The sequence below is a fragment of the Proteiniclasticum sp. genome (assembly GCF_003514505.1).
In the GTDB taxonomy this organism is placed as follows: Bacteria; Bacillota; Clostridia; order Clostridiales; family Clostridiaceae; genus Proteiniclasticum.
On sequence record NZ_DOPX01000032.1, the window covers coordinates 55861 to 113531 of the forward strand.

The 57671-nt window shown below is 44.8% G+C and carries 62 protein-coding genes and 1 tRNA gene (2 of these 63 only partly in view); 54 read left to right on the forward strand and 9 right to left on the reverse strand.

From position 1 onward, the window contains the following. The 14 genes from eutC to DEF30_RS11130 form a co-directional block, all read left to right on the forward strand. Positions 1-487: the 3' portion of an ethanolamine ammonia-lyase subunit EutC gene (gene eutC, locus DEF30_RS11065; protein WP_294099293.1), read on the forward strand. It extends 428 nt beyond the left edge of the window; 487 of the gene's 915 nt are visible here — the last part of the coding sequence; its start codon lies off the left edge, out of view; its stop codon occupies positions 485-487. A gap of 418 nt (positions 488-905) precedes the next feature. Further along, positions 906-1475, forward strand: coding sequence for a citrate lyase holo-[acyl-carrier protein] synthase (gene citX / locus DEF30_RS11070; RefSeq protein WP_074912443.1), 570 nt, complete (start codon positions 906-908; stop codon positions 1473-1475). 46 nt (positions 1476-1521) lie between these two features. Further along, entirely contained in the window at positions 1522-3138 is a 1617-nt protein-coding gene (gene ptsP, locus DEF30_RS11075) for a phosphoenolpyruvate--protein phosphotransferase (RefSeq protein WP_294099298.1), read from the forward strand. A 575-nt stretch (positions 3139-3713) separates the two neighbouring features. Further along, positions 3714-3908, forward strand: coding sequence for a Flp family type IVb pilin (locus DEF30_RS11080; RefSeq protein ID WP_294099300.1), 195 nt, complete (start codon positions 3714-3716; stop codon positions 3906-3908). Between the two features lie 75 nt (positions 3909-3983). After that, positions 3984-4553 (forward strand): A24 family peptidase, encoded by a 570-nt coding sequence (locus DEF30_RS11085; protein ID WP_294099301.1) that lies wholly within the window; start codon positions 3984-3986, stop codon positions 4551-4553. 20 nt (positions 4554-4573) lie between these two features. After that, positions 4574-4987: a TadE family protein gene (locus tag DEF30_RS11090; RefSeq protein ID WP_294099303.1), complete on the forward strand. Its 414-nt coding sequence runs from the start codon at positions 4574-4576 to the stop codon at positions 4985-4987. 10 nt (positions 4988-4997) lie between these two features. After that, entirely contained in the window at positions 4998-6143 is a 1146-nt protein-coding gene (locus DEF30_RS11095) for a pilus assembly protein TadG-related protein (RefSeq protein WP_294099305.1), read from the forward strand. Between the two features lie 89 nt (positions 6144-6232). After that, entirely contained in the window at positions 6233-6958 is a 726-nt protein-coding gene (gene cpaB / locus DEF30_RS11100; RefSeq protein ID WP_294099307.1) for a Flp pilus assembly protein CpaB, read from the forward strand. Then, on the forward strand, positions 6959-8122 hold the full coding sequence (locus tag DEF30_RS11105) for an AAA family ATPase (protein WP_294099309.1): 1164 nt from the start codon (positions 6959-6961) through the stop codon (positions 8120-8122). It begins immediately after the preceding gene. Positions 8123-8156: 34 nt separating this feature from the next. Next, positions 8157-9533, forward strand: coding sequence for a CpaF family protein (locus DEF30_RS11110; protein ID WP_294099311.1), 1377 nt, complete (start codon positions 8157-8159; stop codon positions 9531-9533). Positions 9534-9538: 5 nt separating this feature from the next. Continuing rightward, positions 9539-10504, forward strand: a complete 966-nt coding sequence (locus DEF30_RS11115) for a type II secretion system F family protein (RefSeq protein ID WP_294099313.1) — start codon at positions 9539-9541, stop codon at positions 10502-10504. 12 nt (positions 10505-10516) lie between these two features. After that, a complete protein-coding gene (locus DEF30_RS11120) occupies positions 10517-11440 on the forward strand; it encodes a type II secretion system F family protein (protein WP_294099314.1) in 924 nt (307 codons plus the stop codon). A 5-nt stretch (positions 11441-11445) separates the two neighbouring features. Then, on the forward strand, positions 11446-13968 hold the full coding sequence (locus tag DEF30_RS11125) for a vWA domain-containing protein (protein ID WP_294099316.1): 2523 nt from the start codon (positions 11446-11448) through the stop codon (positions 13966-13968). Then, on the forward strand, positions 13965-14309 hold the full coding sequence (locus DEF30_RS11130; RefSeq protein WP_294099317.1) for a DUF192 domain-containing protein: 345 nt from the start codon (positions 13965-13967) through the stop codon (positions 14307-14309). The genes DEF30_RS11125 and DEF30_RS11130 overlap by 4 nt, the downstream gene beginning before the upstream one ends. 41 nt (positions 14310-14350) lie before the next feature. Here DEF30_RS11130 and DEF30_RS11135 read toward each other — a convergent pair whose 3' ends face one another. Continuing rightward, positions 14351-16111, reverse strand: coding sequence for a bifunctional diguanylate cyclase/phosphodiesterase (locus DEF30_RS11135; protein ID WP_294099318.1), 1761 nt, complete (start codon positions 16109-16111; stop codon positions 14351-14353). Positions 16112-16439: 328 nt separating this feature from the next. On the opposite strand from DEF30_RS11135, the gene DEF30_RS11140 reads away from it, so the two are divergent. From DEF30_RS11140 to DEF30_RS11200, 13 genes are all read left to right on the forward strand, one after another. Further along, on the forward strand, positions 16440-16658 hold the full coding sequence (locus DEF30_RS11140) for a hypothetical protein (RefSeq protein WP_074912456.1): 219 nt from the start codon (positions 16440-16442) through the stop codon (positions 16656-16658). A 166-nt stretch (positions 16659-16824) separates the two neighbouring features. Next, positions 16825-17139 carry a thioredoxin gene (gene trxA / locus DEF30_RS11145; RefSeq protein ID WP_074912457.1) on the forward strand — a complete coding sequence of 105 codons (315 nt, stop codon included), beginning with the start codon at positions 16825-16827 and terminating at the stop codon, positions 17137-17139. A gap of 406 nt (positions 17140-17545) precedes the next feature. Then, complete coding sequence (gene cdaA, locus DEF30_RS11150; RefSeq protein WP_294099319.1) at positions 17546-18397, forward strand: diadenylate cyclase CdaA; 852 nt, start codon at positions 17546-17548, stop codon at positions 18395-18397. Beyond that, positions 18364-19611 carry a CdaR family protein gene (locus DEF30_RS11155; protein ID WP_294099321.1) on the forward strand — a complete coding sequence of 416 codons (1248 nt, stop codon included), beginning with the start codon at positions 18364-18366 and terminating at the stop codon, positions 19609-19611. Before cdaA ends, DEF30_RS11155 begins: the two co-directional genes overlap by 34 nt. A gap of 54 nt (positions 19612-19665) precedes the next feature. Continuing rightward, the gene (locus tag DEF30_RS11160) at positions 19666-21258 is read left to right on the forward strand and encodes an FAD-dependent protein (protein WP_294099438.1); all 1593 of its coding nucleotides are present in this window, start codon (positions 19666-19668) and stop codon (positions 21256-21258) included. 211 nt (positions 21259-21469) lie between these two features. Next, entirely contained in the window at positions 21470-22561 is a 1092-nt protein-coding gene (gene buk / locus DEF30_RS11165; protein ID WP_294099324.1) for a butyrate kinase, read from the forward strand. Continuing rightward, positions 22548-23441, forward strand: a complete 894-nt coding sequence (gene ptb / locus DEF30_RS11170; RefSeq protein ID WP_294099326.1) for a phosphate butyryltransferase — start codon at positions 22548-22550, stop codon at positions 23439-23441. Before buk (DEF30_RS11165) ends, ptb begins: the two co-directional genes overlap by 14 nt. 60 nt (positions 23442-23501) lie before the next feature. Next, positions 23502-24569: a butyrate kinase gene (gene buk, locus DEF30_RS11175; RefSeq protein WP_294099329.1), complete on the forward strand. Its 1068-nt coding sequence runs from the start codon at positions 23502-23504 to the stop codon at positions 24567-24569. A 274-nt stretch (positions 24570-24843) separates the two neighbouring features. Further along, a complete protein-coding gene (locus DEF30_RS11180; protein ID WP_294099332.1) occupies positions 24844-25506 on the forward strand; it encodes a P-loop NTPase in 663 nt (220 codons plus the stop codon). A gap of 19 nt (positions 25507-25525) precedes the next feature. Next, positions 25526-25735 (forward strand): 4Fe-4S binding protein, encoded by a 210-nt coding sequence (locus tag DEF30_RS11185; protein ID WP_031577256.1) that lies wholly within the window; start codon positions 25526-25528, stop codon positions 25733-25735. Between the two features lie 11 nt (positions 25736-25746). Next, the gene (locus tag DEF30_RS11190; protein ID WP_074912464.1) at positions 25747-26817 is read left to right on the forward strand and encodes a 3-methyl-2-oxobutanoate dehydrogenase subunit VorB; all 1071 of its coding nucleotides are present in this window, start codon (positions 25747-25749) and stop codon (positions 26815-26817) included. Continuing rightward, on the forward strand, positions 26817-27587 hold the full coding sequence (locus tag DEF30_RS11195) for a thiamine pyrophosphate-dependent enzyme (protein ID WP_074912465.1): 771 nt from the start codon (positions 26817-26819) through the stop codon (positions 27585-27587). Before DEF30_RS11190 ends, DEF30_RS11195 begins: the two co-directional genes overlap by 1 nt. Next, the gene (locus tag DEF30_RS11200) at positions 27584-28120 is read left to right on the forward strand and encodes a 2-oxoacid:acceptor oxidoreductase family protein (RefSeq protein ID WP_083422773.1); all 537 of its coding nucleotides are present in this window, start codon (positions 27584-27586) and stop codon (positions 28118-28120) included. The genes DEF30_RS11195 and DEF30_RS11200 overlap by 4 nt, the downstream gene beginning before the upstream one ends. Positions 28121-28215: 95 nt before the next feature. Here the strand turns inward: DEF30_RS11200 and DEF30_RS11205 are convergent, their stop codons facing one another. From DEF30_RS11205 to DEF30_RS11215, 3 genes are all read right to left on the reverse strand, one after another. Beyond that, positions 28216-28407 carry a hypothetical protein gene (locus tag DEF30_RS11205; RefSeq protein ID WP_294099341.1) on the reverse strand — a complete coding sequence of 64 codons (192 nt, stop codon included), beginning with the start codon at positions 28405-28407 and terminating at the stop codon, positions 28216-28218. A 77-nt stretch (positions 28408-28484) separates the two neighbouring features. Further along, positions 28485-28928 (reverse strand): hypothetical protein, encoded by a 444-nt coding sequence (locus DEF30_RS11210; protein WP_294099344.1) that lies wholly within the window; start codon positions 28926-28928, stop codon positions 28485-28487. Between the two features lie 110 nt (positions 28929-29038). Continuing rightward, positions 29039-29455, reverse strand: a complete 417-nt coding sequence (locus DEF30_RS11215) for a hypothetical protein (protein ID WP_294099347.1) — start codon at positions 29453-29455, stop codon at positions 29039-29041. A gap of 356 nt (positions 29456-29811) precedes the next feature. Between DEF30_RS11215 and DEF30_RS11220 the strand changes: the two genes are divergently transcribed. From DEF30_RS11220 to DEF30_RS11240, 5 genes are all read left to right on the forward strand, one after another. Further along, positions 29812-30432 carry a DUF4004 family protein gene (locus tag DEF30_RS11220; RefSeq protein WP_294099349.1) on the forward strand — a complete coding sequence of 207 codons (621 nt, stop codon included), beginning with the start codon at positions 29812-29814 and terminating at the stop codon, positions 30430-30432. A 15-nt stretch (positions 30433-30447) separates the two neighbouring features. Then, positions 30448-31164 (forward strand): polymer-forming cytoskeletal protein, encoded by a 717-nt coding sequence (locus DEF30_RS11225; RefSeq protein ID WP_074912473.1) that lies wholly within the window; start codon positions 30448-30450, stop codon positions 31162-31164. Positions 31165-31269: 105 nt separating this feature from the next. Further along, entirely contained in the window at positions 31270-31464 is a 195-nt protein-coding gene (locus DEF30_RS11230) for a hypothetical protein (protein ID WP_294099352.1), read from the forward strand. A 10-nt stretch (positions 31465-31474) separates the two neighbouring features. After that, a complete protein-coding gene (locus DEF30_RS11235; RefSeq protein WP_294099354.1) occupies positions 31475-32194 on the forward strand; it encodes a hypothetical protein in 720 nt (239 codons plus the stop codon). 113 nt (positions 32195-32307) lie between these two features. Next, positions 32308-33189 carry an AIM24 family protein gene (locus DEF30_RS11240; protein ID WP_074912477.1) on the forward strand — a complete coding sequence of 294 codons (882 nt, stop codon included), beginning with the start codon at positions 32308-32310 and terminating at the stop codon, positions 33187-33189. A gap of 1 nt (position 33190) precedes the next feature. On the opposite strand, the gene DEF30_RS11245 is transcribed toward DEF30_RS11240, so the two are convergent. Next, complete coding sequence (locus DEF30_RS11245) at positions 33191-33676, reverse strand: NusG domain II-containing protein (RefSeq protein ID WP_294099359.1); 486 nt, start codon at positions 33674-33676, stop codon at positions 33191-33193. A gap of 203 nt (positions 33677-33879) precedes the next feature. Here DEF30_RS11245 and glmM point away from each other — a divergent pair, with 203 nt between their 5' ends. The 13 genes from glmM to DEF30_RS11310 all read left to right on the forward strand — a co-directional run bounded on the left by glmM (position 33880) and on the right by DEF30_RS11310 (position 43478). Continuing rightward, positions 33880-35226 (forward strand): phosphoglucosamine mutase, encoded by a 1347-nt coding sequence (gene glmM / locus DEF30_RS11250; protein ID WP_294099361.1) that lies wholly within the window; start codon positions 33880-33882, stop codon positions 35224-35226. A 134-nt stretch (positions 35227-35360) separates the two neighbouring features. After that, positions 35361-35978, forward strand: a complete 618-nt coding sequence (locus DEF30_RS11255) for a hypothetical protein (RefSeq protein ID WP_294099364.1) — start codon at positions 35361-35363, stop codon at positions 35976-35978. A 147-nt stretch (positions 35979-36125) separates the two neighbouring features. Continuing rightward, entirely contained in the window at positions 36126-37043 is a 918-nt protein-coding gene (locus DEF30_RS11260; RefSeq protein WP_294099366.1) for an aldo/keto reductase, read from the forward strand. A gap of 30 nt (positions 37044-37073) precedes the next feature. After that, the gene (locus DEF30_RS11265; protein WP_294099369.1) at positions 37074-37652 is read left to right on the forward strand and encodes an isochorismatase family cysteine hydrolase; all 579 of its coding nucleotides are present in this window, start codon (positions 37074-37076) and stop codon (positions 37650-37652) included. A 72-nt stretch (positions 37653-37724) separates the two neighbouring features. Then, positions 37725-37815: transfer RNA gene (locus DEF30_RS11270), tRNA-Ser, on the forward strand. A 421-nt stretch (positions 37816-38236) separates the two neighbouring features. After that, on the forward strand, positions 38237-38830 hold the full coding sequence (locus DEF30_RS11275; protein ID WP_294099371.1) for a type IV toxin-antitoxin system AbiEi family antitoxin domain-containing protein: 594 nt from the start codon (positions 38237-38239) through the stop codon (positions 38828-38830). Positions 38831-39025: 195 nt separating this feature from the next. Then, complete coding sequence (locus tag DEF30_RS11280; RefSeq protein ID WP_031577330.1) at positions 39026-39274, forward strand: DUF4282 domain-containing protein; 249 nt, start codon at positions 39026-39028, stop codon at positions 39272-39274. A 142-nt stretch (positions 39275-39416) separates the two neighbouring features. Then, positions 39417-39641, forward strand: a complete 225-nt coding sequence (locus DEF30_RS11285; protein WP_031577331.1) for a hypothetical protein — start codon at positions 39417-39419, stop codon at positions 39639-39641. A gap of 38 nt (positions 39642-39679) precedes the next feature. After that, positions 39680-39961, forward strand: coding sequence for a hypothetical protein (locus DEF30_RS11290; protein ID WP_294099376.1), 282 nt, complete (start codon positions 39680-39682; stop codon positions 39959-39961). A gap of 389 nt (positions 39962-40350) precedes the next feature. Beyond that, a complete protein-coding gene (locus tag DEF30_RS11295) occupies positions 40351-40899 on the forward strand; it encodes an RNA polymerase sigma factor (protein WP_294099378.1) in 549 nt (182 codons plus the stop codon). Beyond that, a complete protein-coding gene (locus tag DEF30_RS11300; protein ID WP_294099380.1) occupies positions 40889-41464 on the forward strand; it encodes a hypothetical protein in 576 nt (191 codons plus the stop codon). Before DEF30_RS11295 ends, DEF30_RS11300 begins: the two co-directional genes overlap by 11 nt. 26 nt (positions 41465-41490) lie before the next feature. Then, positions 41491-42039 (forward strand): DUF4358 domain-containing protein, encoded by a 549-nt coding sequence (locus DEF30_RS11305; RefSeq protein WP_294099381.1) that lies wholly within the window; start codon positions 41491-41493, stop codon positions 42037-42039. A 272-nt stretch (positions 42040-42311) separates the two neighbouring features. Beyond that, complete coding sequence (locus DEF30_RS11310) at positions 42312-43478, forward strand: radical SAM protein (RefSeq protein ID WP_294099382.1); 1167 nt, start codon at positions 42312-42314, stop codon at positions 43476-43478. Between the two features lie 103 nt (positions 43479-43581). Here the strand turns inward: DEF30_RS11310 and DEF30_RS11315 are convergent, their stop codons facing one another. Next, positions 43582-45366 (reverse strand): sigma-54-dependent transcriptional regulator, encoded by a 1785-nt coding sequence (locus tag DEF30_RS11315; RefSeq protein ID WP_294099384.1) that lies wholly within the window; start codon positions 45364-45366, stop codon positions 43582-43584. 241 nt (positions 45367-45607) lie between these two features. Between DEF30_RS11315 and DEF30_RS11320 the strand changes: the two genes are divergently transcribed. From DEF30_RS11320 to DEF30_RS11355, 8 genes are all read left to right on the forward strand, one after another. Further along, entirely contained in the window at positions 45608-46846 is a 1239-nt protein-coding gene (locus tag DEF30_RS11320; RefSeq protein ID WP_294099386.1) for a four-carbon acid sugar kinase family protein, read from the forward strand. A 22-nt stretch (positions 46847-46868) separates the two neighbouring features. Next, on the forward strand, positions 46869-48032 hold the full coding sequence (locus tag DEF30_RS11325) for a sialidase family protein (protein ID WP_294099389.1): 1164 nt from the start codon (positions 46869-46871) through the stop codon (positions 48030-48032). 58 nt (positions 48033-48090) lie between these two features. Continuing rightward, the gene (locus DEF30_RS11330; RefSeq protein WP_294099391.1) at positions 48091-49254 is read left to right on the forward strand and encodes an iron-containing alcohol dehydrogenase; all 1164 of its coding nucleotides are present in this window, start codon (positions 48091-48093) and stop codon (positions 49252-49254) included. 29 nt (positions 49255-49283) lie between these two features. Beyond that, positions 49284-50192: a 4-hydroxy-tetrahydrodipicolinate synthase gene (dapA, locus tag DEF30_RS11335; protein WP_294099393.1), complete on the forward strand. Its 909-nt coding sequence runs from the start codon at positions 49284-49286 to the stop codon at positions 50190-50192. 1 nt (position 50193) lies between these two features. Continuing rightward, positions 50194-51285: a 4-hydroxythreonine-4-phosphate dehydrogenase PdxA gene (gene pdxA / locus DEF30_RS11340; protein ID WP_294099396.1), complete on the forward strand. Its 1092-nt coding sequence runs from the start codon at positions 50194-50196 to the stop codon at positions 51283-51285. An 83-nt stretch (positions 51286-51368) separates the two neighbouring features. Further along, positions 51369-52649 carry an SLC13 family permease gene (locus tag DEF30_RS11345; RefSeq protein WP_294099400.1) on the forward strand — a complete coding sequence of 427 codons (1281 nt, stop codon included), beginning with the start codon at positions 51369-51371 and terminating at the stop codon, positions 52647-52649. Positions 52650-52756: 107 nt separating this feature from the next. Continuing rightward, positions 52757-53104 carry a 2-dehydro-3-deoxyphosphogluconate aldolase gene (locus tag DEF30_RS11350; protein ID WP_294099403.1) on the forward strand — a complete coding sequence of 116 codons (348 nt, stop codon included), beginning with the start codon at positions 52757-52759 and terminating at the stop codon, positions 53102-53104. Between the two features lie 510 nt (positions 53105-53614). Further along, a complete protein-coding gene (locus DEF30_RS11355) occupies positions 53615-55240 on the forward strand; it encodes a GGDEF domain-containing protein (RefSeq protein ID WP_294099406.1) in 1626 nt (541 codons plus the stop codon). 111 nt (positions 55241-55351) lie between these two features. Here DEF30_RS11355 and DEF30_RS11360 read toward each other — a convergent pair whose 3' ends face one another. The 3 genes from DEF30_RS11360 to DEF30_RS11370 are packed head-to-tail and all read right to left on the reverse strand — an operon-like array spanning position 55352 to position 57056. Beyond that, entirely contained in the window at positions 55352-56248 is an 897-nt protein-coding gene (locus DEF30_RS11360; protein WP_294099409.1) for a zinc ribbon domain-containing protein, read from the reverse strand. Between the two features lie 27 nt (positions 56249-56275). Further along, positions 56276-56581, reverse strand: a complete 306-nt coding sequence (locus tag DEF30_RS11365; protein ID WP_294099411.1) for a hypothetical protein — start codon at positions 56579-56581, stop codon at positions 56276-56278. Further along, the gene (locus tag DEF30_RS11370; RefSeq protein WP_294099413.1) at positions 56565-57056 is read right to left on the reverse strand and encodes a sigma-70 family RNA polymerase sigma factor; all 492 of its coding nucleotides are present in this window, start codon (positions 57054-57056) and stop codon (positions 56565-56567) included. The genes DEF30_RS11365 and DEF30_RS11370 overlap by 17 nt, the downstream gene beginning before the upstream one ends. A gap of 389 nt (positions 57057-57445) precedes the next feature. Here DEF30_RS11370 and DEF30_RS11375 point away from each other — a divergent pair, with 389 nt between their 5' ends. Next, positions 57446-57671 carry the beginning of an exonuclease domain-containing protein gene (locus tag DEF30_RS11375; protein WP_294099415.1) on the forward strand. It continues 1190 nt past the right edge of the window, so 226 of the gene's 1416 nt are visible here — the first part of the coding sequence; it begins with the start codon at positions 57446-57448; its stop codon lies off the right edge, out of view.

The following is a 57671-nucleotide window of genomic DNA, read 5'->3' on the forward strand; positions in this document are numbered from 1 at the left end:
GTCAAGACCGGACCTGGGCAGGATGTTTGATGAAGAGACGAAGAAGCATATTTTAGAAAGCTGCATCAAAAATGCAGATGTGCAGATCATCCTCTCGGAAGGTCTGTCCAGCACAGCCATGGAGAAAAATACCTCCAGCGTCTATCAGGCTCTAGTCCAGGGGCTGAAGATCGAGGGACTGACTAGTGGCACACCTTTATACGTGAAGTATGCAAGAGTTCCTGCCATGGATGTCATCACAGAGCTTCTGCAGCCGAAGGTAACCATCATGCTCATCGGAGAAAGACCAGGTCTTTCGACCTTTGCCTCCATGAGTGCTTATCTTTCCTATAAGGGGAAAGTAGGTATGCCGGAGTCCCTTCGAAATGTCATTTCGAACATCCATGAAAATGGCATCAATCCATCTGAGGCGGGAGCTCATCTGGCCAGTGTCGTAAAAAGAATGATGGAGCAGAAGATCTCAGGCACAGAGTTCAAGATGGTGTAGTTTTTGATTTACAGAGTCAGAGGAAAACTTCTGATTCTGTTTTTTTGCAGCTGTTTTTTTAGGTGAGTGGAAAAATCCGAACTGTGGTTTTCTCCCGTTCGTGTTTTTCTATCTGGGAGAAGGGAATCGATGCTTTTCGCAGGAAATTTGTCATTTTTCAAGAGAAATGAGGTTAAAAATTGCAGTTATTTTGAAACATTTCTTGATTCCCGTCCCTTTCTCCTATAAACTATGAGTAGATGAATATGTAGTTGAAAAACTAAAATCACCGGGGGGAACGATTTAGTTCCTTTTGGTGATTTCTTTTTTTTCAATTTCTTTCTGTCAGTTGAGTAAAAAACCTGTGATATAATGAAGTAAACGGTTGTGTTTTTTCTTGTGTCACGTTTCGCACTAAGAGGGCAAGGAGAGGAACCATTTGGAGAAGCCAAGAACAAAAGAAATGCCTGCACTAAAGAGAATGACAAAAGAAGGATATGAGGAACTCGTACGATATCAGGAGAAGAAATGCACCATCATCGAAAACCTTCATAAGGTGCATATGTATCCTGTACTGACGGTCCGGGCAAATTATCCCGGCGTGGAGAAGAACAACGACATCACAAGACTCATTAATGCAGAAATCTCAAAAACCATTGGAGAAATTTTCAAAGAGAAAATACTCATCCATGAAGTCTATGAGACTCCAGAAGGACCCACCATGTTCTATGTGGTGAAAGGTGATGCCAGAACCCTGAAGGAGAACTCTATTTTCATTGAGCAGCAGCATGATCTGGGAAGGTTTGTGGACATCGATGTCTATGATACCGACGAAGACTATGCAGTGGGGAGAATCGAACTTTCCTATGAACCAAGAAAGTGTTTTCTCTGTGACAGAGCGGCCAAGGTTTGTGCCAAAGAGAAGAGTCATCCGGTGGGAGAACTGGTGGCTTATATGGAAGAGATGGTTTCACAGTATCTGGAAGACCACGATTTGACATTGAAGTAAGAGAACCAAAAATCATATTGCAATACGAATATATTGGAGGGGTAAAATGAAAATCGGAATACCGGCGTCAAGAGGCTATGCCATCGGACAAGCATTTATCAAGAAACATGTGGAGCTGAACATCACGGATGAGAAGGTCCAGGATGTGGCCAAGGAGAAGGATCTTTTAAGAAAGGCCTGCGAAAAGTCCAAGGTCCAGCTGGAGAAAATCAAGAAGAAAGCACTGGATTCCATGGGAGAGGAAAAAGCCATGGTCTTTGATGCGCATCTGATGCTTTTTGATGATCCTGAGTTTATCGGAGCCATCGAAGGAGAGATCGAGAACAACGGTCTTAATGCTCTGAAGGCAGCAAGTGATGTGAGCAGCAGCTATGTGGCGATCTTCGAATCCATGGAAGATGAGTATATGAGAGAACGTGCTGCGGACATCAAGGACGTGGCCAAGAGACTGATGAACAACCTTGCGGGCATTGAGGACAGCTTTGATATTGAAGAGACCAATACCATTGTCATTGCCCATGATCTGACACCTTCTGATACAGCGCAGCTGGATAAGGAGAAGGTTATTGCGTTCCTGACCAATATCGGCGGAAGAACCTCCCATAGCGCCATCATGGCCAGAACACTGGAGATTCCTGCGGTGGTGGGTCTTCATGACATCACAGAATCTGTTCAGAATGGGGATATCCTTATTGTGGATGGAATTGAAGGAAGAGTCATCATTGATCCGGACCATGAAACTGTAACAAAGTATGTGGCCCTTCAGGAAGCCTACAATCAGGAAAAGGAAGAACTGAAGAAGCTGGTGGATGTGAAAGCCAAAACTAAGTCCGGCAAGCGCATTGAAGTGGCAGGAAATATCGGAAAGCCTGAGGATGTCCATAAGGTTCTGGAAAATGGAGCTGATGGCATTGGGCTCTTCCGTACAGAGTTCCTCTATATGGACAGAGATGATATGCCAACAGAAGAAGAACAGTTTGAATCCTATAAGTATGTGCTGGAAAAGATGGAAGGAAAGCCTGTGGTCATCAGAACCCTGGACATTGGTGGAGACAAGCAGCTGCCTTACCTGGCAATGCCTAATGAGATGAATCCATTCCTTGGTTACCGTGCCATCAGACTGTGTCTGGACCGTACAGATCTCTTTAAGATTCAGCTGAGAGCGCTTTTAAGAGCATCCGTTTATGGAAACCTCAAGGTGATGTTCCCAATGGTGTCTTCTCTTAGTGAGTTCCAGAAATCCAAGGAACTGGTGGAAGAATGCACCCTGGAGCTGAAGGCGGAAGGTCATGCAGTTTCTGATTCCATCGAGTGGGGCATCATGGTGGAGATTCCAGCCGCTGCTGTCATGGCAGATGAACTGGCAAAGCATGTGGATTTCTTCTCCATTGGGACCAATGATCTGATTCAGTATACCTTGGCTGCAGACCGTATGAGTGAGAAAGTGTCCTACCTTTATGATCCAATGCATCCAGCGGTGCTGAGACTGATCAAGATGACTATTGATGGTGCACATTCCCAGGGTAAATGGTGTGGTATGTGTGGAGAGATGGCTGGAGATGAGACTGCAATTCCTACGCTTGTGGAATATGGCCTGGATGAGTTCTCCATGTCTGCTTCCTCCATCCTAAGAGCAAAGCAGGTCATTCTCGAACAGGAATAAAAGTACTAGAATCATTTGAATAGACAGAAGAAGTCAGTGTTTCCGCTGGCTTCTTCTTTTTTTGTCTTTTCTAAAAGAATATTATAGTGAACAATCAATGAGATTTAGAAATGAGGAGACTACTCTTCGGAAATCGTTGAATTAATGCTGTGGGTGATAGCAGATATTCATAAAATGATTGGATATTCTAACGGGGACATTGATAAGATAGTGAAAAGGATAAGGTTTTATAGCTTTGATTTCAAGGGATTTCACTTGTGGTTTGATAGATTGTTTATAGCACATCAATTATCAGAATTATTGTGAAAAAACCCATGGCGATTTAAAAAAATTAGCGAATAGTTACAGTTGTTTAAATATTTAATATAATTAATTCTATAATTATACAAGTGTGTATAATTTTAATAATTTGAGGAATTTTTAAGTTTTTATGTCGATGAACAGTAATTTGTTTAGTTTTAATTTAAGAAAAGTGGATAATTCATAGAAAATCAATTGACAAAATAATCAGACGAGTTTAAAATGAGGATATAAAAACGTTGCTGTTTTATTTATCTTATTAAAAAGGAGAGAGAATGATGGATCTACTAAAAAGAATCTGGAAAGAAGAAGAAGGGCAGGGACTTGTGGAGTATGGACTCATCTTACTATTGATGGTAGTTATTGCAGTTGCTGTAGTATCATTGTTTAGACCACAGATTAATGCACTTTTCCAGAGAATTGGAAATGAAATTAACGATGCTCCAGGTGCAGTAGAATCTGGTACTTGATGCTAATGTATAACTGATTATAGTAAAGCCCCCCTCATCAGGGGGGCTTTACCACACTAGAAGGCGGTGGTACACATGGCGGAAACAATATTCACAGTTCTGTTATTTCTTTTACTCGTCATGAGTGTTTATCATGACTATAGGACTCAGAAAATCCCCAATAAGATTACAGTTCCAACCATAGCAGCAGGAGTGATTCTTTCAACTGTTTATTTTGGGATTTCTGGACTATGGTCCAGCCTTTTAGGTTTCATTGTAGGATTTCTCATACTCCTTCTTCCCTTTATCTTAGGAGGAATGGGAGCGGGAGATGTGAAGCTCATGGCAGCTATTGGAGCAGTCATGGGAGCAAGATTTGTGTTCATGACCTTTATCTATACTGCCATCGTCGGTGGGATCATTGCCATTGGATATGGAATCTATAAAAGAGGTTTTGGAACTTCATTCAAGCTTTTTGGAGGTTTCCTCATAAGTCCGCTGATGAAATTTCTTTATGGACTGACGGGGTACCATAGATTTATTGAATGGTATGGAACAATGAAAAAGAGTGAAACAAAGATTGGTAAGCTCTATATCCCCTACGCGATTCCCATAGCCATAGGGGCGGCATTGGTCTACACCAATTGGATTCCCAGTTTTTTCTGACCTGAATGAGGTGAAGGATTATGTTAAGAAGATGGAAGAGAATGAAAGAGGAAGATGGCCAGGGAATTGTAGAGTTTGCCATCGCAATTCCTTTGGTTTTATTCGTTCTTCTTGGCATTCTGGAATTTGGATGGCTGTTTAATGCGAAGATTACACTGACCAGCGCGGCCCGTGAAGGTGCGCGTGTTGCGGTAGTGTCCACTATAGATCAAAGAAACCGTGCCTACATCGCATCCTCGGAAGCGGTGGCTGGTGTGAGCGGAATCACAATTCCGAATGATAGTACACATTTCAAGTATTCAACGAATGATGAGATCATCAACAATACAAATAATGCAATTGTTGAAATCAAAGGATTGGTTCAGCCGCTGGTGGGATTATTCTTCAATGGACCAGTAGAGATACAAGCAAAAGCAGTGATGAGGATTGAATGAAAGGAGGAGAATGGAGATGCTGCTAAAAAGGCTGTTTCGGGATGAAAAAGGCGCAGCGGGTATTTTTATGCTTCTCTTTCTGTTTATGGTAATTTTAGGGTTTTCGGCCCTTGTTGTTGATGCAGGTATGCTGTATACAAGCAGAAGACAAATGGTGACTGCTGCGGATGCGGGAGCCCTTGCAGGGGCAAGAGAAATGGAAAAAACCATGGGGGTTACGGATGCTTTGGTTTTGGCAGGTATCAAATCTGAGGCCATTAGGATAGCAAAGGAAACGGCGATCAGCAATGGGGCCGAGGGAGTACCTTTTGTAGAAATTAAGAAAATGAATGTCACCCTTGAAAATGGATCAACCGACTACCGTGATGTCATCGTAGTATCCCCGCAGAAAAATGACAGTTTGTTTTTTGCAAGACTCCTTGGATTCAACAACCAGGATGTCAGTGCCAGTGCAGTTGCTACCTGGGGTTATGTCAAAAAGACCGCCGGTGGACATATTCTACCCATTTATCTGACAAGAGAATCTTATGAAGCTGGCAGAGATTATCTCCACAGTGAGAAGATTATGATTAATGGAGTAGAGTATCCAAATAATACAGGATACATCTATCTGGATCCTGCATGGAACGGGCAGAGTGTCATCAACAGTGCACTTGCGGGAAATTCTAGTAAAATCACAATGTTCATTGACCAGGAGTTTGAAGGAAAGCCTGGACAGGCGAACTCCCTTATAGGCTCCGTAGAAGATAGAATGAAGAAAGCAAACAGTTTGCCAACACAATTAGAACGAGAAAGATTCATGTATGGGCTGATTCCAATAGCAGACTTTGTGAGATCTCAAGGCAATACACTATATTTTGAGATTAAGGAGTTTGCTGTGTATGAAATACTGGATATCATCGTAGACGGATCGAAAAGCAATAAAGATGCAGTGGGTTCAGAGCATGCGCTCCTTGGCCCGAATTACACATCATTAGGTTCAGGAAACGCAAAATCATATCCGGTCACACCTGATGGAGTGGACTATCCAAAAGGTACAATACTTGGACGAATGACTGGGGAGGTTAGGCAATTGGAAGTAATTATTGTCAGCGGAGATCAATTATTTAATCCGGTAGAGCCTGATGCAGCAAAATACAGCAAACTTGTGAAGTAAGCTTGTGGTTCATCTGCCTGGAGGGGTGTTCCTCGTAGCGCGGATGGACCCTTTTTATGTTTTAGTGGATGAAAGAGAGGGGAGAAACTGTGAAACTGAAAAAACGTGTCCTGGTCATTGCAGTGCTTTTGGCACTTATTACGGTGGCGCTGCTTTATAACTACATCTCAGGGATTGAAGAGCCTCCACCACCGGAGATCAAAACAGCAGCTGTCATTACAGCCATCAATACCATTCCGGAAAACACCAGAATCACAGAGGAAATGCTTCAGGTGACGAACATTCCTGAAGATGCGCTCCATCCCGATGCGGTAAAAGAAGCAGCGGAGATCGTGGGCTTTATCACAAAATCAGAAATCATCACAGGAGAGCAGGTACTGAAAAGTAGGATTGCCTTCGATCAGGAAGGTACAGAACTTGCCTATTTAATTCCTGAAAACATGAGAGCGCTGACGCTGGCCATTGGAGAAGTGTCTGGCGTAGCAGGTTATATCTCCGTAGGAGATAAGGTGGACATCCTTGCTACATATACGGAGCCAGGTATTAATCCAACACCCTTTACCATCACCCAGTTCCAGAATATTGAAATCATCAAAAAAGGCATCAATCCACAAAACAGTCCGGAAGCTTTAGCAGCCAATGGTGGCCTCACAAGCAGTCTGACGCTCCTGGTGACCCCGGAGCAGGCAGAAGTGCTGGTTTTTGCCAGCCAGTTCGGGTCCCTCAACATGACCCTTAGAAATCCTCTGGACGGTGAGACGGTGAACCTGACTCAGTTTGGCATGGATAACTTTGCAGAATGGAGGTCGAGGTAAGTGGATACCATTAAAGTACTCATTTTAAGTACCAATCTGGAAGAGAAATTTGACATAGAAAATATTCTTACCAATGTGGATTACATTTCCATTGCAAGAGATGCAGATACCATGGAAGACGCTTTGGCCATCATTGATGTGGAGAATGTGGATGTGGTTCTGGTCTCTTCCAACTACAATGGAGACGGCTACGACTTCTGTGAACGTGTCACCACAGAGTATATGGACAAAGCGGTGATTATTATTGAATCAGAAGTCCATGAAGACATCATGCACCGGGCGCTCTTTTCAGGAGCAAAGGATGTGGTCCTGGTGCCCATCAAACCCAATAAGCTGGTGGACTCCATCTATCAGGCCAATAAGCTCACCAGAAAGAGAATGGAGTTTCAAAAAGTGACACCTGCGAAGCAAAGAAAATCAACGGGATATGGGCAGATTTTCACCCTCTTCAGCACCAAAGGCGGTGTGGGGAAAACATTTCTTTCCACAAACCTTGCAGTTTCCCTTGCGAAGAATACGGGGAAGAAAGTAGCCCTGGTGGATTTTGATCTGGATTTTGGCAGCATTGCGCTGGCAATGAACCTGACACCACGCTATACCATTTCAGATGTGGTGGATGATATCCGGAATCTGGATCCTGAATACCTGAATACTTATATGACCAGTCATGAGTCCGGAGTCAAAGTGTTGGCAGCTAACATAGAGCCCAGAATGAATGAATTCATCAATGCGGAGCATATTCAGCTGATTTTAAAGAACCTTCAGCTGGCTTATGATTATGTCATTGTGGATATGCCCTCCAGATTCTACGATCCAGTGAATCCGGCCTTTGTGTTTGCAGAGAAAGTATTTCTTCTGACAACACCTGAAGTGGCAACGGTGAGAAACGTCAAAGGAGCCATCGCCACCTTTGTGGACTTCAACTTTCCAAAATCTAAAATATCCGTACTGCTCAACAAGCAAAGCAGAAGAAGTGAGATCAGACCAAAGGATATCGAAAAAACACTGGGTTATGAAATTCAGTATGTGGTGCCCGCAGACTATAAGAAAGCAACTTCAACGCTGAATCAGGGGATTCCTTACGTATCCAAGCACCCCAGAGGATCCATCACAAGATCCATCAATAAGATGGTGAAAACCATTGGAGATGGTAAAGAGTCCTAACAGCAAAGTCAGAAGAAGAGAGAGGTGACGACCAATGATGCTGAACAGTTTTGGGTTAAACAATCAGGACGCTAAAAAAGATCAGCAGGAAGAACAAAGCGAAAAGAAGAAAAAAGAGATAGAAGAGTTTGCTACCTTAGTACTTGAAGCGGTCATCGATGATGTGGTGATGAATCCGGACAGCAAGCTTGAGGAGCAGGAAAAAATCATCAAGGAGCAGATTGGCGCCTCCATCAATGACCTTTCCAACCGTCACAGAAAGCACTGGCTCATCAGTGACAAACAGAAGATCACAAAGTATGTCATGGATGAAGTCTTTGGATATGGGCCCGTAACGTCCTATCTCCATGACCCATCAGTAACAGAAGTTATGGTCAATGGTCCCAATCATGTCTATATTGAACGTTTCGGTAAGATTGAACCTACCACGGTGACTTTCAGAAACGATCAGCATGTGCTCCATACCATCGATAAGATTATTGCACCCTTAGGCAGACGTGTGGATGAAAGCAGTCCCATGGTGGATGCGAGGCTCCCAGATGGATCCCGTGTGAATATCATCATTCCACCACTATCTATAAAAGGTCCCACCATCACCATCCGAAAGTTCTCCACGGATCCCTTTACCTTAGAAGACCTCATCACCTTTGGAACCCTAAACATGGATATGGCGAAGTTTTTACGGGCCAGTGTCCGCGGGAGGTGCAATGTCATTGTTTCCGGTGGTACCGGCAGCGGTAAAACAACGCTTCTGAATGTCATTTCAAGTTTTATTCCCCATGATGAACGTATCATCACTGTAGAGGATGCGGCGGAGCTTCAGCTCCAGCAGGAGCATGTGCTGACCTTGGAAAGCCGTCCGGCAAACATTGAAGGAAAAGGAAGAGTTACCATCAGAGATCTCGTCGTCAACACCCTTCGTATGAGACCGGATCGAATCGTTGTCGGTGAGGTCCGTTCGGCAGAAGCATTGGATATGCTTCAGGCCATGAACACAGGTCATGACGGCTCTCTCACAACCATCCATGCCAATACGCCAAGAGATACGCTATCCAGATTGGAAACCATGGTTATGATGGCTGGGATGGAGCTTCCCTCCAAAGCCATCCGTGAGCAGATTGCATCGGCATTGGATCTCATTGTGCAGGTGTCCAGATTTAATGACGGTTCCAGAAAAATCACGAAGGTATCGGAAGTGGTGGGTATGGAAAATGATACCATAACCCTTCAGGACATCTTCGTCTTCCGTCAGGAAGGCTTCGATGAGACAGGGAAGGTTATAGGAAAACATGTGGCTACGGGCATTGTACCGAAGTTCATCGATAAACTGAAAACCTATGGGGAAAATGTGCCGTCGGCCATTTTCAAAAAATATGAGGTGCCACCAGATTCATCTCAGATGAGGAGGTAGTTAGGATGATCTATGCAATTTATGCAGGAGTATTTTTCAGTGTCCTTCTCCTTCTGGTGGGACTGTATCTTCTGTTTTTCGGAAAGTCCGCTCAGATTCAGCACCGGATGGAAAAAATCAGAACCTCTGATGTGGAGAATTACGCCGAAGAGCGTGGAGAAAATCAGCAGCTTCTTAGAAATGAGCTCTTTTTATCAAAGCTTTCGAGAATCGGGTTCATTGGAAAGATTTACCAAAAGAATAAGGATACTCTGACCAAAGCCCATTTGCCTTTGAAGCCTGAAGAACTTTTTGGTATTTCGGTCCTTTTAAGTGGTGCAGTTGGAATTCTGCTGTACCTCTTCAAAGTGCCCCTATTAATAGTGATCATCGTTATGCTGATTCTCTATATGATTCCAGGGCTTTATGTAAGAATGGCCAAGGTAAGTAGAGGGAAAAAGCTCAACAATCAGCTGCCCGAGGCTCTATCGATTTTATCCAATGGCCTTCGTGCAGGACTTAGCTTCACCCAGTCCATGCTGGTGGCAGGAAAAGAGATGGAAGACCCCATCGCTTATGAGTTTAATAAGATCGTCCGGGACAACTCCCTTGGAAAACCCATCGATGAGGCCCTTTCGGATTTCTCCAAGAGAACCGAGGATGAGGACATCGATATCTTTGTCACCGCCATCCTCATTCAGCGCCAGGTGGGAGGAAACCTTTCTGAGATTCTGGATGTGCTGGCCAATACCATCAGAGACCGTATCAAGCTTCGGGGAGACATCAAGACCATCACCGCTCAAAGTAAGATGTCCGCCGTTGTGGTGGGGTCCATTCCCTTTGTGCTGGCAATCATCCTAAATCTCATCAACCCGGAGTTTATGCTGCCGCTCTTTAACACCCTCATTGGAAATATCCTCATAGGCGTGGTGCTCACCATGCAGACCATTGGGGTACTGATTCTTGTGAAAATCATCAAAGTGAAAATGTAAGGAGGAGACTGTATGGAACCGCTGCTTTATTTACTCACGCTGGTTACTGTAACACTCATCACGGTAGTATTCTATCAGTTCTTCTTTGGCAAAAGAGTCATGGTTTCCGAAAGGCTTCAGTCCATTAAAGCCATTGGCGTGGATTACGAGGAAGATGAACTGAAGACGCCCTTCATTGACCGTGTCATAGCCCCTCTGGTGGACCGCATGGCCAAGGCAGTGGGAAGAATGACTCCTTCCGGCATCAAGGACAAGTATGAGACGCTGATCATCCAGGCCGGAAAGCAGAAGATCATGAACACCAACAAGCTTCTACTTCTTCAGCTGGTCAGTGCCGCTATTTTCGGTGGGCTCATGTATACCGTAACAATTCTTGCAAACCTTCCAGCGCTCTTATTCACAGCAGTGATGGCGTTTATAGGATGGATGCTTCCCTATGTGCAGTATCGGAGCATCGCCAGAAAAAGGCAGGAGGAGATTCAAGTGTCTCTCCCTAGTTTTCTGGATCTTCTCTACGTTTCTGTGGAAGCTGGTCTAGGCTTTGATATGGCCATGAAGCGCTCTGCCGAAAAAATGAAGGGCGCTTTGGCAGAAGAAATCCGAGCAGTGCTGGATGACATCTCCAAAGGCAGAAACCGATCAGAGGCACTAAGATCCCTTTCTAAAAGGACAGGCGTGGATGATCTAAACACCTTTGTCACAGCAGTGATCCAGGCGGACCAGCTGGGATCAAACATCGCCAATATGCTCCGAGTCCAGTCCATGTCCGCGAGAACAAGAAGAAGACAGCGGATTGAGCAGGCTGTGGCGAAGCTGCCCGTAAAGATGATTTTTCCTCTGGTCTTTTTTTTCCTTCCCGCCATATTCATCATCATTTTAGGACCGGCACTTTTGAACGTACTGGAGGCACTGAGCGGAACAGATATATTGAGGTAGGTAGTATGAGAAAAAACAAAAAGTCATGGTCACTATTTTTAGCGATCTGTCTTTTTGCTGCGTATTTTCCCCTGGTAAAAGTCCAGGCGGAGGAAAGAGTAAGGCTTGAAAACCTTGCGGTGAGTCTCGTTGTGGATGTATCAGGCAGCATGGGGCAGACAGACCCAGAAGGACTACGGGAAACCGCGGCCAAAATGTTCATTGATCTCTTAAGTCCGGAGGATGCCATCGGTGTCATCACCTTTGATGAGAACGTGAAGATTGCAGTTCCTTTCCAGAAAGTGGAAAGCACGGCGAATAAGAATCTCATGAAAAATGCGCTCACCGGGAACCTTCTTCCTGCAGGGGACACGGATTATGTAAAGGCCATGGAGGCTGCCCTGGCCCAGCTGGAAGAGGTGGAGAATGAAGCCCGGAAAGTCATCCTTTTTGTCACAGACGGAATTCCGGATCCAGAGCCCGCAAGGCGAGAAGAGCCTGGCTATATGGAAAACTATATGAACGGCTTATGGAGTCTCACAGGAAGGGCAGCAGAAGAAAGAATTCCCATCTATACCGTTGGGTTTGGAGATATTGATCCTGCAATCCTGGAAAGAATGTCTCTGGAAACCCTGGGTGCAGCCACCATCACAGAGGACCCTGGCACATTGGCAGAGGTCTTTTTTGGCATTGTGGAAAGTCTGAAAAATAGGAGTCCTCTCCTGGAAGAAGAGTTCGTCCTATCAGAAGAGAAGAGCATTTCTTTTGAGATGGATCCCTACATCAGCCAGACCACGCTACTTCTTAGGCAGGATACAGACAATTATCAGGTGGACGTCACAGGGCCTGGAGGAGTGGGCATCACAGAGGGCGTTGCCCTATATAAAGAAAGGGGATACACCTTACTGACCCTCAATCAGAAAGAGGAGGAGCAGGTGGGCACCTGGAGTGTCAAGCTGACCCCAGCGCCAGGAGAGGCTGCGGCTCCCACCATAAAGGTCTTTGGAAGCACGGACTTTTTCTTTAAGCTCTGGATGGAAGAGCCGGTGATGAATGCTGTGCATCCCATGAATGAGCCCTTGAGACTTAGCGTATACGCCAGTACGCCTATCCCGGAAACGGCCTCCTTGGAAGCTGTGGTCACCAAAAACGGTGTGAGAAGCCGTACACCTATTCAGCTGATTTTAGAGAATGAAGTCTATGTGGGAACCTATGAGGACACCAAAGACCATGGATTCTATGAGGTGGATGTTCTCTTGAAAGAAGAAGGCAAAACCATAGCCACTGCTGGAAGTGCGTTTTCTGTGAAAAATGTGCCAGTCATCCAGTCGGATTATTTTGAGACCAGCACTCTGGAAGTTTTGGGTTCCTCAAGGATCATCAGAAGCAGCCTCTCCTCAGGTGGGGTAGATCTTGTGCCTGGAAGAGATCTTCTTTTGGAAGAATATGCGCTTCACCTCATCTATGAAGATGGCAGTGAGGTTCTTTATGCGTTCAAAGATGATGGGGAGGAGGCTTCCGGGGATCTTCGTTCTGGCGATGGCCTGTACAGTACCCGAGTGGCTTTTGAAAAAGAAGGAAAAGCGCATCTTCGCATCGGATTTCGTGGAAGCTACAAAGGGGAACCCTTTGTGCAGGAAAAAGAGCTGGGAGAGGTGAGCATAGGGGTCCTAAACGAGATTTCAGTGTCATCAGTTTCTTCTGAGGTCTCCGTGAAATCTGGAGAGTCCGCTCTTCTGGAGATTCTTCTAAAGAACGACAGCATTTTTCCGGAAACTCTTACGTTCTCGCTGGAAGAAGGAAAAGGAGAAATCTTGAACCCAACTCAGGAGATTGGCGCTCAGGAAGAGAAAAGAATATCGCTGCGGTATAAGCCCCATGAGAATATGAAGGATGAGTCCGTTAACTTAGTAATTTCTGTAATGGCACAAAGAGAGGACAGGTCTTTGTCTGGAACTCCCATCGCTGTTGAAGTGAGGGTGGTGAGCTTTCTTGGGGGACTTCTACAGAATGTGTCCCCATACAGGTCCCTTCTCCTAGGCCTTCTTCTCTTTCTTCTTATTGCGCTTCTTTTAGTCTATCTTCTGGGCAGGATTTTATACGCGGTGCTTGTGATGCCGAAGTATCTTGTCCGTGGAAGTCTTCATTATAAAAAAGACCGGACGTCCTTGGAGGAAGAAGGAGTCCTTCATCTATCAGACAAAAAGAAAAAAGAGATCATCATTAGTCTTGGCAAAGAGCAGGAGGGAGATTTCTATCTGCCTGCCAAGGGATCGGACTATCAGATGATGCTCATGAAAAAAGCGGAGGATCCGTCGAAAAAGTTCATCGAAGGATATAAGGCTCTTTTTGGGAAAGAGGACACACCAAGGCTTCGTATTCAAGTAACCCAGCCTGGAGTGCTGAGTTTTGATGGGACCATTCTCACCAGAAGAATGCTCTATGATGGGAATGTATTCGAAACGGCAGACTATATTTTCTGGTATGTGGAGGAAGAAGTGAAGAGAAAGACAAAAGCCAAGAATCTTCTGAAGGAGCGTGAAGGATGAGTATACTGAGACAAAAAGAAACGGGAGAGGTACTTCTTAAGAATTTGAAGGAAGCACAAGGATTTATGGGCAGGTTCAAGGGACTCATGGGAAAGACATCTCTGCCAGAAGACGAAGGGCTCAGAATCACTCCGTGCAGCAGCATTCACTGCTTCTTTATGAGAATGAACATTGATGTTCTTTTTCTCGATGAAGATCTCTGTGTGGTTCATACCATTTTTGATATGAAGCCCTGGAGGATCAGTAAGGTTGTGAAAAATTCAAGATCTGTCATTGAAGCAGAGAGTGGTGTGCTTAGGGGCAAAGTGAAGGTTGGAGACTGCCTTTCAATGGAAAGCTAAATTACATGGAATCCGATAGCAAGCAGGAAGAGAGTCTGGTTTTAGGCCAGACTCTCTTCTGCGTTGAACATCTTGTATTTCAGCTTCTTCTCCTGTGCTTTTTTTTGTGCAAGAAGCTCTGAGATTTCCATGAGGCTTAGTTGTTTTGGAGGGGCGCTTCTTACGAAGACAGATGTGAGTGTCATAAGTGGAAACATCTCCAAAAATCCATTTCTGTTTTCTGTGTGAATATAGCCACGCAATCTGTCTTCCTTCGTGTAAAAGGACAGAATTTCATGTTCGAATCTCTCCACCACCTGATCCATTTTGTGGATGCAGGAAGGATCGTCCATGAGGATTACGAAATCATCCCCACCGATGTGACCGATGAACTGGTGACTGGGCAGCTCTTTAGAGAGAAGTTCTGCTAAGAGCCGAATGGCAAGATCGCCCTTCTCAAAACCATAGACATCATTGAAGGGTTTAAAATGGTCGATGTCGAGATAATAAGCAAAAAACTCCTTCTCTTTCTTCACCAGCTCGTGGAGTCTCTGTTCGATGAGCAGATTTCCAGGAAGGCCAGTGAGAGGATTTTGGTGCTTGGCTTTAAAGAGCTCGATCTCATAGGACTTTTCCAGGAGGTCTTTGATGGTCACAACCCCAAAGTAGTGATCTTTCTCTTCCACCACGATAAAGTCATAGAGCTTGTCCTGGGAACGCTCCATGGCGAGGGAAGAGACGAGGTTTACTGGAGTGCTTCCTTCCACAGAGAGAAAATCCTTATCCATAACTTGGGAAAGTGGTTTATTCTGATTGAGGGTGAACCCATACTGACCGCTCAGAAGTAAAGAGAGCTTTTCTCTTGTGAGAATCCCTTCTACCTTCGAGTCCTGAAGAATACAGATGCCTAAGCTATCTTTCTGGAGTTTCAGAAGATGATAGGCTTCAAAGACAGTGGACTTCGGGGATAGGATCTCAATGGGACCGGCCAGATGGCGCACTTCCTGATAGCTGTAAGGAAGAACGGACTGTGGATTCTTCTTCAGGTTCTGGTTGTGGATGAAGTCCAGTACTTCAGACGAGATGGGGGTAATCTCTCTTTCCGGTCTTTGGATGAGATACCCTTGGGCATACTGCACACCAAGATGAAGGACACAGTCCAGTTCTTCAAAGGTTTCAACTCCTTCAGCGATGAGTAGGATTCCGGAGGCTTTGGAAAATTCCACCAAGCCTTTCACGATGGCGCTTTTGATGGGACTCACATGGATGTCACGGATGAGCTTCATGTCTATCTTGATGTAAGTCGGGTCCACATCGCTGATGAGATTGAGACCTGAATAGCCCGCTCCCACATCATCGATGGCGATGGTATAGTCCTGGCTCTTATAGTGGCAGATAATCGTCTTGAAGCTTTTCATATCAGAGATGACATTTCTTTCGGTGATCTCAAAGATCACTTGTTTTGGAGATATACCGTACTCTGTGAGAAATTCCTTGGTGAAGCCTCGGATGAAGGAGTCATCCTGAAGAATATGAGGATTCACATTAAGAAACAGCTTCTTTGATATCGGGGGTGTCATGAACCTCTGGGCTGATTTTAGCGAAATGCTCCGTGCCAGCTGCTCCAGTTCCCAGAGCCTATGGTTTTCCTTTGCGGCAATGAAGAGCTCTTCGGGCGAAGAGAAGAGTCCATCCTCACTGATTCTCGACAGGGCTTCATACCCAATAACCACACCGGTGGAGAGAGAGAGGATGGGTTGAAAAACTGCATACAGCTTTTTTTCAGCAATGATTCTGGTAAGAGATTCCATCGTGTTGGTCATAGCGGGGATTGTCCTCCTTGGATGAAGTAGTATTCGTATCTATGTTAGATAGCACTATCATAATCCTTTCGTGTTAAGTGTATGTTCTGTTTTCATGGATTCCATGTTAACTGAGTAAAGAATGAAAAGTCCATGGAGTAGATGGGATCTACTGGTGGTGTCCATCTTCTAAGAGGTGTTGAGACCTAAAAGTGCCAAAAAACAGTTGTTTTTTGGCTTAAAATCACCCAAAAAACCATGAAAAGCCATTGGGGAGAAGAACTTTGAAGATTTATACGGATGATGATATAATAGAAAAGACCTTTTACGTTTGGAAGGAGGGAACAACATGGCAAAGAAGACACCAAATCTTGAAACAGCCACAGAAATCAGAAGAGTCACCAAGGGATACTTTGGAGATCCAAAAGGATTTGAGGAGATTCTCTATCGGACCAAAAACAACCGGTATGTGCTTCTTCAGAGGGGTGGACATGAAAGTCCATTTCAGGAAGAGAAGATCACCCAGATTCTGAAGGTGGACGCTGAAGCTTGGCTGGCCTCCCTATAGTTGGGAAGAAGAACCTGAAACAAGGTTCTTTCTGAAGGGGATGTAAACGTTTTGATGTCAGAATTTGTCAAAGGAAACCTTCTGTTAATTTTTCACGACCAACTGTAAAAATGAAAAAGAATGTGTATAATGGGTAATATAATTTAAAGACTCAGGAGGAAAAGATATGATTAAGGAAGTAACAGGCAGCACTTTTGAAAGTGATGTACTTGGAAAAGAAGGACTTGTACTGGTGGACTTTTGGGCACCTTGGTGCGGACCTTGCAAAATGCTCGCACCCCTATTTGAAGAACTCAACGACGAAATTGAAGATGTGGAATTTGTAAAACTTAATGTGGACAACAATCCACAGCAGGCAGCAAAGTATAGAGTTGCCAGCATCCCAACACTTCTGGCTTTTAAAAATGGACAGCTGGTGGACCAGATCGTTGGTTTCAGACCAAAGGAAGAGCTTCGAGCATTCATCAACAGAAATAAGTAGTAGAAAATCCCTTCTGAAGGCCGTGCTTTTGGAAGGGGTTTTTGTTTCCTATGGTTACACCGTAAGTGTAATACCTCTCTAGAAAATTTAGTGCAGAGCAGGAATTGAGGATCTATTCTGAAGGAAAATGAGCTGAAAAGGACTGCATTCTTTAGAAATCTTGAAAAGATATTAAAAACCTCTTAAAAGACCCGTTCTTTTAAGAGGTTTTTTAGTTCATCCGCTACAATGGGAGAGGAGCATGCAGCATAAGAGAATCCTATTCATCGGTGCATAATATGAAACATCGGTGAATACTGCAAAGAAATTGCCAAAAACCGAAAATTGTGCACAATCCAAGCGCGTTCTATTGTATAATTTAAATATATTGACTAAAATCTGCTGAGAAAAGCAGGGGAGGTGTCCCGTGGAAACGCTCAATACCATTCTGAATACTGTTAGAAATATGAATATATCCTCCGTCATTGATATTCTCATCGTGGCGTATCTGATTTATAGAGCTTATAAACTCATTATAGAAACAAGGGCGGAGCTGCTTCTTCGCGGCATTGTGCTGATTTTGCTGCTCATTCCCATCAGCTATATTTTTAATCTCACCATGGTGTATACCATCATCAGTAAAACCATCACCATTGGAGTGCTGACTCTGGTCATCATCTTCCAGCCGGAAATCCGAAGGATTCTGGAGCATCTGGGAAGATCCGCCTTCAGTGACAGAAGAGTGCTGAGGGATGCGGATATCCTGACCAAAGTTGTGAATGAAATCGTAGAAGCTGTGGACAATTTAAGTGAAAGCAAAACCGGAGCACTCATCGTCATTGAACAGGATACAGGTCTAGGAGACATCAGTGAGACAGGCACTAAAATTGATGCAGTGGTCTCCACGGCTCTTTTGGAAAATATCTTTGTGCCCAATACACCGCTTCACGATGGGGCCACCATCATCCGAGGGGCTAGAATCTCCTCTTCAGGATGTGTGCTTCCTCTCACCACCAACAAAGACATCAGCAAGAGCCTTGGCACAAGGCACCGGGCAGCCCTGGGGCTGTCGGAAGTGTCGGATGCTCTGGTGCTCATTGTTTCAGAAGAAACAGGCACCATCTCTCTTGCCCTCAACGGCAAGCTTGTCCGAAACTACGACAAGGAGAGGCTTCAGAAGATTCTTGTGAAGATACTGACCAGCAAGATTGAAAAGAAAATTACATGGAAGGAGAAGATTGAATCATGGCTAAGCAAAAAGGATCGGATCTCCTCCTGAAAATAGTCAGTCTCATTTTATCCTTCAGTCTCTGGATCTACATCATCAATGTGGAAAATCCCATCAAGACCATGAAGGTGTACAATGTGCCGGTGAGACTGGAAAACCTGGAGAACATCACAGAACAGAATCTGGCGCTTCTGCCCAATCAGGACATCATGGTGACTCTGACGGTGAAGGGGCCTGCGTCAGAAGTATACCGGAGTGTGGCCAGCAACTTCAGAGTGGTGGCGAATCTCGATGATCTTCCTCTGAAAGCAGGCATCAACGAAGTGCCCATTGAAATCACGTCCTACCCCGCGGATCTGGATGTGACACCCAGCAGCAATGTGAAAGCCATAGTGTATCTGGATGATTATCTGGAAAGAGAAGTGCCCATTGTGTCTCAGTTTGACGCAGTGGCAGCCGATGGCCATTATGTGGCAGGCACTACCTTCAATCCCGCTTCCGTGATGGTGAAAGGACCTGCTCAGTATGTGAATCAGGTCAAGGCTCTTGCGGCCAGAGGCCAGCGGGAAGGCTTGGAGGAAAACTATAAAGAAATTCTTTCCCTTGTGGCCATCGATGAAAAGGATCAGGTGGTAAACCACGTGCAGTTCTCTCCTCTTTATGTGGAGATGAATATTGAAGTCTTTTCTACGAAGTCTGTGCCCATTGTGGTGGATACCGCAGGAGAAGTACCAGAAGGCTTTGAGCTCTTAAGCACTTCTGTGGCACCAGCCACCATTCTCATTGCAGGACCAGACAGTCTGCTCACTCAGATCAGCGAAATTTCTACAGAAGAGCTGAATCTGTCAGAGATCAATGAATCCGGAGATCATCTGAAACGGCTGGTGATTCCAGAGGGCATCATAGCTGTGGAAGGAAACTCCAGCGCTACCGTATCTCTCGTGCTGGAAGCCTTTGAGACCAGGACCATCTCAAAACGGGTCACCACCATTGGCATGGGAGAAGGACTCAGTGTTACTCTTTCCACAAACTCCGTAAACATCGTGGTCAGTGGACCCCAAAGCGCACTGGATGAAATCACAGAAGAATCCATCACCGCAGAAATCGATCTGACGGGGCTTCAGCCGGGGGAATACGAGCTGACACCAAAGATTGTGCTGCCGGTGGATATGATTGAAGTCTCTGTGAATCCTCTGGTCATTTCTGTGACCATTACAGTGGAGGGTGAAGAAGCGCTGCCGCCGGAGGAGACCCCTGGAGGATAATCGCAAGTACAAAATACAGATGGAAGCCTACGGGCTTCCATTTTTGGAGTGAGGATTATGATAAAGATTACAAATCTGGAACTGACTTTAGAGGAAGATAAAAGCGAACTGAAGGCAAAAGCGGCAAAGCTCTTAAGAATTCCGGAGAGCGAGATTTTATCTCTGGAAATTCAGAAGGAGTCTGTGGATGCAAGAAAAGAACCTCTGAAGTTTGTGCACACCGTTCATCTTAGAGTGAAGGAGGAAGAACGGGTCCTTCGGAAAAATAGAAGTCCAAAGGTTTCCTATTATGAGGAAACACACCGGGAACCCCTCATAAAGGGAAATATGCTCCTAAAGCACAGACCGGTAGTTGTGGGCTTTGGTCCGGCAGGTCTTTTCGCTGCCCTGAAGCTGGCGGAGGAAGGATACTGCCCCCTGGTCTTAGAACGGGGAGCGCCCATGAAAGAGCGGGATGAGAAGGTGGACTTTTTCATGAAGACCGGCATCTTGGATGTGAATACAAACATCCAGTTTGGAGAAGGCGGTGCAGGTGCGTATTCGGACGGAAAGCTCACCACAAGAATCAAGGACCCCAGGATCCACGAAGTCATTGGAACGCTCCTTTCCGCGGGAGCACCGGAGGAGATTGCTTATCTTTCCAAGCCCCATGTGGGTACGGATCTTCTGAAAGGCGTGGTGGTGAGAATCCGGGAAAGAATCAAAGAACTGGGGGGAGAAGTGCGATTCTACAGCATGCTGGAAAATCTCAAAATAAAGAATGGAGTACTAGAGGAAATCACTGTCAATGGAGAGCCTTTTGAAACGGAGGTGGTGATCCTTGCCTTGGGGCACAGTGCCCGGGATACCTACGAGATGCTGTTTTCCAGAGGCATCACCATGGAAGCCAAATCCATGGCTGTGGGGGTGCGCATTGAGAATCTTCAGTGGAGGATCAGTGAAAGCCAGTACGGCCCCTCTTTTTTGCATCCGAAGCTTCGTCCGGCAGAATACACCTTGGCGGCGAAAACCAGAGATGGCAGAGGGGTTTACAGCTTCTGCATGTGTCCAGGCGGTCTTGTGGTGCCTGCTGCCAGTGAAGAGGGACACCTTGTGGTCAATGGCATGAGCTATCATGCCCGGGACAAGGAGAATGCCAATTCTGCTCTTGTGGTTTCTGTCACACCGAGTGATTATGGGCCCCATCCTCTGGCGGGCATCGCTTTTCAGAGAGATCTGGAAAAGAAGGCTTTCCAGCTGGGGGGAGGCGCCTATCATGCGCCGGTGCAGAAGGTGGAGGATTTTCTCAAAGGGAAGCTCACAGAGACCTTTGGAGAAGTGCAGCCTTCCTATGAACCTGGCGTGAAAAGTGTACTTCTGAAAGAGCTTTTCCCTGCCTATATTACAGAAGGCCTGGAGGATGGACTGCTTCAGTTTGAAAAGAAGATTGAGGGATTCACAAAGCATGGCGCACTTCTTACTGGTGTGGAGACAAGAACCTCCGCCCCCGTGAGGATTCTCAGAGGAGATACTCTAGAAAGTCCTTCTGCTGAAGGTCTCTATCCCTGTGGGGAAGGAGCAGGATATGCCGGAGGCATCGTGAGCAGTGCAGTGGACGGCATCAAGGTGGCCGAAGCGGTGATCCGGAAGTACAAACCCATGAAATAGAGAAGAATCATCTGGACAGGTCCAGATGATTTTTTGCCAAATACACAATATAATTGTGTAAGTTTCAACGTAAAATGCCAATAAGATAATGGAAAAACGGATTTATTAGAACATCTGTAACAGATGGTTTAAAAATAAGAGAGTTTACATATTTTCAAATGTAAAGGGTTTCTGTTATGATTAAATAGAAATATTTTGGGAGGGAATGCGTATGAAATATGTGCTTGTCATCAATCCTGGATCCACATCCACAAAGATTGCGATCTACAGTACTGAATCCATGGAGATTCATACAGAAGTGGTGGAACACAATGTGGAAGCGTTAAAGGCTTTTGAACATATCATCGACCAGAGTGAAGTAAGACGGGAAGAAATCGTAAGAGTCCTCCGGGAGAAGAAAATCGGAAAAGAGGACCTTGCCTGCGTGGTTGGCCGTGGTGGACTTCTGAGACCCATAAGAGGGGGCACCTATCTTGTTGATATGGATATTGTGAATGATCTGAAGGCTTCCGTACAAGGGGAGCATGCCTCGAATCTGGGGCCTATCCTTGCCAAAGAGATTGCCGATGAGGCTGGTGTAGAAGCGTATATTGTTGATCCTGTGGCCTGCGATGAAATGGATGATGTGGCGAGATTTACAGGTCTTAAAGGAGAAGAGAGAGGCTCTCTTGCCCATTACCTGAACATCAAAGGCGTCACAAGAAAGGTCTGCGAAGATGAAGGTTTTGATTTTTATGAGGATAATTTCATCGTGGCGCATCTGGGTGGAGGCTTTTCCATCGGACCACTGAAAAAAGGAAGACTGGTGGATGTGAACAATGCAAACCACGGGGGACCTTTCAGTCCGGAACGTGTGGGCACACTGCCTCTAGGAATTCTGGTGAAGTATGCCTTCTCCGGAGAGTATGACAAGAAGTCTCTACTTAGAAAGTTCCAGAGAAGTGCGGGTCTTGTGTCCCATCTGGGCACCTCAGATGCCAGAGAAGTGGAAAGAATGATCCATGATGGAGATGATTATGCAGCCAAGGTCTATGAGGCCATGGCTTATCAGATTGCAAAAGAGATCGGAGCATCCGCTGCAGTGCTGAAGGGCGATGTGAAAGCCATCATCATGACCGGAGGTCTTGCTTATTCCAGCATGCTCATGGGTATGGTGGAGGAATATGTGAAATTCATTGCACCGGTGCTGAGAGTGCCTGGTGAACTGGAAATGAAATCCCTCTATGAAGGGGCAAGAAGAGTGCTGAGCGGAGAAGAAAAACCGCTGAGATACAGGGAGGAAATACTGAGTGAAAAGTTTTAATGAGATCTATGAGAAAATCAAGGGCAGTGAACGTCGAAGGGTCATTGCCGTGGCTGCGGCAGAAGATGAGCCAGTACTCCAGGCGGTGACTAAGGCAAAGGAACTGGGCCTTTGTGATGCAGTGCTGGTGGGCGATGAGGAGAAGATTCTTTCTTTACTGAAAGAACTGTCCTTGGAAAGCACCTTTAAAATCATGGAGGAGAAGAATCCGGCTAAGGCAGCGAAGATCGCAGCAAACCTTGTGAGAGAAGGTGAATGTGACATTCTCATGAAAGGCCTGGTGGATACCAAGTCCCTTCTTAGGGCCGTTCTGGACAAGGAAACAGGTCTTGCCACAGGAAACCTCATCAGCCATATCGCAGCCTTTGAAGTGCCTGGTTATGACCGGATGCTCTTTGTCACGGATGCAGCCATGAATACTTACCCTGGTCTCAAGGAAAAGGTAGGAATCCTCACCAATGCGGTCTCCTTTGTGACGAGCCTTGGCGTAGAAACACCTAAAGTGGCAGCAATCTGCGCTGTGGAAGTGGTCAACGAAGCCATGCAGGCTACGGTGGATGCGGCCATGCTGTCCAAGATGAATGACAGGGGACAGATTAGGGGATGCATCGTGGATGGACCCTTGGCTCTGGATAACGCACTCAGTGTGGAAGCGGCCGAGCATAAAGGCATCAAGAGCCCCGTGGCCGGTCATGCGGATATTCTTCTCATGCCAAACATTGAGTCTGGCAATGTACTGTATAAAGCACTCACCTACACCACAGAAAGCAAGTCCGGCGGTGTTCTTCTGGGAGCAAAAGCTCCCGTGGTGGTCACCTCCAGAGCAGACTCTTTTGAAAGCAAAGTCAACAGCATCGCCATGGCTGTGCTGAACGCCTAATAGAAATCTCTTTTCAGGAAACAGTGTGTAAAAATTTATTTGAATTGTTTGGGGGAAACTATGAGTAAACTACTTATCATCAATCCGGGATCCACATCCACAAAAATCGGTATTTTTAACGGAAACACCGAGGTGGCATCCCATACACTGCGTCATGAGGCTTCTGTCATTGGAAGCTTTCATAGTGTCATCGACCAGTATGAGTGGAGAATTGAAGAAATCAAGAAGGTTCTGGCAGAAAAAGGAGAAGCATTAGATTCCTTTGATGCCTATGTGGGCAGAGGAGGCCTTTTAAAGCCCATCAAATCCGGTACCTATAGAGTCAACGAAGCCATGCTGGCGGATCTTAAGAAGAGCATCAAGGGAGAGCATGCCTCAAACCTGGGTGCCATGATCGCTCAGGGTCTTGCCACCGAATACGGGAAAGAAGCTTTCATTGCAGACCCTGTGGTGGTGGATGAGATGGAGGACCTGGCTAGAATCTCCGGAAACAGCCATTTTGAAAAAGTGAGCATTTTCCATGCCCTCAATCAGAAGGCTGTGGCAAAGCGCTATGCCAAGGAAAACCATCTGAACTACAATGAGCTGAATCTTATTGTGGTGCATCTGGGCGGAGGCATCAGTGTAGGCGCCCATAAGAATGGAAAGGTTGTAGATGTGAATAATGCGCTGAATGGAGAAGGACCTTTCTCTCCTGAAAGAAGCGGAACCCTTCCTGCGGCAGACCTTGTGGAAATTTCTTTCTCCGGAAAGTACACCAAGGGAGAGATCCTCAAGATGATCACCGGAAAAGGCGGCTTTGTTTCCTATTTAGGAACCAATGATGCAAGGGAGGTGGAAAACCGCGCAGAAGCAGGAGATGTGGAAGCAAAGAAGATCTACGATGCCATGGGGTATCAGGTGGCAAAGGAAGTCGGTTCTCTTGCGCCAGTACTTATGGGAAAAGTGGATGCCATCCTTCTTACTGGCGGCATTGCCTACTCCAAGATGATGGTGAATTTCATCAAGGAAAGAGTGGAGTTCATCGCCCCTGTGGTGGTGTATCCTGGAGAAGACGAGCTCTTGGCGCTGGCGGAAGCGGCCAATCGTGTGCTGAGTGGAGAAGAGGAAGCCATCGTCTACGAATAGACAACAGAATGGGAACTGAATGACATTAAATTATCAAATTCATAATATAGAGTGAAAAAATCTTAAAAAAGTTAAAAATCGTGATTTGTAAAGGTATTCAGGGGTCTTTCATAACAGATGGCCATTTCTGTTGTGAAAGTTCCTCTCACTTTACAAACAATTCATTAATTTTCAATCAGATGAAGAGCTTTGCCATGAAATTGAAAATTAGATTCCCAAAGGAATTTGTACTAAAATAGAACCATGAAAGTATGTATGTATGGAGGTATGGCCTTTGGAGAGAATCACGATCATCACCGGACATTTCGGTAGCGGAAAATCCGAAATTTCCATCAATCTGGCCAAAAAAATGAACCGGGAAGGCCAAAAGGTCGCCCTGGTGGATCTGGACATTGTGAATCCGTTCTTCTGTATCCGGGACTTTAAAGAGATCCTGGGGAAAGAGGGGATCGATGTCATCGCGGCGAATCCTGAGTGGTCCAATGCGGAGCTCATGATGGTGCCTGCGGAAGTCAGTGGTATTTTTGTCAAAAGAGATACCAGCTATATCATGGACATCGGTGGAGACGACATGGGTGCCGTGGTTCTGGGACAGTACAACGGGGAGCTTTTAAAGACAGGCTACAATCTGTTTTTTGTCATCAACACCCAGCGTCCTATGACACCTGATGAAAAAGGAATCAAAGAGTACATTGAAGGGATTGAGAGAAGCGCAAGACTGAAAGTGACCCATCTCATTTCCAACACCAACCTGTCTTTTGAGACCACAGTGGAAGAAATCCTAAAGGGAGACCAGATTGTGTCTGAGCTTTCCAAAGAACTGGGGATTCCCCATCTGTACACCGTGGCCAGAGAAGATCTGGCTGGAGAACTGGAAGGTAAACTGAATGGGGAGCTTCTTCCCATTGAAATCTTTATGAAAACGCCATGGAGTTAAAATAAAAGGGGGATATGGTATGCCAAAAGTTGTGTTTAGGGAAGAACGATGCAAAAGCTGCGGACAGTGTGTCATTGCCTGTCCTGTGAACATCATCGGTTTCACAGACAGAATCAATGAAAAAGGGTACAGACCAGCAGGGATTCCTGCGGAGCTCATGGAGAAGTGCATCGGATGTACTTCCTGTGGAAGAATGTGTCCGGACTTAGTCATCACAGTGTATAAATAGGGGGTTTAGGTATGAGCGAAAAGGTACTCATGAAGGGAAATGAAGCCATTGGAGAAGCGGCCATCAGAGCCAACTGCAAATGCTTCTTCGGATATCCGATCACACCGCAGACAGAAGTGGCTGCGTATATGGCAAAGAAAATGCCAACCATCGGCAGAGTGTTCCTGCAGGCGGAAAGTGAAATTGCAGCGGTCAATATGGTCTATGGAGCAGCTGGAACAGGCGTACGATGCATGACCAGTTCCTCTTCACCAGGAATCAGCCTGAAGGCGGAAGGAATCTCCTACCTTGCTGGAGCGGAGCTTCCTTGCGTTATTATCAACATCGTGCGTGGAGGCCCAGGACTAGGCGGTATTCAGCCTGCTCAGTCTGACTACTTCCAGGCCACAAAGGGTGGAGCTCATGGAGACTTCCACATGCCCGTTTATGCCCCATCCTCCATTCAGGAAATGGTGGATCTTATTCAGGAAGCCTTTGATGTGGCAGATGAATACAGAACACCATGCATGATCATGGGAGACGGTATGCTGGGCCAGATGATGGAACCAGTTGAGTTCAAGGAGAACCTCAAAAAGAGAGATCTTCCTGAGAAGACCTGGGCAGCCAATGGAAGAATGGGCAGAGCCCATCACAATGTGATCAACTCTCTGTTCCTGAAGACAGAAGCCCTGGAAGAGCACAACAACCATCTGGGTAGAAAGTATGCAGCCATCAAGGAAAAAGAAGTCAAGTATGAACTGATGAATACAGAAGATGCAGATCTCATTCTGGTTGCCTATGGCACCACAGCAAGAATCTGTAAGAATGTCATCAAGCTTGCCAAGGAAAAGGGCGTAAAGCTTGGACTTGTCAGACCTATAACTCTGTGGCCATATCCACAGGAAGCCTTTGATCTCACCATCGGAAACACCAAGCATGGCTACCTCACCGTAGAAATGAGCATGGGCCAGATGGTGGAAGACGTAAGACTCTCTGTTGAAGGAAGAAAGCCAGTTCATTTCTATGGACGTTCCGGCGGTATGATTCCTACGCCAGATGAGATTCTTGTGAAGGCACTCGAAATCGTAGGGGGGAACAAGTAATGGAAGTGAAAGACAGACCAATTCTATTTAAACCAACTACAGGACTTTTGGATGTACCTACACACTACTGTCCTGGTTGTACACATGGCGTAATCCATAGACTCATCGGTGAGGTTATGGAAGAGCTGGATATCATCGACAAGACCATTGGGGTGGCTCCTGTTGGATGTTCTGTTCTTGCTTATGACTATTTTGCGTGCGATATGTTTGAAGCAGCTCATGGTAGAGCTCCAGCCGTTGCAACAGGTATCAAGAGAGCAAATCCAGACAAGATCGTCTTCACCTATCAGGGAGACGGGGACATCGCCGCCATCGGTACTGCAGAAGCAGTCCATGCGGCAGCAAGAGGCGAAAAGATCGTGACCATCTTCGTTAACAACTGTATCTACGGTATGACCGGTGGACAGATGGCTCCTACGACTCTTCCAGGACAAAAGACCGAAACTTCTCCTTATGGAAGAGATGTTGCAACTGCAGGATTCCCCATCAGATTCTCTGAAATGCTGGCACAGCTGGATGGCGCATATTACATCGAAAGAGTATCTGTAGATAAGGTTGCAGGCGTTGCCAAGACCAAGAAAGCCATCAAGAAGGCGTTCCAGAATGCCATCGACGGTAAGGGCTTCAACATGGTGGAAGTGCTTTCCATCTGTCCTACCAACTGGGGTCTTAACACAGAAGAGTCTCTGAACTGGCTGAGAGAAAGCATGATTCCTTACTACCCACTGGGTGTAAAGAAGGATCTTGACAAGAAGGAGGAAGCGAAATAATGACACAGGAAATTATTTTTGCAGGCTTCGGTGGGCAGGGGATTCTGTCCATGGGGAAGTTCCTGGCTTTCGGTGGAATGGATAAAGGAATGAATGTTTCCTGGTGTCCAAGCTATGGTCCTGAAATGCGTGGAGGTACCGCGAACTGCTCTGTGATCCTTTCTGATGAGGAAATTGGAGCACCGATTATTTCTGCACCTGACACCATCGTTGTGATGAACAGACCTTCCCTGGATAAGTTTGAGAAAACAGTAAAACCAGGCGGACTGATCATTCTGGACAGTAACCTTGTCACAAGAGAAGTGGACAGAGATGATGTGACTGTCATCAGAATCCCAAGCCAGACAGAAGCAGAAGCCATTGGTTCTGCGAAGATCGCCAATATGATTCTTCTGGGTGCTTTGGTAGAGAAAACTGGAATCATCTCCAAGGATGAGCTTCTGGAATCTCTCAAGGGCCATGGAAAAGAGACCTTCTTTGAGATGAATAAGAATGCCATTGAAAAGGGCATTGAATACGCCAAGAAGGCTTAAGAATACGGAGTAAATAGAAAGACCTCTCTGATTGTGTGTATGCACACTCAGAGAGGTCTCTTTAATTCTGAATAAAGAAGCATTTTTATCAAGTTTTACCACTTAGGTAAGAAAGGGGTCCAGTCTACCGTTCTCAGTTCCATTTGGAAAAGATATGCAAATAGGAAAAGAAGAATCGAAGACAATGCAAAGTAGGAGATTTTTTTGGTGGCATTTTTCTGTTTCCAGGCGAAACTCATTCCTGTGATGCTGGCCATTGCGAATATGAAGTAAAGTACAAGTAACATGATAAATCCTCGCTTTCAAAAATAAATAGGAGTATGGATAGTACTGTAGTTTCATGTTTCATTTGAATAAAATGATTTTATGATTTGGGCTGTTCCAGTTGTTCTACGCTACCATCTGACTGAACAAGCTCTGCTCTTTTTCTTTCTTTTTTGATGATCTGGTCAAACCATAGAATATAAAGAAATGTCAAAATAACAATAGACAGCAAGGCAATACGAAGGAAAAGTGTCACTTCAAAGACCTTCGTCAGCCCCCAGGCAAGAACCAAGAGAAAATAGGGTACATAAGGGGCAAAGGGGGCAAACTTTCCAAATGCTTTCCGATGCAGTGTTTTCTTTAGATCAGCCTCTTTGATGTCTTCATCATAGCCTTCCTGATCAAAGGACAGATGAAGACCTTTTAGGAATAGATATCCAGAGAATGCTACGCCGAACCAGTCTTTCTTCATGATGAAGAAAAGTAAGTAACCACCTCCAACAAGAATTGTAACTAAAAATAGAGTCTTACTTGTGATTTTCAAAATATCGCCTCCTCTATATAAAGGTGTGTATGGAGTAGGGTCTATTGATCTCCTATCAATTCTATGACGGGATCATAAGGGAATTTAAAGGATTCCAAGTAATGTTTTTTTCAATCTCTATGAATAAACGTAGGGTTTGGGTTTTCGCCAAACCGTTGCTTCCAGTACTGCCGGCTTCCTGTGAAAAGTAAAGTATTGAAGAGCTGAATCTGGTAAGAGGGAAAGAGCAGTCCAGCGGCAAATATCAAGATTGCGATGATCATATTAAAGAAGGCATAACTTGTGACGCCTTTCAGCATGGTCTCATACACACCATCCCCTTTGTAGAGGTCTTCGATGTAGTCGTTGATCCTTTCATGGTTTCCTTTTTTCACTTGTATATATCGCCATACAAAGGCAATGAGGAGGACCAGCCATAAGAACTGAGCGAAGAGAACAATGTAGAGATTTGACTTTGGCATGGCTTTGTATGTCTCCAGATAAAGATCCAGGGGGCTTGGTTTGGTATAGGCATTTCCAGTAGTCAAAGCATCACCTCAAAAATATCTGTTAACTATATCATAACAAAAAAAAGTAATCTTTCTATGAAAATATCGATAATTCACATAGTATGATTCAGATTTTTCAGATAAAAAAGAAATGATTGCATAGGGTTATTACGCTGTTTAAAGATGAACAAAACAAGCCTTCAACTATCATCAGGGTTGTTACGTTGATAAAGTGAAAATTTGAAAGGGTCTTACTTCGATGCTGATGATAATATTTAGATGAAAAGTGTTTTTACCTAGACAATCATAAAATAACGTCATTTCTTGGTTTGTTTTATTACAGGGGTTTACAACGTAACAATGTTATGTTACATTATACTCAAGAGGTGAGAGAAATGGAAGAATTAATCTCCAAGAAAGATCTGCTGACAGAAATGGACATTTCTTATGGACAGCTGTATCGGTGGAAACGGAAGAAACTGATTCCGGAAGAATGGTTCATGAAAAAGTCCACCTACACAGGACATGAAACCTTCTTCCCAAGAGAAAGAATTCTCGAGAGGATTCAGCAGATTCTCAATATGAAAGATGGTGCATCCTTGGATGACCTTGCAGACAAGTTCTCCTCGGATATACCAGAAGAGCTCATGAGAAAAAAAGAAGACCTTATCGGACTGGGGGTGCTCCACACTGAGATCATCAGGCTTTATGAGGAAATCTTTAAAGGCAAGGAAGAATACAGCTTTCAGGATATCCTCTATATGTATATCTCGGAAGACCTGCTGCATCAAGGGAACTTAAGTGTGGAAGACCTTTCAAGAATTCTCAAAATGCTCAGTGACCAGTACGAAAACATCAAGGATAAAGATCCCGCCTTATCTGTCTACAGAAGATTTGGCGTAACGGTATCCCTTCTCCATAAATCAGGAGAAATCTTCTACTCAGACCAGGCACCCATTGTGGACAACTACAGCATCCGTGGCGCTCTGGAAAAACTGAAACTGAAACTTATATAGCGGGAGGTAAAAAACATGGAAAAGAGAGATTTAAGAATCAGCGGTGCATCGGTGGCCACCGGTGGAGAATATAGAGATGTGAAGGTATCCGGAGCCAGTAAGATTACTTCTGATATATCCTGCGAGACCATGTCCATCTCCGGTGCCATCACGGTGGACGGCAATGTGGACGCCACCTCCTGTAAAATCTCCGGTGCCTGTAAAGTCAGAGGGTATGTTAGATCCGAGGAGATCAAGATCTCCGGGGGAAGTTCCATTGGAGACTTTCTGGAAGGAAATGAGATATCTCTTTCTGGAGGCATTAAGGTTCATGGTGACATTAGAAGCAACCACCTGAAGCTCAGTGGTGAAATCACGGTGGACGGGAATATGGAATGCGAGGAGTTTTACCTCTCAGGCGCCATCACCTCCAAAGGAACCGTAAACTGCGAGAAATGCGAACTGAAAATAGCCAGCAGCTCTTCTTTGGGAGAACTGGTAGGCTCTGAAATTGTAGTAAAAGAAGGACTTAGCTCTGGTGGGCTTCTAAAGAGCCTCTTTGGAGGAGGGAACGGACAACTGAAGGTCACCCTCGTAGAAGGAGATGACATCTATCTGGAGAATACTGCTGCAGAAGTGGTACGTGGAGCGAAAGTAACCATAGGACCTGGATGCAAAGTGAAAAAAGTGGAGTACAGCGAAAAACTGGAAGTGCACCAGCAGGCAAAAGTGGACGAGAAAATCGAACTGTAGAATATGCGTCAATCCCAGTACAGCGGCAGGAGAGAAGAGTTTTAGACCATTCGGCAAAAGGACTTCATCAGAGATAGGATCTCTGGAAATAAAGGAAGGGTAAAAATGAAACGTAATAAATTCAATATTCATGTACTGACCCATGATGGGAAAATCCTGGACCGAAAAGAAGAAGGCATCAGCTACCAGATGAAAAATCTATTGAATGGCCGTGAGTTTGCTACAGATTATCAGACAGATGACATGTATAAAGTCCAGCTGGAAGCCATGAGAGATTGGATCATCAAGATGCGCTGGTAGGAGGTAAAGGATGGATAGACAAGATGTGAAAAGTGTTGGAGACATCACACTGGAAAGAGGTTTCTACGGGAAGATCTCCTGTGCAGGAGATCTTCTACTAAAAGGGGACTTGGAAGCCTACAGCATAAAAGCGGCAGGAGACCTGGAAGCCATAGAGAATGTAAAGGTGGAAACTTTAAGGGTTTACGGAGATGCGGAGTTCAGAAAAGATGTGGAAGCCATTGAAGCAAAAATCTATGGAGATGCAGAAATTTTTGGACACTTTCAATGTCAGGATCTGAAGGTATTTGGAGAGTGCACCCTAAAAAAGCTGGATGCAGAGAAGCTCACGGTCTTCGGTGCTTTAGAAAGAGCAGAAGAAGTCAATGCGGAAAAAGCAGAGTTCAGTGGGGAAGTAGAGATCACAGGAGTTCTTAATGTGGGACATGGAGAGTTTAAGCTTGTAGGAGACTCCAAAGTAGAAGAAATCTACTGCGAAAGTCTTTCTGTGAAATCCGATGGGGAGTTTTTTAACGGAGTGCTTTCTGGGCTCATTTCCAGAGGGAAGAGCGGCACGTTAACTTCCGATCTCATTGAAGGAGACGACATCTACCTGGAAAATACGACAGCGAAGATGGTCCGGGGGAACAAAATCAAGATTGGTCCTGGGTGCAGAATCCAGCGTGTGGAGTATAATGAAAAGCTGGAAGTGCACAGCAGCGCTGAAGTGAAAGAAAAAGTAGAGCTATAATAGAAAAAAGATTGACGAGGCTTCTCAGCAGTGGGAAGCCTTTTTCATTGGTTCACAAGTTCATCAACCAAGTGCTATAATGAGAGAAAATACTGAAAAAGGCGGCGATGTCCTTGAAAACCAATATCGAAATGAACAACACCCTGACAAAGCTCAGTGAGTTTAAAAACAATTCCACTTTTCAGGTTCTGGAGTATGATGATCTTCGTGGAGGAACAGATGTGAAAACAGCGTTCATGCTCTCCTATATGAGAGATGCGAACATCAAGCTGCGTCAGCTTCGTATTGTGCTGCAGGGAGGCGGCGTCTATACAGAGCCCAATGCTTTGAGCTTTATGAGAGGACCCATTGAGGTTTCCACCAACACAGGTGGTCTCATGGGACTGTCCAAGAAATTTGTCTCCTCCAAGATTTCTGGGGAGCCCGTAATCAAACCTCTTTTTAAGGGTGTTGGTGAAATCCTTCTGGAGCCATCCTTTGGACATTACGCCATCCTTCAGCTGGAAAAGGAAGAAATCATCATTGATGATGAACTGTTCTTTGCAGCAGAAGATACCATCGACATCAGTGTCACCACCATGAAAAGCATCAGCAGTGCTCTTTTTGGATCTGAAGGCTTCTTTCAGACAAAGCTCTCCGGCACAGGCATTGTGGTGCTGGAGATTCCAGTGCCGGAAACAGAGATTTTCAAGTACTCTTTGGTGGATGATGTGCTGAAGATCGATGGAAGCTTTTCCATCTTAAGAACGGCTGGCATACAGTTTACTGTGGAGAAAACCACCAAGACTCTCATCGGTTCCGGGTTTTCCGGCGAAGGACTTCTGAAGGTCTTCAGAGGCACCGGTGAAGTGTGGCTTATGCCCACCAAGGTGGTCTATGACAAGATGCTTTCCCAAGGCATGCCTTTTGGTGTGGGGGGCATGGACAATCTTGTCCAGGAGCCAGGATTCCATAAAGATCATGATAAAAACAGAAATGGAGAAAAAGAAAAGTAGACTAGGTGGTAATATCCACCTCATCTACTTCACTGCTCGATATTCTGACGACCATTTTCACAGGCAGAGCTACGATGACTTCATAGCTTTCAGAGATCCAGCCCATATCCTCATGAATGGATAAGGGAACAATCTCTTCCGGCAGTCTGTGAAGCTTCACAGCGCCGTCTTTCAGTTCTAGATTTCCTTCGTAGGATTCTCCGTTATGGATAAACGGAAACTTTATTTCATGGGCCATGGATTCGTCCAATGGATGCCTGAAAATCTCCTTGCCATCCTTTTCCACGATGATGACCTTATCTCCTTCTGCGGGAGACTGGGTAAGGTGGAAATAAAGGGGCGGCATAAAGCTTAGGAGTACGAAGAAAAAGAGTAAGGCGATATCCCATTTTTTGAGAGGATAGCTGCCATAGATTTCTTTGAAGGTGCTGATCATGGTAAGGTTTCCTTCCCGGGTGCCTGACTTGTGAAAAAAGGTTGGTATCACTGTGACACTCCAGGATTTCATAGTATAATCTGTCCGGGTAAATGTCAATATAGGATGTGCCTATGAAAAAGTGAATTATTCCTTGGAAATCAAGGAATAAGCTAAAAGGTTTGCTATGATTTCGACATCTGATATATAATAAGACATGTGAAAATTGTTTAAGAGTACACGAGAGAATTAATTTGAAATAAGGAAGGTATTGTATGGGAAGAATGTTTGGAACAGATGGTGTTCGAGGAATCGCCAACAGTGAGCTGACACCGGAGCTGGCGTTTCAGCTGGGTAAGGCTGGCGCTTTGGTATTAACGAAAGGTGCACATAAGCCAAAGATCCTGGTGGCGAAAGACACAAGAATCTCCGGAGATTTGCTGGAGTCTGCCATGGTGGCGGGAATATTAAGCGTTGGTGCAGAAGCTGTACTGCTTGGCGTGGTGCCTACACCTGCTGTAGCCTATCTTGTCCGTGAATATGATGCGGATGCAGGCGTCATGATCTCTGCCTCCCATAATCCAGTGGAATTCAACGGCATCAAGTTCTTCAACCGGGAAGGTCTGAAGCTGTCTGATGCTTTGGAAGATGAAATCCAAAAGCTCATTGAAGGGAAGTTTGAAGGTGTTTCAGTGCCTACAGGAAAAGACATTGGACATGTGAGCCGTGCGGAAAATGCCACAAAAGATTATGTGGAGTTTGCAGTGAATACATTAGAGGGAGATCTCTCTGGTCTGAAGATTGCATTGGACTGTGCCAATGGCGCAAGCTACCTTGCAGCAGCGGAAGCTTTTGAAAAGCTGGGCGCGGAAGTCTTTGTCATCCATCATGAGCCCAATGGCGTGAACATCAACGAAAAGTGCGGATCCACCCATCCGGAGGATCTCATGAAGTTTGTGGTGGAAAAGGGATGCGACCTGGGTCTTGCCTTTGATGGAGACTCTGACAGATGCCTTGCAGTGAACGAAAAGGGAGAACTGGTCAATGGAGACTTCATCATCCTCATCGCAGGTCTTTACCTGAAGGAAATGGGAAAACTCAAGGATGACACCATCGTAGTCACCGTTATGAGTAACCTGGGGCTGATGCTTGCGGCGAAAGAACTGGGGCTTAAGGTATCCATCACTGCTGTGGGAGACCGCTATGTGCTGGAGGATATTCTTTTAAACAACTACTCCATTGGTGGAGAGCAGTCCGGCCATGTGATCTTCAAAGACTTCAACACCACAGGGGACGGTATTGTCACCGCCATTCAGCTGGCTGGTATTGTGAAGCAGAAAGGGAAGACCCTTTCTGAGCTGGCATCTGTTATGAGAATGCTGCCTCAGGTGCTGGTCAATGTGAAGATACCAAACGAGTTCAAGAACATCCATGAGGTGGATGAAGAGGTCATGAACCTCATCCGTGAAGTGGAAGAAAGTCTGGAAGGAAAAGGCCGGGTGCTGATCCGTCCATCCGGAACGGAGCCTCTAGTGAGAATCATGCTGGAAGGCGAAGATCAGAAAGAGATTGATGCCGCTGCCCATAAAATCGCAGACCTCATCAAGAGCAAGATTGCATAAAAATAAGAGTGAGAACAGCGCAACATAAAACTGCGCCGTTCTCATTTTCCCGTTATAATTTGTATTATTTTTGTTATTATTTCGCAATCTATGACATGCTGGTATATGTTTAAATAAGTATAGGAGGTGAAGCGATGAAAGGAATACTAATTATACTGTCAATGTTATTCCTGACAGCCTGTGGAGCACAGGAGATGGCAGCAAAAGAGACTGCTTTAGAAAGAGATACGGTTGGCGTAACTGAGAGTGCTCCGGAGGAAGCGGCGGAAGCTCCGGCAGAGGCACCGGCAGAAGAGATGCCAGAGATGGCACCAAAGGTAGCTGTAAATTACAGTGGCCAGATTCTGGATGTGATGAATTTTAGAACTTCAGACTCCTTGGATATGAAGAGCGAGCATAGAATCATCAGAACTTATGAGGAGTTCATGGACTACAATGAGGAGTACACCATCCTCGAGAATCCGTTTTTTATTGATGATGAAAGTCTCAATGCACTTCAGAAAGTGAATGAGGAATATTTTAAAACCCAGGGGTTTATCACAGTGATTCTGGTGGAAAGCTCAGGGTCCAATGAAGTCACTGGAGAGAGTCTCCTTGTGAAAGGAAATGTGGCAGAAGTATTTATCAGAAGACGGGCTGCAGAGATTGGTACTATGGATATTGCCACACGGCATGTACTGTTTCCTGTAAGCAAAGAAGAACTGAAAGAAGTCACGGATGTGAAGGTCACCATCAGTCTTTCAGCAAAATGAGAAGATGATCTTTAAAGAGAGCTTGAGGGCTCTCTTTTCTTATGCTTTCGTTCATGATTTCTTTAAACTTCTTCCTTCGACATTGCTTTCTGCCTTAGGGTATAATATAGACAGTGAAACTATGTTTTAGAAAGTGAGGGTCAAGATTTGAAGAAGAGTATTTATGACGATTTTCAGCTGAATCCCATCGGTCTAGGAACCAATGCTGTGGGGAATCCATCCTATAATCCCATCAGTGAGGAAGATTCCGAGCACATGATTGTGAAAGCGCTGGAGCTTGGGGTGAATTTTTTTGATACAGCCTACTACTATGGTTTTGGCCATTCAGAAGAAGTCATTGGAGAAGTGCTTAAAAAGTCCAATGCAAGGCATAAGGTCCTTCTGGCTACAAAAGGAGCCCACCGGATAGAGGGCAGCGAGATTGTGGTGGACAACAGTCCAAAGTTTCTGGAGGAAGAGGTCTATAAGAGCTTAAAGCGCCTTCAGACCGATTATATTGATCTTTACTATATCCACTTCCCTGATGAGAGTACACCGAAGTATGAGGCTGTAGGGGCTCTGCAAAGGCTCAGGGAAAAAGGAATCATCCGAGAAATTGGAGTATCGAACTTTACTCTGGAGCAGTTGGATGAAGCCAACCGAGATGGATATATCGATGTGGTTCAGGATGAGTATAATCTTCTTACAAGAGAGAAGGAGGAGAAGTTCATTCCTTATCTCAGAAAGCATAGCATCGGATTTATCCCATATTTTCCTCTGGCTGCTGGGCTTCTTACTGGGAAATATACAAAGGATACGGTGATTCCGGAAAGAAGGCTCAAGAATCCTAATTTCTCCACTAAGTATCGGGAGAATCTGAGGAAGATTGAAGTGCTGAAGCATCTGGCCAAGGAAAAGGACTGTCAGGTCTACCAGCTGGTGCTGGCCTGGTACCTGGAGACGGACTTCATCGATGCCATCATTCCTGGGGCAAAGAATGCCCATCAGATCATTGAGAATCAGAAAACGAAAGAAGTGACGCTGTCGAAGAAGGAATTTGATGAGATCAATGCCATCTTCAGATAGTATGTATAATGAAACACAGTAAGGCTACTTATGAGCTGGAGAAAGGAGGATTCCCCTTTTTCCCAGCTCATTTTCTACAAGGAGGGGAAAAGATTGCTTTTTGTTGTGGATATGCAAAATGACTTTGTGGATAATAAACGAGGACTCATGGCAGTGCCAGGTGGAGAAGAGATTGTTGCAGGAACTCTTGAGAGAATAAAGAAGGCGGAAGCAGCCGCGGAGACCGTTGTCTTCACGCTGAATGAGCACCATGAGTTGGAAGAGGATCTAAGGAGCCTGGAGGAGAAGGCCTGGGGGCACGAGCTATATGGACCTCTGAAGGAAGCGCTTAAAGGTCATGTGGCAGTGAAAAAGGGCTATTATGCGGTGCATCCGGATAAGCTGATGGAAGCTTTGAAGAATGCAGGAAAGGATCATCTGAGCGTGGACCATATTGAACTTGTGGGGGTGGATACTGCCGTATGTGTTCTGTCCAATGCCGTGGTCCTTAGAAACCTGTTTCCTGACGCAAAAATCATCATTCGCACGAATCTCACCAGGGCCAAGGAGGATGAACTTGGGAGAAAAGCGCTGGATGTGATGAAGGGGCTTTCCATGGTGGTTCTTTAGGGGAGAGGATTAAGTTTTTAGCTGTTTTCTCTTGTCACAGGGGCGGATATAATGGTATATTATGTGTGTTGTGGAGAGATGTCCGAGAGGTCGAAGGTGAAAGTCTCGAAAACTTTTGTACGCTAACCGCGTACCGAGGGTTCGAATCCCTCTCTCTCCGCCAGTAGTTTAAAAAGAATCTCTGAGGCTTGTATTTTACTTGATACTAGTCTCAGAGATTTTTTAGTTGCTTTCGAAGATGATGTACCCAAACTATTTTTTGTTCTCGTGAAATGACATAATATGATGGAGTTGTTTGTCCGTAATAGACGGATATACTGTCCTTAAGAATACTTAAGGAGAAATAGAAAGAGACCCTTCCACCTCATGTTTGCCCAGAGTGTTTAGAAGGGTCCCTTACTAACTTAATAGCATGGTAGTTATAACAAACTTTGAAATGGAATAGTGAAAAGAGTGTTTTTGGTTAGGAGTATGGAGTAGTTTTTGGTTTCACTGATGAGATGTGCACGGAAATCAAATTATATTGATTTCCGTGCAAGTTTGTTACATGATATTAGCATGAAAATCAAAACGGAGGTGGTAGCATGGCTATGCCCAATGAACTTCAATCAGTCCTGAACCAAAATGGCGGAATCATTACTACCGCCCAAGCAAACGAAGTCGGGGTCTCAAACGAAAGATTGCGACTGCTTGTTCATTCAGGCGATTTGGAACGAGTGACTACGGGGATTTATGTTTTACCTGATGAGTTTACTGACAAGATGTTTATCGTCCAGCTTCGGCGCCCGAAAATCATCTATTCTCATGAAACAGCACTGTTTCTGCATGAACTGACAGACCGTGATCCAATCAGCTATATGGTTACAGTTCCAACCGGCTACAACCCAACACGGCTTCGTGAGGATGGGTTCACAGTTTTCACAATTAAGCGGGAATTGCATGAAATCGGAGTTATAAAACTCAAAACTATATTTGGAAACTCTGTTACGGTTTATGATATGGAACGCACAATTTGTGATTGCTTGAGAAGTCGGAACAATTTGGACATTGCCGTTGTGACAGATGCACTCAAGCGTTACGTAAAGCGTAAAGATAAAAATCTGAATAAACTCATGCAAATGGCAGAAACGTTCAAAGTGACCAAACTCCTCAGAGGTTATCTGGAAGTGGTGTTATGAGTACCCCTATGAGTATAAAGATTATAGCTAAAGGAAAAAGTGAAAAATAAGTGTAACAAAAACACACCTCTCATCGTTATAGATAATGAGAGGTGTGTTTTTATCTTACATAAGGTAAGAAGACATCAAAGAATATAGAAAGAAGGGATTTATATGTACGATGAAAGAAGAAGAAATCAAAGCTTTTTGAGCAGAATGCTGAATTTTGACACCATGATCACGCCCACCATCATTAAGATCATCTATGTCATTGTAACAGGTATAGGAATGCTCTTTGGAGTGACGGTCTTTCTGATGGGACTGAGTGGCGGTGGAAGTGGGTTTGAAACTTTAGGCGGACTTCTCATCATCGTAGCATCTCCCTTTGTGAACCGGATCTGGTGTGAAGGGATGATTGTTATTTTTAAGATTCATGAAAATCTCAATAAGATTGCTAACAGATGAATCTGAAACAGGGTAATGGAACTCTTCGTTCACATGACCCATCACCTTGCACGGATCCATGCCGATGTTCCAAGAAAAGTGAAGGGCCATCGGATCGGTCAGGTTTTTGAAAAGATTAGTAGATAACGAAAGGAAGCATAACATGAAAGAAAAGAAAACACTTCAAATGAAACAGATTTTTTATAGCCTCATCTGGTTCATCATAGGAGGAATGGCTGTTTACACTTCATTGGTAGAAAAAATGTATCAGAGCGGAGTCACCATGATGATTGCTCTTTTCGGAGCGGCTCTTCTTATGATGAGCTTGTCCATCATGAAAGACCTATGCAAAGAAGTCAGTAATGAGAAGAGCATCCATGCAGAATAGTAGTATCCTTCATATAAGACAAAGAAAGGAAGACTTAAATGAACAAAGAAGAAGACATCTTGGCCCGAATTCTAGAAATCATCATGTATTCACTGATGTTGTGGATATTTGTATCAGGGAGCTTAACCAATGATCTGTCACTGTTGCAGCCGCTGTTTTTCTTCCTGACCACCTATCTTTTTGTGGATTATTCAGGAAAACTACGGAAAGCCAAGGTGAATCGCGGGGGGAAGATTCTTTGTGCGCTGCTGTTGTTCGCTTTAAGTTTTGGGTATTACTTTCTATTTGGGTATTTTCAGGTGTCTCTAGTTCGACTATGAAGAAAGCCAGGAGAATGGGTCTACCTATTTCAGGCGCTTTTTTCAGTTTGTGCTGCCTTTATTTCTTGCTCTTCTTTTGGAGTAATTAGAATGGTGCTGGTGCCTGTTGAGTCTTTATCTGAGAATGGAGTTTTTGCTGTATAGCAGCAAGGACTCTTTTGTTTTTAACAGCTTTAAAACAGCTTCAAAATGTGGAAATTCTTCCTGCAGTGAAGTGGAGGGGACTTTATGAAGAAGGATGATACTTGATTAGAGATGTTATGATGGTTCATTGAGATTCTGGTTGTTAATAAAAAGAAACAAAATAATTTGGAAAAAGGTGTAACTTTTATTTATGTGCTGCGAATAAATAGTGTCACACAAAAGAAAATCAAACGAGGTGCACTTCAATGATTTCTGACAAATCTCTCTATGCGTCTTTCTTAGAGGGAGATCGGGGTTCCTTCGAGGAACTGGTACTACGCCATCGACATGGGATGGTGTATTTTTTGATGCCATATGTCAAAAGCTATGAGACCGCAGAAGATCTGGTTCAGGAGGTTTTCGCCTATATTTATCTGAATCCGGAGCGGTACAGTGAAGACTATGAGTTCAAAACCTATCTCTATATGCTCGGGAAAAGACGCGCCATTGATTATATAAGAAAAGAAACCCGCCAGGAAAAAGTATCTCTGGAGGAGTCCATGAGTATAGACCAAACCTCTTTAGAAGATGCCGTTCACCGACGAGGAAATGCAGTGGATCTGAAAAGATATCTTCATGCCCTCAGTCCAGAAGACCAGAAAGTCATTTCACTCGTTGATCTTACAGGACTTTCCATGGCGGAAACTGCCAAAATCATGAAAAAGTCCGTAGCTGCTGTGAAAGTCCAGTCGCACCGGGCAAAGAAGCGTTTAAAGAAGATCATGCTGAAAGGAGGTTTTTCCTATGAAGTCTGACCGAGAATTTTTAGACGGTATCTATCAGAAGGCTGAACAACTGGATCCAGCGAAGACCATCTCCCAGGAAGAAAATGTCCTACTGAAGTCCCAGGGAAATAGAAGAAAATCCTACTTTTCAAAGCCCACACTGCAGCTGGCAGGTTCCTTTGCGGTGCTGGCGCTGGTGTTTTTCTTACAAGGGGTTCAAGAAAAGGAAAATCTTCCGGCAAACCCTGTGGATGTACCGCGGGTCATTTCCAGAACTGTAGAAATCACGGAGGAGCATCCGTTATTTACAGAAGCCACGGATATTCTGGAAGTAGAAGTTGTAAAGAATGAGTCTCAGAAGAAGTTGAGGCTTGTGGGAGCGTTCAGATCTTCAGAGGATAGCAGAGCGCTGGAAGATTTTCTGCTGAACAACGAACTTGGCATCTTAGAAGGAAAAAAAGCGGTACTTTTTCTTAAGCTGAAGGAAGAAAAGATCCAGGTGCTGGATGTATTCTATTGGGAAGAAGAAGTCAGAACCTATCTCAATGCATACCGGGAAAGTCTTTCGCTAGAGACACTCGAAGAAACGAAGTAAAAATAAAGAAGAAAGAAGGATAAGAATTGAAGAAAATCACAACCATCATCATGACCACTGTATTGGCATTAGGAGTTTTTGCAGGATGCTCCAACGGTAGCACGGACAAAGAGACCCCTGAAAACACAAAGAATGTGACACTGGAAGAAATCCATACTGCGGTAAAGGATGCATATGGAGAAAACTATCTTCCTAATATGGAAATCCCAGCAGAAATGCTGGAAGCTGAGTTTGGTCTTACAAAAGATCTTTATGCGGAAGTCATTGCAGAGCAGCCAATGATTGGAACCCATGCTGACCGCGTGGTGCTTGTTAAGGCGGCAGAAGGAAAAGCCGATGCAGTGGAAGAAGCTCTGAATAAAGCAAAGGAAAACAAGATCGCAGACACCATGCAGTACCCCATGAACCTTCCTAAAATCGCAGCTACAAAAGTCGTCAGACACGGAGACGTTGTGGCATTTCTTTTAGTAGGTGCAATAAATGAAAACATGGACGCCACTGAAGAAGAGGCGAAGACCTTTGCAGAGACCGAAGTAGAGAAGGCTGTGGAAGCTATAAACAACCTTTTCAAATAAAACCCGAGAGAGAAACCTGAAATCTACCTCTACAAGTTATTGTGCAGTATGAGTATTGATCTGCAAGACTTGTAGAGGTATCTTTTTTAGTTTATCTGAGTGGAAGTTATGATCAATAAGAGGTTTCCATTGAAAGAAATGCATAATAGAAGTGCATACTCTGAAAAAAACAGAAGATTTTTTTCCTGAAACACGGTATGATGAAGAGATGAAATTTATAGGGGACATTAGGATGTGCTTTAGTGCATCTCTATGAGAAATCGGAGGGAAATATGAAAATATCAAAAAAAGATGCACTGCAGTGGTTTGAGTTTTTTGCCATGCTGCCAGAAGAGGAAGAGCTCATGGTGAAGCAGCAGGAGATTGTCTACGCTACCTTTGCACAGATTGAAGAAGCCATTGACCATCGGAATGAGCAGCTGATGGAAGAAATCAGCGGACTGAAAACTCTCGAAAAGAGAACCCTTTATGTGGGCAATGATGAGAAGTTTCCAAGGGGCTGTAAATCCTGCCTGTTGGGCACGGGGCTCAATGCCATCCGTAAAACCAACAAGTGCAATATCGAGTGCAAGTTCTGCTACAACTACGGAGAACTGAATCAGATTCCACCAGTGGGGGAAGGAATGTGGGAGATCGGAGGAACCAAGTTCTACGAAAAGGACATCGATCTTCTTCTATCGATTTATAGAAAGCCTACAGGCGTATCTTATGTGTATCTGGAGCCCTTTATAGAGATCGAGAAATACTACTCCATCATCAGAAGATTCAAAGAGGCAAAAGTGTATCAGCATCTTTACACCAACGGACTTCTGGCCACGGAGGAGACATTAAAGGCCCTGGGAGAAGCGGGCCTTGATGAGATCCGGTTTAATCTTGGTGCGGCCAACTGCGCAGATAAGGTCATCAGAAATATCAAGATCGCCAAGAAGTATATCAGGACCGTTGGGATTGAGACGCCCATGACGCCGGAGTTCTTCGATGCGTTTACAAAGAAAAAAGAAATGATTCTCGATACAGGACTTGATTTTATCAACTGTGCAGAGCTTCACCTCAATGAGAACAACATCGGGAACTATGAAGGCGAGAATATGTATATTGCAAGACATGGCTATATTTCTCCCATCTGGAGCAGAGAGCTCACGCTGAAATTCATGAAGATGGCGGATGAGGAAAAGTGGGATATTGCGGTCCATGACTGCTCCAACCAGACGAAGTTTGCAAGGAATCTTAATCTCAGCAGCAAGGAAGGAAAGTGGTTTGGGGCCAGCAATTATTCCAGTGAGTTCACTAGAATTCCATTTGAAGCCTTCTTGCCAATCCTTCGGGATGAAAGTTTCCAGTTCCTGACAGAAGAAGAGCTGCCTGCGGGGTATAAGGCGGGAGAACTGTTTTTTAGTTTGATAAGAAAGAAGAACCATCTGACTTGGTCCTGTCATTAGGTTATGGGATTCAGGTTCACTACGTAGAAGAAAACCCGTTCATCAAGGAGCTATAGCTCAAGATGGACGGGTTTTCTTAGTTGTAGACAAGCTGGGCAGCATGCTATTTCTGAAGAAGACGCCATAAGGTGGTACGGCTGATGCCAAGGCGTTTGGCTGTTTCGGTATGATTTCCCTTGGTTTCTTCCAGAACTAGAAGCGCGATCTCTTGGCTGATTTCTGAAAGCGAGCGATTGAGATCAAGAGGAGAAACTTTATTTTCTTCCTGCACATTGAAGGTTCCCACATGTCTCTCTTTTCGAAGTACCTGGGAAACGTGGTCTGCAGTGATAAACTGATTTGTCACGAGCATGGCCAGTTCTTCTAGTACTCGTCTGAATTGTGTGTAGTTGTAGGGCCACTCATAGGTTTTGAGGAGAGACAAAGCCTCATTTTCAGCGCCTAAAATTTGTGTTGGTAGAGTAAGATTCATACGGCTGAGGGAGAGGTTTAACAGTGTCGGAATCTCCTGAGACAGGTGTCTTAACGGCGGCAGATAGAGTGACAGGCAAGAGAGTTTTTCTCGGAAAAGTGCACCTACTTTTGAGATGTATTCTCCACTTTGACAAACGCAAGAAATCATGACCCGGTTCCGTTCACATACTTCCATCTCTTCCAATACGGAGATTAACTGATACTGCTTCTCCATGGGAAGCACATCCACATTCTGAATGTAGAGGGTATTGCCTTCTTCAACGAGGGGAGAGTTGTGATGCTCCATGAGGAATGACCAGCTTTTTTCATTTATAAGGCCACAGTTGATGGTGATGAGAGGGTTTTTCTGCAGAGGGCTTTTGGTGTAGATCAAGTTCGCCACAGCTTCTTTTCCGGTACCGTCTTCACCGGTAAAAATTACGGGAAGGGGGCGTTGACTGAGTTGGTCCATCTCTTCATGAAGTCCGTTGAGATTTCCTGCAATACTGAAAATACTGCTGTAATAGATGTCCTCTGCCTCGCTCTTTGTGGAATAGCTGATGCCCATTTGGCTGGCTGGGAGGGGCAGTTTCCGCTCTTCAATAAAGAATGCGGTATAGGCCAGTGAGGAGCTCATGATGGCTTGGATCCTGATTGAATAGCGCATCCCTTTGATAGAGCGGATGATTCTCTGATTACCACTTTCTCTGTCCATGGGCAGTTCCTGGCGAAGGATCTCCAAAAGTTCTGGTTTAGGATCTTCCAGAGTAGAAAGAAACAAAGTTCCTTCCTGATCAAATACCATGGTTTGCCCCACCTGGCCCCGAATCAGTTCTCGGAAGAAGATGTTCTCTTCCCGAAGATTTTTCTGGCTCTCGCTTAAGAGCAGCACCTGCTCAAAAGCGCTGCGGATGCTTTCCATACCTGAAGTGATGAGGAATGAATTGATTCCAAGTCTTTGAGCGGTTGTATTGACAATCACATCGCAAAGAATGGTGTCGCACTTTTGCTCCTGAAGTTTTTTCAGGAGAGGTTCAACCTGAGAAATAGAATCTACAATATGGACATCGGCGTTACAGCCGATCAGATCACATAGAGGCAGCATCTGATTTCGGATGTCTGCGAAAGAAATCATAGCGATGTCTTTTTCTAATCCGTTTGCCAATTTGATGGCACAGAGAATGTCATACATGGAGATGTCAATCTCTATGACAGGGATAGAGAGCTGCTGGCGCAGCATTCTTGCAGTTGCACCTCGAGACACGACCACATCGTAATCTCCGTGAAAATTATTTTTTGCAATCTGAAGACCTTGCTCCATATCTCCTACGAAAACGGTGAGGTCCAAGTCCGGGTACTCTTTAGCAAGAGCAATCAGCTGGCTTTTCATTCCTTCATAAGGGGCGATGCCAAGTACGCGTATCTGGTTTTTCATAAATACCTCTCAGATGGTTTCATATTTGAACACATTATAGCATCAGAGGAGAAAAACAACAACAATATCCGTAATGTTTCAAAATTAAACGGATATACTGTGATATTTCATTGACGATTGTTTCGATATTTGTGTATTATGAGTATAAATTCAATTGTTAAACGTTACCAATGGAGTTTGATACAAAAGAAAAATAAATTCTTCAAAATTGTTTCAAAATGAAACAGTGTGAGGTGGGTACATGATAAAGCTATTAATAATTGCAGACGACTTCACCGGTGCACTGGATACAGGAGTACAGTTTGCAGGGCGTGGTGCCAATACTCTTGTGGTCACAGACCTTCAGTATGATTTTCATGATATAGAAGAAAATGTGGATGTCCTCGTCATGGTTACTGAATCCAGACATATAGACCCAGAGGAAGCATACAAAGTTGTCTATGATATTTCGAAAAGAGCGATCCTTGCGGGGATCTCGAATATCTACAAAAAAACGGACTCTGCCCTAAGAGGCAATATAGGCGCTGAACTGAAGGGGCTCATGGATGGCGCGGGGATAAAAACACTCCCCTTTATCCCTGCTTTCCCAGCACTTCAGAGAATTACAAAAGATGGTGTGCATTATATAGAGGGAGTACCAGTGGCAGAGAGTATTTTTGGAAAAGATCCCTTTGAACCGATCCGATACTCTTCTGTTGAGGAGATCATTTCAGGGCAGATAAAGGTTCCTGTGGTGATTCAGAGAAATGGGAAACCAATAGAGAATCAAGAAGGAATTCATGTTTTTGATGCCGAAACAGAGGAAGATCTTCAGAGAATCGGTGAAATTCTGAACATAGACGGTATAAGATTTTCAGCAGGATGTGCAGGTTTTGCAGCAACGCTGGCGGATCTTCTGAATATCAGAGGAACGGCTTTTAAAGGAGAAAGACTGGAAGAGAACCTATTTATCGCCTGTGGAAGTGTCAATCCAGTAACCATCCGACAGATGAGAAAAGCCAAAGAGGAAGGCTTCCCTCAGGTACATCTCACACCGGAACAGAAGCTTGAAAAAGAATGGCTACAAAAAGATACATCTAGAAAAGAGATTGAAGAATGGCTACGAAGAGCAGGTGCTGAAAAAAGATTCATACTGGATGTCAATGATCCAGATGGACAAGAGGATACAAATCGGTACAAAGAAGCCCACGGACTGACCACAGAGGATCTGCGCGTTTCTATTTCGGAGAATTTTGCAGCCATCATGAAAAGACTGCTTGATGATGGTCTTCGGGCTACGGTGCTCTGTACAGGAGGAGACACATTGATGGCTCTCATGCAGGTTCTTGGTATTTATGAACTGACACCGCTTTATGAACTGTCACCTGGTGTAGTAGCCACGAAATTCCACTATCAGGGAAGAACCTACAATATGATTTCAAAGTCTGGTGGGATTGGCGAGGAAGATCTTCTTTTAAAAATTGCGGAAATGATATTTTAATCTATATAACAGGAGGAATGAAATGAATTATGTTACTTTACCAGGGTTGACCTCTGATGGGAAACTCTACTTCAATGAAGATATGGGCACAGTGGAGGCAAAGATTCCAGCAGGAAGGTATCTCACCTGCCATTCTCCAGCCATGCTGGAGCTGCCAAACGGAGATCTTCTGTGCTGCTGGTTTGCAGGAAGCTATGAAGGAGAGCCTGATGTGAGTATTGTCTGCGCACGTCTTCCGAAGGGAGCAGACAGATGGACTGATCCGGTTCTTGTGTCTGGAGATCCAGAAAGAAGCGAGCAGAATCCATCTTTATTCAACGGTCCCGATGGGGCTGTATGGTGTATGTACACCGCTCAGCTTGCAAGAGAAAACGGCAAGGACAATATGCAGTTCACCTCTCAGATCCGTTGCCAGAAGAGCTTTGATGGAGGTCTCACTTGGGAAGCCTATGAGACAGTTTTTCCAAGAGAAGGAAGCTTCTGCAGACAGCCCATCCAAGTGCTTGAAAATGGCAGATGGATTTTCGGCAACTGGCTTTGCACAGATTCAGAAGAAGGACTGGCAGGAGATCCTAGTGTGTTCCAGATTTCAGAAGATGAAGGGAAGTCCTGGAGAATGGTAGAAATGCCAAACAGCCGGGGAAGGGTTCATCCAACGGTGGTGGAGCTTGGTGGTGGACATCTGGCAGCGTTCATGAGAAGCCGGGAGGCAGACTTTATCTACAGAAGCGAGTCCTTTGACTATGGCGACACCTGGTCAGAACCAAAACCAACACCGCTTCCTAACAATAATTCCTCCATCAGTGCCATCAGAACAAAGAGCGGCAGGGTGGCAGTGGCTTATAACCCGACTTCCACACCAGTGCCTGTAAAAGGAAAAGCAGCATGGCCAGGACTGAGAAATCCTGTGGCGGTGGCGCTTTCAGAAGATGGTGGTCTGACTTTCCCTATGATCCGATGGATGGAACGAGGAGAAGGATTCATTGGAGAGGAGAATAAAACAAACAACAGACAGTATGAGTATCCCTACATCATGCAAGGTGCTGATGGAAGAATTCACCTCACCTATGCTGCTTTCACCCGTCAGTGCGTGAAGTATGTCTCTTTCTTTGAGGAAGATGTTATGGGCAAAAAGCGTGAATATATGGGCGTTTATAACCCAACTTCCGGGGAAGGCACCAAGTAAGAAGTTCGTGAAGAAATAAAACCTAAACAAAAGAAATGAAAATGAGGAGTGATGCCAAGTGCTTCAAACATATACCTTGAAAATGCCCCAGGCCGTCTTTGGCGGGGAGAACTCACTAGACCAGATCACAACCGTGCTGAAACAGAGAAATGTGAAACGCGCTGCTATTTTTACGGATAAAGGGATTCTTGCTACAGGTCTTTTTAGTTTGCCGGAGGAAGCTGTAAAAGCGGCAGGTGCGGATTATTACATTCTCTCGGACATTCCTGCGGAGCCATCCTACGAAGCGGTACAAAACATTGTGGATGAATATAAGAAAAGCGGAGCAGACATCATCATCGCCGTAGGCGGCGGAAGTGTTCTAGATGCGGCAAAGCTTGCCAGCGTACTGGTCACAGATGAGTATGGCGTAAAGGAGCTTCTGGATAATCCGCTTCTTGCGAAAAAGTGTGTACCGACCATTCTGATTCCAACCACAGCGGGTACTGGAGCTGAAGTGACGCCAAACGCCATCGTGGCAGTTCCGGAGAAGGAGCTGAAAGTAGGTATTGTCAATGATCATATGATTGCAGACTATGTGGTTCTTGATGCAAGAATGGTGAAGAACCTGCCAATGAAGATTGCTGCTGCCACTGGAGTTGATGCTCTAGCTCATGCCATTGAGTGTTATACCAGCAACAAAGCAAATCCTTTCTCGGATACCTTTGCTCTGGAAGCTCTGGATCTGATCTTCCAGCACATTGTTGCTGCTTGCACAGACCCATCTGCCATGGAAGCAAAAAACAAGATGCAGATTGCTGCGTTCTATGCCGGATTTGCCATCACTGCTTCAGGTACCACAGCGGTTCATGCGCTGAGCTACCCCCTGGGTGGAAAGTACCATATTGCCCACGGTGTATCCAATGCCATCCTGCTGGCTCCGGTCATGCGCTTTAATGCACCATACTGTGAGGACAGACTGGCCCTGGCCTATGACAGGTGCTGTCACGAAGAAAAGAAAGAAGCAATCACTGACAAGGAAAAGGCTGAATGGATCATAAAGAAAATTGAAGACATAGTCAAAGAACTTGAAATCCCTACAAGCCTCAAGGAATTCGGTGTGCCGAAGGAAGACCTGGAGGGTCTTGTGGAAGCAGGGATGCAGGTGACAAGACTACTTGTGAACAATAGAAGACCTGTGACGCCGGAAGATGCTAGAAATCTGTATTTAGAAATTCTGTAACATAATGCGAAGGATAAAGGAGAAAAAAGATGAAACATGTAGATCTTAAAGGAATCATTCCACCAATTCTTACCCCGATGAACGAGGATGAAACCATCAACCTAGAGGAGCTGCGCAATCAGATTGAAAGAATGATTGAGGGCGGTGTCCATGGAATTTTCCCTTTCGGTACCAATGGAGAAGGCTATATTCTGAATGAAGAAGAGAAGATCGAGGTGCTGAAGGCGACCATCGAGCAAGTGAACGGACGGGTTCCGGTCTATGCTGGCACTGGCTGCATTTCCACAAGAGATACCATCCGTATGAGCAAGAAAGCTGAAGAACTGGGTGCGGACGTCCTTTCCATCATCACGCCAAGCTTTGCACTGGCTTCCCAGAAGGAGCTGTATGACCATTATGTGGAAGTGGCAAAGAATGTGGATCTTCCCATCGTTCTTTATAACATCCCGGCAAGAACTGGAAACAAGCTTCTGCCTGAAACTGTGGCAAAGCTTGCGAAGGATGTGCCAAATATCATGGGTGCAAAAGACTCCAGCGGTGACTGGGACAATCTTCTTGCCTACATCAATCTCACCAAGGATCTTGACAAGGACTTCAGAGTGCTTTCTGGAAATGACTCTTTGATCCTTCCATGTCTGGAAGCCGGCGGAGCAGGCGGGATTGCAGGATGTGCCAATGTATATCCTCATGTGCTGGCATCCATCTATGATTACTTCAAGGAAGGAAAGCTGGAGGAAGCAAAGGTATCCCAGGACTCCATCGCTTCTTTCAGAGCAGTATTCAAATATGGAAATCCAAACACCGTGGTGAAGAAAGCAGTGAAGCTTCTTGGCTACCCTGTGGGAGACTGCAGAAGACCTTTCAACTATCTTTGTGAGGAAGGTGTGGATGAACTGAAGAAGGTTCTCGAAGAGAACAAAGAAAAAGGAATGAAATAAGATGGAAAATAAATTAAAGCCTCTAGTGGGGATCACCATGGGAGATCCCTTCGGTAACGGTCCGGAGATTACAGTCAAGGCTCTATCAGATGAGAAGCTTTATGAAAGGTGCAGACCCCTCGTGGTGGGGGATGCATCTTCCATGAAGTATGCACTGAAAGTAGCAAAGAAAGTAAGTGGTGTGGACCTTCACCTGAACGTGGTGGACCGTCCTGAAGAAGGAAAATATACCTTCGGCACCATTGATCTTCTGGATCTTTCCCTGGTGCCTGAGACAGAAATTCCAGATACATCCGATCTGGAAAGTCCCAGACCTTTTGGAATCGGGGCATGTGTCCTAGGTGGCGAAGCGGCTTTCCAGTATGTGGTGAAAGTCATTGACCTTGCCATGAAAGGGGAGATCGATGCCACGGTGACCAATGCGCTCAGCAAGGAAGCCATCAATATGGCTGGACATCACTTTGCGGGTCATACCGAAATTTACGGCTCTTATACAGGAACAAAGAAGTACACCATGATGCTGGCTCACGGAGACTTGAGAGTGGTTCATGTATCTACCCATGTTTCTTTAAGGGAAGCCTGCGACAGAGTGAAAAAAGACAGAGTGCTGGATGTCATAAGAATTGCCAACGAGGCCTGTAAAGCACTGGGCATCAAAGAACCCAAAATTGGTGTGGCGGGTCTGAACCCTCACAGTGGAGAGAACGGTATGTTCGGCTGGGAAGAAGTGGAAGAGATTCATCCGGCCATCGAGGAAGCTATGAAAGAAGGCATCCTCATTCCCGATAAACGTTCCACGCCACCAGACACCATTTTCTCCAAAGCCGCTGGCGGCTGGTATGACATAGTTGTGGCCATGTACCATGATCAAGGACATATTCCGCTGAAACTGAAAGGCTTTGTCTACAACAGAGAAGAGAAGCGCTGGGAAGCAGTGGAAGGGGTGAACGTCACCTTAGGGCTTCCAATCATCCGGGCCAGTGTAGATCACGGTACAGGGATTGATCTTGCGGGCAGCGGACGCTCCAGTGAGGTAAGCCTCGTAAATGCCATCGACTATGCAGTTCAGATGGTTCGCTCCAAGAATCAGTAAAAAAAGATCAAGTCAGGAACGGTTATTTTTAAGCAATCATAGAGACTCAAAAATAATACTTCAAAAAGAGAGGAGTTCAAAAAATGACGACCCCAATGATCATCGCCATCATCATCACCGTATTTATGATTTTTCTTATCATGACAGAAAAGCTACCTTTTGGTGCACCACCACTCCTTGCCTGTCTTCTTATGGTCCTTTTCGGGATTGTTGATATCAAGACCGCCTTCGGAGGATTCTCAAACCCCACCATTGTCATGCTGGCATCGTTTATGGCCATCATCGTGGCACTGCAGAAAACCAGTTTCATTGAGAGCTTCAAGAAGGCTATGTTCAACATGGCTGGTAGAGGCGGGTTTAAAGCTTATGTGCTTTTAGTCATCATCGTCATGCTGGGTACAAGCCTTTTCGGAACAGGATCCACTGCTTACTATGTGCTGACACTTGGAATTCTGTCCACCATTCCCTTCAACGAAAAGCTTCCTGGTTCAAAGATCATCATGTCTTCAGGCTTTGCGGCAAACCATCCGCTGATTCCAGTGAATGTTGCACTGCAGTATGGTATCGTGGTTGCGGTTCTTGAAGCAGCTGGTGCTGCTGTTGGAAAGATCTCTTTGGTTAGATTTTCCGTGGTGAACCTTGTATTGTCCCTGGCGTTTCTTGCTTGGACCATTCTTGCTTACAAGAGACTCCCAAGCCATGCCATCGACACCGTGGAAGAAAAAGAAGATGCACAAAGTGCAAGAGTGTCCACACTTCCCAAGTGGAAGGAAACACTCACCTATTTCGCCTTTGCCTTTGCTGTTGTCGGTATGATCCTTCAGAGCAGAATCGGAGATGCTGGGTATGTAATGCCTGGACTGTCCGTAGCGCTTCTTCTTGCCATCAATGTCATGGACTTTAAAGAAATCCGTGATGCCATCTGTTCCCCAATCATCCTGATGTCTGCTGGTGTCATCGGTATCGCCGATGCTCTGGGAAGCACTGGACTCACTGCACTTGTAGGAGAAACTGTTGCCAATATGCTGGGATCCAACATCAATCCTTTTGTCCTTGTTTTTGCCTTCTGTATTCTCACCAGTGTTCTTGCCACATTAACAGGCTCCACCTTGGGTACAGTGTATGTATTTGCACCTCTAGCCATCTCTACCTGTATCAGTCTTGGTCTTAATCCTACAGCAGCAGCTGCGGCCATCGTCATATCCGGATGGAATGGACATTTCCTCCCCATAGACGGAATGCCAGCCATGATCATGGGACTTGGAAAATACAAGCTCATTGATTTCTGGAAGTTTACAGTACCCATGTATTTCATCAGACTTCTTGCTCTGACAGCTGGTGCGCTTCTGATGTTCCCAATGTAATAGATTCGGAACATCCACTTTGATCGTATGTTGTTTCCTGCAGAAGAGAAGAGGGTTCATGTGAGCCTCTTCTCTTCATAAAAGGATGATAGAAGGAGAGTAATAAAATGAACTGTACATTTGAACTGGAACATATCGGAATCAATACTCCCAATGCAGCGGAGGCGGAAAAGCTTGCAAAGCTCTTAAGCTTCATCTTTAATCTTGAACCTCGCCATGGTCAGAAGTCTGAGTTTGGCGGTCCTTACTTCGAATGCATGAAAGCACCTTTTCTGGGAGCCAATGGACACATCGCCATGCGTACACCAGACCTGGATGCAGCCATAGAAGAACTGAAGGGGAAGGGATTCTCTTTCAATATGGATACAGCTGCGTATTTCGAAGATGGAAAAATGAAAAATATCTATCTGGACGGCGAATTCGGTGGTTTTGCCATCCACATCATGCACAAATAACAAGAGGAGAGCAGGAAGGTTTTGCCGGGGCCGTCACCCTAATACAACTGTAGAAAAACTGCTGCAGGATGAAACCAGCTAGAACAATCCAGCTTGATTTTGTTTTTTGATATCTCTTCGAATGAAGTTCATGCGCGCTGTAACAAAGAGAAAACGAAGGTGACGTTTCTTCTGAAACAATTGCTGCATCTCATCATTCTTAGAAAAAAGGATCTGCAGATCGTCCGGTCATGGGATGATGATGCAGATTCTTTTTATTATAAACTCATTTGTAACCTACACGACAAAGAAAACTCAAAAGTTCTACCGCGCTTTGATGTAAGGGTTTCTTCTTACACAAATCAAGGCACAAGTTTTTTCATTGTCATGGCATCTCGTGTCCACTATAATGAAACCAGCAGTACTTTGAATATTTAGAAATTATTGAGCAGTTTCATTCTGAGTGGCAAAAGGCAGGTGCTTTCCATGAATAAAGCAAGAAGAAACCGAAGGATCATTTTTTTCTTTCTAATGACATTTTTGGTGGGAATCATTTATCTTGCCCTGACCTTACCATCGGAAGACTATGGGCTTGTGAAGAGAAACCTCATAGACCTTAATGAGGGATGGAGAGTGGAGTATGAAGACATCACCCTTCAAGATGTCTCTTTTCCACGTGAACTTCATCTGAAAGAAAATACGAGATATACAGCGGCAAGAACTCTGCCAACACTACCCTCTGATTCTGCAATGCTTCGGGTAAGGTCTTCCATGCAGGACATCATTGTGTATATTGATGGTGTGGAAATTTTTAGAGACCTCAAGGGCAACAGTGGATGGCTCACGGCTCCAGATGCCAGTCTTTGGCACTTTTTGAGTCTCCCAGAAGGGAGCAGCGGAAAAGAAATCACCCTGGAAATGGTGTCTCCTACCAGAGCGTTCTCGGGAACGCTGAACGAGGTGTATGCCGGTGAGGGGATTGATCTCCTCTCTCAAGTGATAAGAGCCAATGCAATGAAAATTATTCTAAGCATCCTGTTTCTCATTCTTGGCATTTTCATGCTCATTCTATCCTCTTTTGTCAATAACCTGGAGGACAACCGGCTGATTTATCTGGGTGGTTTTGCTGTGCTTTTTTCTGTCTGGCTGTTTGGGGAGTCTAAAGTACTGCAGCTTTTCACCGGGAACCGGTTTATCATCGGTGGAATCAGTTATATGGTGATTCCACTCATCGCCATATCCTATGTCCTGTTTCTAAAAGAGTCTGTACTCCAGAAGTACAAATCGGTGATGGTGGGCTTGGCAATTCTGTTTTTTGTGAATTTAGTGGGAAATGTTCTCCTGCAGGTTTTTGGCATTCTTAATTTCATTTCCAGTATGGCGCTGACTGTGGTGCTTGTAAGTCTTATGATCGTAAGTTCCATGGTGCTCATGGCCATAGAATGGCGGATGGATGGGAATCTTCAGGCAAGGACTATGATTCTGAGCTCTTTTATCCCAGCCGTTTTTCTGCTTGCTGAAGTCAGCACATTCCTTCTGGGGAGGTATGAGATGACAGGGTCACTCACAGGAATCGGCATTCTTCTGTTCTTCCTGCAGATCTCCTATTTCACGTTCCGGTCTGTGGATAAAGCCATCCAAAGTGAGAGAGAATCAGAGTTTCTGAAGAAGATGGCCTATGTGGATATCCTTACTGGCATGGGCAATCGGGCTGCTTTTGAAAAATATGTGGATGGGCTGAGAAAAAAGCACAGTGGGAAACAGTTCCGGCTTGCCATGATGGACATTAATAATCTGAAGTACATCAACGATCATTTTGGTCATAAAGAGGGAGATGCGGCCATAAGAAAATGCGCTAAAGCCATGAAAAAGTATCTTCTGCCCTATGGCGACTGCTTCCGATTGGGAGGAGATGAGTTTGCAGCGATATTATACGATCTGGATGAGGAAACCTATGCGCATCTCATCCGATGTATGAGAGAAGAAATCCATGGGGTAGAGAACAACCACCCATACCGGGTGGACATTGCAGTGGGATCCAATGTTTATCAGGAAGACAGATTTACGGATTTTGGCACTTTCATCCACGAAACGGATCTTCGAATGTATGAGAATAAGAGGAAGGTCAAGGAAAATCAGCTGGAAGTCATGGGTTGAGGGAATATAAGCGTACAGAAGAAGAGCCTGAGAGGCATCCATAGAAAGGATGCTTCTCAGGCTCTTCTTTACGATTACTTAACGGGAGGGCGTATTATGGATGGTTATTGTCTAGTAGCCCATATCTATGGAAAGAGGAATCTGGGATTCAACGTGATGATAATCCACTTCCTTTCCATCCACATAAACTCTAAGTGGCAGATCCTTTTGGGTGGTAATTTCAGTATGAAAGAGTACATAGGAGTTTGGGTTATACCCTTCATTACTCGTGAACTCCACCTTGTAGAACTCGTCAAAGAACCATTTTGATTCAGAGCCCATGGAGAGATCTGCGTCTTCAGTGGCTCCGTTATAGAGTATGAGATAGTTATTATAATAGGAGCCATCTTTAGAAGAAGGTGCTTTCTTATAAGACATCACATAAATACCGTCTTCGGACTCCTGAGAGGTCTTTAGCCAATGGTATACTTCAGGGTAATTCTCATAGTTTTCAATACTGATTCCTGATGCGCTGCCTACACTGGTGGTACTTGCGCTGAAAGTCATGACCCCCATGAAGAGGAGAATGACCATGAGGATCGGAATGATAATGACGGCGATGAGGATTTTACCGAGTCCGGTCTCTTTTCTTTTAGTGTATAACGGCATTTTTGCCTCCTGGGGTACGGTTTCTCCACATTGAGGGCAGTGGTCCCAGGAAGCATTTAGGGGATAGTCGCATCTTTGGCATCTGCCCTTCAGCTGAGTGCCACAGGAAGGGCATACTGCATAGCTTTCGCTGACAGATGCTCTGCAGCTGGGACATTCCAGTGCTCTTTCTTCTGAACGCACGATGAGATAGATGATGAGTCCGATGAGGGCAGGGGAGAGAATCGCGATGAGGGTCCATAAAGGAGCGTTCATACCGCGGCTTGTAGCGTCACGGTAAACGTAGACACCGATGAGGATGGGAAGGACCAAAAACAGTCCAAGGACTATGAGGAGATTGGCTGTTATTACAAATGACATAATCATCTTCCTTTCATACTATGTTACTTATGACAGGAGATTAAAGAGAGTATGTGCTTCTCTTTTCTCCAGCTGTTTTCTGGTGAAGACCACGGCAATGACCCCAGTTCCTGCCAGCCACAGGGCAAGCACAGAAAGGAATAACACACTGAGTGCCATGGAATAGGGGGCGGCCCAAAAAGCTGCGAGTCCTAGGGCTATAAACAGAAGATGAGAGGAGGCTGTAAGAAGCAGCAGCTGTCTTACTTCTCTTCGTCTCTCGGCAAGGAGCGTCAGCTTTTCTTCGGTTATTTTTGGTGGGGTATACTGCTCAAAATCAAAATTCAAGTTCATGAAGCATCTTCTCCTTTAGTAGCGCTCTGGCTTTACTGAGGCGGGATTTTACGGTTCCTTCTGGAATATCCAGCACCTTTGCGGTTTCTGTGAGGCTCAGGTCCTGGAAGTAGAATAAAATGACTGTCATTTTCAGTTTGTCTGGGAGACCGTGAACCGCTGCATGGAGGTCACTGAAGTCTTCTTTCTTTTCTTCTTGGGCACTGTTTAGAATCAAGTCTTTCTCTTCTTGTGAGCTGAAGTAATCAAAGAGCAGGCTGATTTTCTTTTTTCTGTACTGGTCTTTATAAGTATTGACGCAGATCTTTGTGAGCCATCCTTGAAACTCAAGTTCCTGATTGTACTGATGAAGTTTTCGATGGACTTTGAGCCAGGTTTCCTGATAAAGATCCTCTGCATCGTCCTTGTTGGTGCAGAGTGTTCTGCAAAGACCATAGAGTCGTTTTCCATATTTATCTATATAGGCTTCGAGCACTTCTGCACCTCCCTTTACTCTTATATACGAAGTGTACCACTGTTTGGTTCATGAATTGTGAAATTATTTTTGAGATTCTTAATCAGTGTAGCTAAGATAAAGGGTATCAGAATTAGAATAACGAGGACAAAATTGGCGATGGATATAATTTAAGAAGAGTATAGATTACTTTCTATCCTTAGAGATATTTGGAAGTTTGATTGATATATTACAAAAGATTCATTATAATGGATTGTAAGAATATTCGTATATTTACGGATCGCTTTGAGTTCAAAAAGTGTCTTGATAATAATTGAAGATAACTGTGATGAAGTTGCTTGACGGGTCTCTATTACTTTGAAATCTTATCGGTAAACGTAGAAATGCACCTACAAATGAAGGAGGTTATCATGCAAAAAGTTACTTATTTTGATGTGGAGTATGCAAACTCAAGGAACAAGTCCATCTGTCAGCTGGGATTGCTTTGTGAAGATTACTTATCTAGCGAACCTTACTATCCTGAAAGAAATATTTATTTAAATCCCGGAGATGGATTTGACGACATCTGTATAAGGATTCATGGGATAACATCATCGAAAGTAAAGAATGAACCACTTTTTTCAGAAATTTGGCCAC

Coding starts and splice junctions, on each gene's coding strand:
- buk (WP_294099324.1), top strand. CDS start 21,470: ATGAAATATGTGCTTGTCATCAATCCTGGATCCACATCCACAAAGATT.
- DEF30_RS11315 (WP_294099384.1), bottom strand. CDS start 45,366: ATGAAAAACCAGATACGCGTACTTGGCATCGCCCCTTATGAAGGAATG.
- DEF30_RS11220 (WP_294099349.1), top strand. CDS start 29,812: ATGGAAGAATTAATCTCCAAGAAAGATCTGCTGACAGAAATGGACATT.
- DEF30_RS11110 (WP_294099311.1), top strand. CDS start 8,157: ATGATGCTGAACAGTTTTGGGTTAAACAATCAGGACGCTAAAAAAGAT.
- DEF30_RS11265 (WP_294099369.1), top strand. CDS start 37,074: ATGAGCTGGAGAAAGGAGGATTCCCCTTTTTCCCAGCTCATTTTCTAC.
- DEF30_RS11195 (WP_074912465.1), top strand. CDS start 26,817: ATGGAAGTGAAAGACAGACCAATTCTATTTAAACCAACTACAGGACTT.
- DEF30_RS11320 (WP_294099386.1), top strand. CDS start 45,608: ATGATAAAGCTATTAATAATTGCAGACGACTTCACCGGTGCACTGGAT.
- ptsP (WP_294099298.1), top strand. CDS start 1,522: ATGAAAATCGGAATACCGGCGTCAAGAGGCTATGCCATCGGACAAGCA.
- DEF30_RS11185 (WP_031577256.1), top strand. CDS start 25,526: ATGCCAAAAGTTGTGTTTAGGGAAGAACGATGCAAAAGCTGCGGACAG.
- DEF30_RS11355 (WP_294099406.1), top strand. CDS start 53,615: ATGACATTTTTGGTGGGAATCATTTATCTTGCCCTGACCTTACCATCG.
- DEF30_RS11190 (WP_074912464.1), top strand. CDS start 25,747: ATGAGCGAAAAGGTACTCATGAAGGGAAATGAAGCCATTGGAGAAGCG.
- DEF30_RS11155 (WP_294099321.1), top strand. CDS start 18,364: ATGGCTAAGCAAAAAGGATCGGATCTCCTCCTGAAAATAGTCAGTCTC.
- buk (WP_294099329.1), top strand. CDS start 23,502: ATGAGTAAACTACTTATCATCAATCCGGGATCCACATCCACAAAAATC.
- DEF30_RS11115 (WP_294099313.1), top strand. CDS start 9,539: ATGATCTATGCAATTTATGCAGGAGTATTTTTCAGTGTCCTTCTCCTT.
- DEF30_RS11090 (WP_294099303.1), top strand. CDS start 4,574: ATGTTAAGAAGATGGAAGAGAATGAAAGAGGAAGATGGCCAGGGAATT.
- glmM (WP_294099361.1), top strand. CDS start 33,880: ATGGGAAGAATGTTTGGAACAGATGGTGTTCGAGGAATCGCCAACAGT.
- DEF30_RS11300 (WP_294099380.1), top strand. CDS start 40,889: ATGAAGTCTGACCGAGAATTTTTAGACGGTATCTATCAGAAGGCTGAA.
- DEF30_RS11140 (WP_074912456.1), top strand. CDS start 16,440: ATGGCAAAGAAGACACCAAATCTTGAAACAGCCACAGAAATCAGAAGA.
- DEF30_RS11310 (WP_294099382.1), top strand. CDS start 42,312: ATGAAAATATCAAAAAAAGATGCACTGCAGTGGTTTGAGTTTTTTGCC.
- DEF30_RS11360 (WP_294099409.1), bottom strand. CDS start 56,248: ATGTCATTTGTAATAACAGCCAATCTCCTCATAGTCCTTGGACTGTTT.
- DEF30_RS11095 (WP_294099305.1), top strand. CDS start 4,998: ATGGAGATGCTGCTAAAAAGGCTGTTTCGGGATGAAAAAGGCGCAGCG.
- DEF30_RS11350 (WP_294099403.1), top strand. CDS start 52,757: ATGAACTGTACATTTGAACTGGAACATATCGGAATCAATACTCCCAAT.
- DEF30_RS11255 (WP_294099364.1), top strand. CDS start 35,361: ATGAAAGGAATACTAATTATACTGTCAATGTTATTCCTGACAGCCTGT.
- DEF30_RS11275 (WP_294099371.1), top strand. CDS start 38,237: ATGGCTATGCCCAATGAACTTCAATCAGTCCTGAACCAAAATGGCGGA.
- DEF30_RS11345 (WP_294099400.1), top strand. CDS start 51,369: ATGACGACCCCAATGATCATCGCCATCATCATCACCGTATTTATGATT.
- dapA (WP_294099393.1), top strand. CDS start 49,284: ATGAAACATGTAGATCTTAAAGGAATCATTCCACCAATTCTTACCCCG.
- DEF30_RS11225 (WP_074912473.1), top strand. CDS start 30,448: ATGGAAAAGAGAGATTTAAGAATCAGCGGTGCATCGGTGGCCACCGGT.
- DEF30_RS11235 (WP_294099354.1), top strand. CDS start 31,475: ATGGATAGACAAGATGTGAAAAGTGTTGGAGACATCACACTGGAAAGA.
- DEF30_RS11290 (WP_294099376.1), top strand. CDS start 39,680: ATGAACAAAGAAGAAGACATCTTGGCCCGAATTCTAGAAATCATCATG.
- DEF30_RS11080 (WP_294099300.1), top strand. CDS start 3,714: ATGATGGATCTACTAAAAAGAATCTGGAAAGAAGAAGAAGGGCAGGGA.
- DEF30_RS11130 (WP_294099317.1), top strand. CDS start 13,965: ATGAGTATACTGAGACAAAAAGAAACGGGAGAGGTACTTCTTAAGAAT.
- DEF30_RS11280 (WP_031577330.1), top strand. CDS start 39,026: ATGCTGAATTTTGACACCATGATCACGCCCACCATCATTAAGATCATC.
- DEF30_RS11325 (WP_294099389.1), top strand. CDS start 46,869: ATGAATTATGTTACTTTACCAGGGTTGACCTCTGATGGGAAACTCTAC.
- DEF30_RS11135 (WP_294099318.1), bottom strand. CDS start 16,111: ATGACCAACACGATGGAATCTCTTACCAGAATCATTGCTGAAAAAAAG.
- DEF30_RS11205 (WP_294099341.1), bottom strand. CDS start 28,407: ATGTTACTTGTACTTTACTTCATATTCGCAATGGCCAGCATCACAGGA.
- trxA (WP_074912457.1), top strand. CDS start 16,825: ATGATTAAGGAAGTAACAGGCAGCACTTTTGAAAGTGATGTACTTGGA.
- DEF30_RS11230 (WP_294099352.1), top strand. CDS start 31,270: ATGAAACGTAATAAATTCAATATTCATGTACTGACCCATGATGGGAAA.
- DEF30_RS11365 (WP_294099411.1), bottom strand. CDS start 56,581: ATGAACTTGAATTTTGATTTTGAGCAGTATACCCCACCAAAAATAACC.
- DEF30_RS11125 (WP_294099316.1), top strand. CDS start 11,446: ATGAGAAAAAACAAAAAGTCATGGTCACTATTTTTAGCGATCTGTCTT.
- DEF30_RS11285 (WP_031577331.1), top strand. CDS start 39,417: ATGAAAGAAAAGAAAACACTTCAAATGAAACAGATTTTTTATAGCCTC.
- DEF30_RS11295 (WP_294099378.1), top strand. CDS start 40,351: ATGATTTCTGACAAATCTCTCTATGCGTCTTTCTTAGAGGGAGATCGG.
- pdxA (WP_294099396.1), top strand. CDS start 50,194: ATGGAAAATAAATTAAAGCCTCTAGTGGGGATCACCATGGGAGATCCC.
- DEF30_RS11085 (WP_294099301.1), top strand. CDS start 3,984: ATGGCGGAAACAATATTCACAGTTCTGTTATTTCTTTTACTCGTCATG.
- DEF30_RS11120 (WP_294099314.1), top strand. CDS start 10,517: ATGGAACCGCTGCTTTATTTACTCACGCTGGTTACTGTAACACTCATC.